Source organism: Micromonospora sp. C31, assembly GCF_018070575.1.
In the GTDB taxonomy this organism is placed as follows: Bacteria; Actinomycetota; Actinomycetes; order Mycobacteriales; family Micromonosporaceae; genus Micromonospora.
In genome coordinates, this window is record NZ_JAGPXN010000020.1 from 55,058 (window position 1) to 110,217 (window position 55,160).

Sequence of the window (55,160 nt, forward strand, 5' to 3'; positions counted from 1 at the left end):
CATCGCCGTGGGCACCACCCAGCGTTTCGGTGTGCCGATGGGCTTCGGTGGGCCGCACGCCGGTTACCTGGCGGTGCGCGCGGGGCTGGAGCGGATGTTGCCCGGCCGGCTGGTCGGGGTGTCGCGTGACGCGGACGGCAACCCGGCGTACCGGCTGGCGTTGCAGACCCGTGAGCAGCACATCCGGCGGGAGAGGGCGACCAGCAACATCTGTACGGCGCAGGTGCTGCTGGCGGTGATGGCCGGCATGTACGCCGTCTACCACGGTCCGGACGGGCTGCGGGCGATCGCCGGCCGTACGCATGACATGGCGGTGCGGTTGGCGGCGACGCTGCGGGGCCTGGCCGGTGTCGAGGTGGTGCACGAGGCGTTCTTCGACACCGTCCTGGCGCGGGTGCCGGGCGACGCCGAGGCGGTGGTGGCCGAGGCCGCCGGTCGGGGCGTGAACCTGCGGCTGGTCGACGCCGACCACGTGGGGGTGTCGTGCGACGAGACGACCACCGTCGCGCACCTGCGTACGGTGTGCGACGCGTTCGGGGTGACCGTGGGCGGGCGGGGCGTGGCTGTGGTGGACGTGCCGGTGGGGGGCGCGTTGCCGGCGGCGCTGGCGCGTACGTCGGATTTCCTCACCCACGCGGTGTTCCGCAGCCACCACTCGGAGACGGCGATGCTGCGGTACCTGCGGCGGTTGGCGGACTTCGACTACGCCCTGGACCGGGGGATGATTCCGCTCGGGTCGTGCACGATGAAGCTCAACGCCACCAGCGAGATGGAGCCGGTGAGCTGGCCGGAGTTCGCCCACCTCCACCCGTTGGCGCCGGACGCGCAGACCTCCGGCTACCGGGAGATGATCTCCCAGTTGGAGGGGTGGCTGGCGGAGGTGACCGGCTACGACGCGGTCAGTGTGCAGCCCAACGCCGGTTCGCAGGGGGAGTTGGCGGGCCTGTTGGCGATCCGGGCCTACCACCGTGACCGGGGTGAGGGGCACCGCGACGTGTGTCTGATCCCGTCGTCGGCGCACGGCACCAACGCGGCCAGCGCGGTGATGGCCGGGATGCGGGTCGTCGTGGTGGGCTGCGACGACGGGGGCAACATCGACCTGGTCGACCTCGACGCGAAGGTCGACAAGCATCGGGACGCCCTCGCGGCGATCATGGTGACGTATCCGTCGACGCACGGGGTGTACGAGACGGGCATCGCGTCGCTGTGCGCGAAGGTCCACGACGCCGGCGGGCAGGTGTACGTCGACGGGGCGAACCTCAACGCGCTGGTGGGGTTCGCCAGGCCGGGGAGGTTCGGGGCGGACGTGTCGCACCTGAACCTGCACAAGACGTTCTGCATTCCGCACGGCGGCGGGGGCCCGGGGGTGGGTCCGGTGGCGGTGCGCGCGCATCTGGCGCCGTTCCTGCCGGGCGACCCGCTGGGTGTGCACGTCGACGGCCGGCCGGCGATCTCGGCGGCGCGGCACGGGTCGGCGGGGATCCTGCCGATCCCGTGGGCGTACCTGCGGATGATGGGCGCGGCGGGGCTGGTGCGGGCCACCGGTGTGGCGGTGCTGGCGGCGAACTACGTGGCGGCGCGGCTGCGCGGGCACTTCCCGGTGCTGTACGCGGGCAACAAGGGCCTGGTGGCGCACGAGTGCATCCTGGACCTGCGGCCGTTGACGAAGGCGACCGGGGTGAGCGTGGACGATGTGGCGAAGCGGCTGATCGATTACGGGTTCCACGCGCCGACGATGTCGTTTCCGGTGGCGGGGACGCTGATGGTGGAGCCCACCGAGAGTGAGGACCTGGCCGAGCTGGACCGGTTCTGCGATGCGATGATCGCCATCCGGGCGGAGATCGACAGTGTGGGGGCGGGGCAGTGGCCGGCGGGCGACAATCCCCTCGCCAACGCCCCGCACACGGCGGCGATGGTGTCCGCGGACGAGTGGCCGCATCCGTACCCGCGGTCGGTGGGCGCCTATCCGGGTGGCGTGGATCGGGCCGGGAAGTACTGGCCGCCGGTGCGGCGCGTCGACGGCGCGTACGGCGACCGGAACCTGGTGTGTTCCTGCCCGGCGCCGGAGGCGTTCGAGATTTGACGTCGCGTGACGCCGGGGCGGTCGTGCTGCCGCCCCGGCGGGTGCGCCGACCTGGGCGGGGGTTGCCCCGACCGGGGGACTAACCTGGATCGACGCGTCTGAAATGCGTGACGCAATGTGACAGGGGTCAGGCGACGAGGGCGTGTCGGGCCGGGCCGCGGTGGGGGGCGATGCTGCTGCCGTCGGGGAGTAGTTCGCCGGTGTCCTCGAAGACGATGACACCGTTGCAGAGCAGGCTCCAGCCCTGCTCAGGGAAGCAGGCGAGGACCCGGGCGGCTTCCCGGTCGGTCGCTTCGGCGGAGGGGCAGGTGGGTTGGTGCTGGCACATCGGGATCTCCGGACTGTGGGGGCACTGTGTCATGGTTCACATGACCAGTGACGCACAGTACCAAGCGAAAGTGGTCGGCATCGAGCAGGTATGCGCGCGGTTCTTCGGAAATCCGCTGAACGGATGAGGGATGATGGGCCGGACGGCGTGGAAACGCTCCCAGGGCTAGGGGTGGCTGCGCCGGGGGCGCCGGCCGGCTGCCGCCGTACGCTCGTCGAGCGGGCCCGGTGGCAGTGGCGGCCCACCGACGGCGCGGACCCGGCGGCGCGGGCCGAGGAGTTCCTCGCCGCGCACGGGCTGCCGCTGCACGACCTGGCCCGCCCCGCGCCCCGCCACGATCCGGCCGGGGTGTGCGGCGCCGCCCTCTACGTCTCCGCCGCCGCCGGCGCGGCCATGGTCGGCGCGCCGGTCGGCGCCGCCAACCCCGCCCCCGCGCTGCCGGAGGTCGCCGTGGTCGTCTACGGCCACGGCCCGGCCGCGCCGCGCCCGGCCGCGCCGCCCGGCGGGCGCTGGTGGCGCGGCGACTGGGCGGAGAGCTGGACGCCCCGCCAGCACGCCGACGCCGTGACGGCGGTCCGCGCGGCGATCGGCCGCGGCGACGTCTACCAGGTCAACCTCGTCGGCCACGCCGCCGCCCGCTACACCGGCGACCCGCTGCCGGCCCTGGGCCGGCTGGCCGCACTGCCCGGCGCCCGCTACGGCGGCACCCTCGCCGGGGCGGGCTGGGCGATCGGCTGCGCCAGCCCGGAGACCCTGGTGGAGCTGGCCGACGGGCGGCTGATCACCAGACCGATCAAGGGCACGCGCCCGGCCACCGTCGCCGGGCGGGCCGCGCTGCTCGCCTCGGCCAAGGAACGCGCGGAGCACGTGATGATCGTCGACCTGGAGCGCAACGACCTGGCCCGGGTGGCCCGCACCGGCAGCGTGCGCGTCGACGAGCTGTTCGCCGTACGCCGCTGGTGCGACCTGTGGCAGGCGGAGTCGACGGTGTCCGCGGCCGTGGCCGACGGGCTCGGCCTGGCGGACCTGCTGCGCGCGGTCTGCCCCGGCGGTTCGGTCACCGGCGCCCCGAAGCTCGCCGCCCTGGCGTGCGTCGCCGCGCTGGAGCCGGTCGGTCGGGGCGCCAGCATGGGCGCGCTCGGCTGGGTCGCCCCGGGACGCATCGACCTGGGCCTGACCATCCGCACCGCCGCGGTGGACGCCGAACGGGTGCACGTGTGGGCCGGCGGCGGCATCACCTGGGGCAGCGATCCCGACGCCGAGGTCGCCGAGGCGGCCGCGAAGGCCGCCCCGGTGCGCGCCGCGCTCGCGGGCCGCTGAGCGCACGTCGGCCGCGGCGCACCTCAGCGGCGCTCGGCGAAGTCGTCCAGCGCCGCCACGACCCGCTGCGCCATGCCGTTGCCGGAGCCGTGCCCGGCGGCCTCCAGCAGCTCCAGGCGGGCGTCGGGCCAGGCCTGCGCCAGCTGCCACGCCACCTGCGGCGGGCTGCTGATGTCGAGCCTGCCGTGCAGCAGCACCCCGGGGATGCCGGCCAGCCGCCCCGCCTCGCGCAGCAGTTGCCCCTCCGGCAGGAAGCACCCGTGGCGCCAGTAGTGGGTGACCAGCCGGGCGGACAACATCCGGAACACCGGGTCGGCGTAGCGGGGGTCGGGCCGGCGTCCGGGGGCGGTGGCGACGTGGGTGTCCTCCCAGTCGCACCACTGCCGCGCCGCCCGTTCGCGCACCGCCGGGTCCGCGTCGGCCAGCAGCCGGGCGTACGCGTCGGCCAGGTCGCCGTCGCGCTCGGCCGGCGGCACGCCGTCGCGGAAACGCGCCCACTCGGCCGGGAAGACCCGCCCCATGTCCCGGGTGAGCCACTCGATCTCCCGTCGGGTGCCGGCGGTCACGCTGAACAGCACCACCTCGCTGACCTGTCGCGGGTGCCGCTGCGCGTACGCCAGGGCGAGACAGGCCCCCCAGGAGGCGCCGAGCACCAGCCAACGCTCCACGCCGAGATGTGCCCGCAGCAGTTCGATGTCGGCGATCAGATGGTCGGTGGTGTTGGTCGACAGCTCCACGCCCGCATCGGCGGCGTGCGGAGTGCTGCGACCGCAGCCCCGCTGGTCGAACAGGACCAACCGGTAGCGGGCCGGATCGAAGAAGGTACGCCAGCTGGGCGTGCAGCCGGAGCCGGGACCGCCGTGCAGCACGACGGCGGGCTTGCCGTCGGGATTGCCGCACATCTCCCAGTACACGCGCTGGCCGTCACCGACGTCGAGCGTCCCGTGCGCGTACGGCTCGACCAGGGGATACCGCTCGGCCATCACCCACACCTCCCGCTCTCCAGCCGATACAACAGCGCTGTTACATTAGCGGGGTGAGTGACGCACCGGAACGGCAGGCCCTGGGCACGCTGCTGCGCCACGTCCTCGACGTGCTCGACGGCGACGTCGCCGCGGTCTACGCCGAACGGGGCCTGCCCGACTACCGGCCCCGGTTCTCACCACCGCTGCGGGTACTGCTCGCCGACGGGCCACTGCCCATCCGCGACCTGGCCCGCCGGGTCGGGGTCACCCACTCGGCGGCCAGTCAGACCGTGGCGCAGATGGCCCGCGCCGGCCTGGTCGAGCTGACCCCCGGCGCGGACGCCCGGCAGCGCATCGTCCGCCTGAGCGGCCGGGCCCACGAACTGCTCCCGCTGATCGAGGCGGAGTGGGCGGCGACGAGCGCCGCGATCCGTGAGCTGGACGCGGAGCTGTCGGTGCCGCTGGCCGATCTGCTGCACGAGGTGCTCGCCGCGGTGCGCCGGCGACCGATGCGCCGACGCATCGCCGACGCGGGCCTGCCGCCGCCCACCTGAGGCAGCCTCGGCGCGGGCCCAGCAGGGCCGTGGCCCCCTCCGCCGCCCTATCGAGCAGCGCCCCCGTGCGGCGCGGGCCGTCGCGTCCGGTCAGCGGCCGAGCCCGCGGTAGCGGCGCACCGCCAGGGCCCCGAACACGACGGTCAGCAGCAGCGGCCAGGCCACGGCGAGTGCGACGGCGTGCTGCGCGGCGAACGTCTCGCCGCCCCAGCCGGGGTTGCCGAACAGTTGCCGGCAGGCCGCGACGGTCGCCGACAGCGGGTTCCACGCGGCGACGGCGGCGAGCCAGTCGGGCATGGTGTCGGGGGAGACGAACGCGTTGGAGGTGAACCCGACCGGCCAGACGAGGATCTGCAGCATCACCACCGACTCGGGGCTGCGCAGCACCAGCGCCAGGTGGATGCCCACCCAGATCAGGGCGAAGCGCAGCAGCAGGAGCAGCCCGACGGCGGCCAGCGCGGCGGCAACGCCGCCGCGCCACTGCCAGCCGACGGCCACGCCGCAGGCGAGCATGACGGCCAGGCCGGCGGCGGAGTGCAGCAGGTCCGCGGCGGCCCGGCCGGTGAGCACCGCCGAGGACGCCGTCGGCAGCGACCGGAACCGGTCGGTGACGCCGCGCGCGGTGTCGGTGGCCACGGCCGCGTACGTCGACTCGACGCCGAAGAGCATCGTCATGGCGAACATGCCGGGCAGCAGGAACTCGCGGTAGTCGCCGCCGCCGGGCACCCTCATCGCGCCACCGAACAGGTAGCCGAACATCAGCACCATCAGCACCGGGAAGAGCAGCCCGACGACGAACTGCCCGGGTTGGCGCCGCCAGTGCGCCAACGCCCGGCCGGTGAGGACGACGCCGTCGGCGACGGCCCAGCGCAGGCGCCGCGGCACGGGGTGCGCGCTGGTCGCGTTCATGCGCCCACCTTCTCCCCGTCGGGGCGGGCGGTGGGGGAGTCGACGCCGGTGAGCCGCAGGAACACCTCGTCGAGGGTGGGGCGGCGCACCGCGACGTCGGCGGCGGCCAGGCCGGCGTCGTCCAGCGCCCGCAGCACGGCGGCCAGCGCGGCCACCCGCCCGGTCACGGCGACGCTGAGGCGCAGACCCACCGCGTCGACCAGCGGGGTCGCGGCGACGGCGGCGCCGACGACGCGTACGGCCCGCGCCAGGTCGTCGGCGCGGGTCAGCACGACGTCGACGCGGTCGCCGCCGAGCGCGGACTTCAGCTGCTGCGGGGTGCCGTCGGCGACGACCCGGCCGGCGTCGACGATCCGGACGGTGTGGGCGAGCTGATCGGCCTCCTCCAGGTACTGCGTGGTCAGCAGCACGGTGGTGCCGTCGGCGACGAGCCGGCGTACCGCGTCCCACACCTGGGCGCGGGCGCGCGGGTCGAGGCCGGTGGTGGGCTCGTCGAGGAAGAGCACCGGCGGATCGAGGATCAGACCCGCCGCCAGGTCGAGGCGGCGACGCATCCCGCCGGAGTAGGTGCCGACGGGCCGCTCGGCGGCGTCGGTCAGGTCGAAGCGGGCCAGCAGGTCGGCGGCCCGGGCGCGGGCCCGCGCCCCGCCGAGGTGGTGCAGCCGCCCGAACAGCAGCAGGTTCTGCCGGCCGCTGAGCACCTCGTCGAGCGCGACGTGCTGCCCGACCAGACCGATGCGGGCGCGCACCCGTGCGGGGTGGCGCAGCACGTCGACACCGGCCACCCGCGCCGCGCCGGCGTCGGGCCGGGCCAGGGTGCTCAGCACCCGTACCGCCGTGGTCTTGCCCGCCCCGTTCGGGCCGAGCAGACCGCAGACGGTGCCCGCCGGCACCGTCAGGTCCAGGCCGGCGAGGGCCTGCGTGCCGCCGTAGCGCTTGCGTAGTCCCTCGGCCTCGACAGCCGGTCCGTCATCGTGCACCCGTGCCCCCACCCACTCGTTCCGTACGCCGTACCGTACATCATACGGTACGGCGCACGCTAAAGTGCCGGGATGACGACCGAGTACAGCGGCACCGGCGACCCCGCACGCAGCCTCGCCCTGCTCTGGCGCACCCGCGAACGCACCAGCCGCAAGGGCCGACCCGACCTGTCCGTGGACCGCATCGTGCGCGCCGCCATCGAAGTGGCCGACGCCGAGGGCCTCGCCGCACTGTCCATGCGCCGCGTCGCCGAACGACTCGGCGTGGGCACCATGTCGCTCTACACCTACGTCCCCGGCAAGGGCGAACTGCTCGACGTCATGCTCGACACCGTCTACGGCGAGAGCACCCGCCCCGACGACGTGCCCGGCGGCTGGCGCGGCCGACTCACCCACATCGCCCGCGAAGCCTGGGCGCTCTACCTGCGCCACCCCTGGCTGCTGCAGGTCGCCACCACCCGCCCCCCGCTCGGCCCCAACGTCATCGCCCGCTACGAGTACGAACTGCGCGCCGTCGACGGCATCGGCCTGACCGACCTCGAGATGGACGCCGTCGTCACCCTCGTCTCCGGCTACGTGCACGGCACCGTACGCAGCGCCGTGGAGGCCGCCCAGGCCGCCGCCCGCACCGGCATGACCGAGCAGCAGTGGTGGCAGGCCCACGCCCCCTACCTGGAGAAGGCCCTCGACCCGCGCCGCTACCCCCTCGCCGCGCGCGTCGGCACCGCAGCCGGCCAGGAGTACCAGGCCGCCACCGACCCCCACGGCGCGTTCGAGTTCGGCCTGGCCCGCATCCTCGACGGCATCGAGATGCTCATCGCCGCCCGCCCGGACGCCACCACCGCCGACCGATAACCTTGCCAGCATGACCATGCGTCCCATCAGGATCATCGGTGACCCCGTGCTGCGCACCCCCAGCGAGCCCGTCACCAGCTTCGACGTCGAGCTGCGCGCCCTGGTCACCGACCTGATGGACACCCTGCTCGGCGCACCCGGACGCGCCGGCGTCGCCGCCCCCCAGATCGGCGTCAACGCCCAGGTGTTCGTCTACGACGCCGACGGCGAACGCGGCCACCTGATCAACCCGACGCTGCAACTGTCGGAGGAACTACAGGACGACGACGAGGGCTGCCTGTCGATCCCCGGGCTCTACTTCCCGACCCCACGCGCCCTGCACGCCACCGCACACGGCTTCGACCAGCACGGCGAGCCGCTGACCATCTCCGGCAGCGGATTCCTCGCCCGGGCCCTGCAACACGAGACCGACCACCTCGCCGGGCGTCTCTACGTCGACACCCTGCGCGGCGACACCCGCCGCCGGGCGCTGCGGGAGATCCGCGCCGGCCGCTTCGACTCGCCCAGCCGCCGCGGCTGACCCCCCACGTACGCCAACGGCCGCCGGATCCCGACGGGCCCGCGCGGCACCCGCTCACCCGCGACGGCACTCCACGACGGAAGCCACCAGGCACCCGGTCAGCGAGCGCGCAGCGCGTACTCGCCGTAGTCGGCCACCCGGGTGAAGCCCAGCCGCCCGTAGAGCCGCAACGCCGCCACATTGTCCGCCTTCACGTTGAGCGTGACGTGCGCGACGTGCTCCCGCAGCCGCCGGCACACCGCCGCCACCGCCGCGCCGGCCAGCCCCCGCCCGCGGGCCCGGGGGTGGGTCGTCACGTTGCCCAGCGCCGCCACCGAATACGCCGGGGAGAACACGTGCACCCCGGCGACCGCCACCAGCTCACCGCCGTCGCGCACACCCACGTACTGGCCGGTGTCCAGCATCCGCGCGTCGAACCAGTTGCCCGGGTAGGCGACCTCGTAGAGCCGGCGCAACGCCGGCAGGTCCCCGGCGTGCAGCACCGTACCCGCCGCGACCACCGCGTCCAGCCGCGCCGGATCCGTCAGCGCCATCCGGTGGTGCGGGCCGGCCGCGTCCATCCGGAACGCCCCCGCCAGCCCCGACTCCACACCGGGGGACAGGTGCGCCCACAGGCGGGCCGGCAGCACCGGCGCCAACTGACCCAGCAGCGCCGCCAGCCGCCGCACCCGTGCCGGCGCCGCCAACGCCAGCAACGTGGGCGTCTCGGCACCGTGGTAGAGCAACGCCACCTCCTCGTCACGACGGAACCAGGAGGTGTACGGCCAGAAGAAGTCGTCCAGGTCGCCGAGCTGGTACGCGTGCAGCACCGGATCCCGCCCGAGCAGCGCGGCGAGCACGGCACGGTCGTGTTCGGCGCGCACCGGCATCCGCCGATGATCACACGCCGGCCCGGACACTGCGCCCCCGGCCCGGTCGGGACCACCCCGGGCCTCGCGGCACGCCCCGCCCACCGACGCTGCTCAGCAGCCCGCCGACCGGCCCGCGTCCACCTCGGCGGGAAGGTTCTCGTGCGCCCACCGACCCAACGCGTCGAGCACCGGCAGCAGCGCCGCACCCGGCCCGGTCAGCTCGTAGCTCACGCCCAGCGGGGGGCCCTGCCGGACCGTGCGGTCGACCAGCCCGACCCGCACCAGCTCGCCCAGCCGGTCCGACAGCACCGACTCGCTGATCCCGGGCAGGGCCCGGGCCAGCTCCGCGAACCCGGCCGGCCCGCCGGCGAGGGAACTCAGCAGCATGCCGTTCCACCGCTTGCCCAGAAACGCGAAGGCCCGGGCCACACCCCCGTCACACGTGCGGGGCGTGTCGCCCGCCCCCGGCCTGACCGTCATGATCCCAGGATACGGGGGACACCACCCGAACAAGGAACTACTAAAAAACTAGCTGCTACCGTTACCGAAGCAATCCAGCCGACTCCATGGAGACGCCCGATGACCGACGTCCACTCGCCCCTGATCAACCTCGACCCCGAGGCCCAGGCGCTGCTGTTCACCGACGCCCGCACCGCCAACACCTTCACCGACGAACCCGTCACCGACGAACACCTGCACGCCATCCACGAACTCGCCAAGTACCCGCCCACCGCCGCCAACACCCAACCCCTGCGCATCCTCTACATCCGCCCCGGCGACGCCCGCACCCGCCTCGTGGCCCACATGAGCGAAGGCAACCAGACCAAGACCGCCACCGCCCCCATGGTCGCCGTACTCGCCGCCGACACCGACTTCCACGAACACATCCCACACGTGTTCCCCATCCGCCCCCAGATGCGCGACGACCTCGCCGACAAGCCCGAGGCCCGCGAACGCATGGCCCGCTTCAACGCCACCCTCCAGATCGGCTACTACCTGCTCGCCGTCCGCGCCGCCGGCCTCGCCGCCGGCCCCATGGCCGGCTTCGACGCCGCCGCCGTCGACCGCGAATTCTTCCCCGACAGCGCCTGGAAGACCCTGCTCGTGGTCAACATCGGCCGCCCCGGCGAAAACGCCTGGTTCCCGCGCCTGCCCCGCCTCGACTACACCGACATCGTCCGACACGCCTGAGGCGACCACCACGACCAGTGGGTGACGCCCCCTCAGGCCGCCACCCACTGGTCGAAACCCAACCTGCCGACCAACGCCACCACCACCACCACCAACACCACCCGCACAAAACCCGAACCACGCCGCAACGCCATCCGCGCCCCCACCACCGCCCCCACGATGTTGCACACCGCCATCGCCGCCCCCAACAGCCACCACACATGCCCCGTCGCCGCGAACACCGCCAACGCCCCCAGGTTCGTACCCACGTTCACGACCTTCGCCATCGCCGAACCGTGCACGAAGTCCGCCCCCACCAACGCCGTGAACGCCACCACCAGAAACGTCCCCGTACCCGGCCCCACCAACCCGTCGTACAGACCGACACCCACCCCCGCCACCACGACCGCCACCCCCACCCGCACCCGCGTACGCCGATGCGGCTGCGCCACCACCCCCAACCGCGGACGCAACACCACGAACGCCGCCACCGACACCAACACCACCAACACCACCGGCCGGTACGCCGACGCCGGCACCGCACCCGCCAACGCCGCACCCACCCCCGCACAACACAACGCCAACCCCGCCGCCGGCCCCGCCACCGCCCAGTCGACCTTCGTACGCCGCGCATACGTCACCGCCGCCGTCGCCGTACCCGCGATCGCCGTCAACTTGTTCGTACCCAACGCCGACGCCACCGGCATCCCCGGCGCCGCCACCAGCAACACCGGCAACAACAACAACCCACCACCACCCACCACCGCATCGATCCAACCGGCCACAGCGGCCACGGCGAGCAAAGTCGTCAACGACACAGGATCCACATCCACGGGCCGCCATTCTTCCCACCACCACCCACCCCACGACCCACCCTGTGGCCAGCCTCACCGCCCCCGCGCCCGACGCAGCCACACACCCACCGCCGACAACGCCACGAACAACAGCACCGAACACAACAACACCTTCAACACCAGGCAACCCTCCCACCGACACGTAGGGTGCAAGCGTGCGCCTGGCCACCTTCAACCTGCTGCACGGACGGTCCCTCACCGACGGACTCGTCGACCCCGACCGACTCACCGCCGCCGTCACCGCCCTCGACGCCGACGTCCTCGCCCTGCAAGAAGTCGACCGCGACCAGAGCCGCAGCGGCAAACTCGACCTCACCGCCATCGCCGCCCGCGCCCTCGACGCAGGCGAACACCGCTTCGCCGCCGCCGTCGTAGGCACCCCCGGCGAACACTTCCGCCCCCTCACCCACGACGACGACGGACACGGCGAACCCTGCTACGGCGTCGGCCTCGTCACCCGCCACCACGTCCACACCTGGCACGTCACCCGACTACGCCCCGCCCCCGTACGCTCACCCATCTACGCCCCCGGCCCCCGCGGCGGCCTCGTCCTCCTACGCGACGAACCCCGCGTCGTCCTCGCCGCCGTCATCGACACCCCACACGGCCGACTCACCGTCGCCGCCACCCACCTGTCCTTCGTCCCCGGCTGGAACGCCCACCAACTACGCCAGACCGTCCGCGCCCTACGCACCCTGCCCGCCCCACGCATCCTCCTCGGCGACCTCAACCTGCCCGCCGGCCCCGCCCGACTCCTCACCGGCTGGCACCCCCTCGGCCGCCGCCCCACCTACCCCGCCGCCCAACCCCGCGTCCAACTCGACCACATCCTCGCCGACCGCCACAGCCTCGACCAGCTACCACCCGTCACCGCCGTCCACACCCCGCTGTCCACCATCTCCGACCACCGCCCCCTCCTGGTCGACCTCGGCTGAACGCCCACACCAGGACACACCCCACCCGAACCCCTGTGGCAAGCTGACCCCACACGCGACTGGCGGCCAGAGGATGGACACCAAACCATCGGGGAGCTCCACGCGCGGAGGTCGACCGCCTGGGCCCCGCCGCCAGAGGAGCACCATGCCCACCGCCCGACTCCTGCCCGGCGCCCCCGTCGCCGAACACATCCTCACCGAAGTCGCCGCAGGCGTCACCGCCCTACGCGCCGCCGGCACCACCCCCGGCCTCGCCACCATCCTCGTCGGCGACGACGACGCCAGCGCCGGCTACATCCGCATCAAACAACGCCAGGCCACCGAACTCGGCTTCACCTCACCCCACGTACACCTGCCCGCCACCGCCACCCAGGCCGACCTGCACCACGCCATCGCCGACTTCAACGCCGCACCCGACGTGCACGGCCTGCTCATCCAACACCCCATCCCCGCACACCTCGACTACGACCGGGCACTGCAGACCATGGACCCCGAGCTCGACGTCGACGGCATGCACCCCCTCAACATGGGACGCCTCGCCCTCGGCCTGCCCGGCCCCCTGCCCTGCACCCCCGCCGGCATCGAAGCCCTGCTCGCCTTCCACCACATCCCCGTCGCCGGCCGCGACGTCGTCATCCTCGGCCGCGGCGCCACCCTCGGCCGCCCCCTCGCCCTGCTGCTCACCCAGAAACGACCCACCGCCAACGCCGCCGTCACCGTCGTGCACACCGGCGTACCCGACTGGGCCACCCACACCCGACGCGCCGACATCCTCATCGCCGCCGCCGGCGTCCCCGGCATCATCCAACCCGAACACGTCCGCCCCGGCGCCGTCGTCATCGGCGGCGGCGTCCGCTACGAAGGCCGACGCCTCCTACCCGACGTCGCCGAATCCTGCGCCGACGTCGCCGGCGCCATCACCCCCCGCGTCGGCGGAGTCGGCCCCACCACCGTCGCCATGCTCCTACGCAACGCCCTCGACGCCGCCCGCCGCGCCACCGGCCACGCCTGAGCCGCCCGGCCCGGCGCCGACGCCCCGACGCCGGGCCACCGGCCACGCCCCTCCACGGCGACAGCCCGACACCCACGCGAGCGGGGTGGGCCGAACGGAGAGGCCGAGCACCGACGCGCCACGCACCCCCGACCCCCGGTCTACGACCGCGCGCCGCGCTGCGCCGGCACCAACCCCGCCAACGCCCGATTCGTACGGTTGGACCGCACCGCCGCGCGCTGCTGACCGGCCGTCACCTCGATGTACGTCTGCGACGACGCCAACGACGCGTGACCCAGCAACCGCATGATCTCCGCCGCGCTCGCCCCGTCCTCCGCCAACCGCGTCGCGAAGGTGTGCCGCAGCGCGTGCAAGCGCGCCCCGCGCGGCACCCGGTCCGTGATGCCCGCCCGTCGATAACAGGACTCCACCAGATACTGCAACCCACCCCGACGCAGCGGCTCACCCTGGCGGTCCACCAGCAGCGGCGCGTCCGGCCGTACCGTCCGCGACCCGAACCGGCGCACCCGACTCTCCAGGTAGCCCACCAGCACCCCGTCCAGTTCCGGTTCGATCGGCACCACCCTCGGCCGCCCGCCCTTGCCCGCCACCTCGACCCGCCGCTCACCCGCACGGCCGGTCAACGACCCCACCCGCAGCGCCAACAACTCCGACAGCCGCAGCCCTCCACAGAGCGCCAACGCCAGCACCGCCAGGTCGCGTTCCGGCCACGGGTCGCGCTGCCGGCCCTCCTGCCGGGCCACCGAGGCGAGCAACTGCTCCGGGGTGTCCGCGCCACGTAGCGGCTTGGGCTGGGGGAGAGGCGCCCGGGGCCGACCCACCGCCGGCATGGGGTTGCCGGCGACCACCCCGTCAGCGACCAGGAAGGAGAAGAAACTGTTCCAGGTGGACCACGCCCGGTGCACCGACGCGGCCGCGCGGGGAGCGGCGAACCGGGCGAACGCCGCGCGCATCACGCGGGCGGTGAGAGCCTCGACGCGCAGCGCGTCGAGGGGGAGGGGAGGGGTGGCTTCCTCGGCTGCCAGTGCGGCGACGGCGCGCAGGTCCCGCCGGTACGCCTCCAGGGTGTGGGGGGAGGGCTTGCGGGTCGCCCGGGCCGTCAGGAACTCCTCGATCAACCGCTTTACCGATTCGTCCTGTTTTTCATGCATAAGGGATATTATGCATGATTTTCGGGTTGGCCGACAACCGTGGGAGAGGGGAGCATGCGGCGGTACGTACTGACGGGTCCGCCGGGCACGGGCAAGACGACACTCGCGGACACGCTGCGCCGGCGCGGGTGGGACGTCGTGGCCGAGGCGGCCACCGACGTACATCGCGGCGCAGCAGGAGGCGGGCTTCGTCGACGCGGTGGCGGGGCTCCAGCGGGAGCGCCGCGACTGCGCCTACCAGCGGCAGGTGTTCCTGGTCGAGCCGCTGGGCTTCGTGACGCCCAGTGCCGCCCGCCGGATCGGCTACGCGGAGTCCCTGGCGTTCGCCCGCGTGCACGAGGAGGTCTACCGGGCGCACGGCCGTCGTCTGATCGCGGCGCCACCCGCGCCGGTACGGGCACGGGTGGCACTGACGGAGGCGCACCTGCGGGGCCTTGCCGACCCGCCGGCCGAGCGGGCCGAGGGAGTGCCCGATCCGGCCGACTTGACATAATGTGCATTATCGAATCGCTGAGCACGGCAGGTCTGCCTGTGGTTTCGAGCCTACGGCGCGGGGCCTTCGCCGTCGTCCCGGTGATTTGTCAGGCACCCTCTCGTCACCGCGGCGCGGAACGCCGCGGTGAACTGGTCCGGTGCTTCCAGCCAGGGATGGTGGCCCGCGTTCGGGATGACGACGACCTCGCACCCGAGGCGTGCTCCGAGCCGTCGCAGGGCCTCGGCGGGACGGCTGTCGTCTGCCCCACCGATGATCACGGAGCCGGCGGGAAGGCGCTCGCGGAGCTCATCCACGTGCGATTCGAGCGGGTCCGCCCTCTTCGCGGCGTTGAGCTGGCTGTTCATCGCGTAGTTGACGGGTCGCAGCGCGCGGGCCGATGCCAGCGCCCAATCTGATGCCCGAGCCCGGTCGGCGTGGTCGGTGAACCACGACAGGGTGAGGTACTCGATCTCTTCGGCGTCGGTGCGCGATGTGCTCGCTTCGAGTTCGTCGAGCCTGTCCTGCTGCTCGTCGGTGCGCCGTGCTCGCTGCGCCGCCCGGTCGGCGTCCCGCCAGGGATCCAGGAAGGGCCCGGCGATCTGTATCGATCCCGCCCACGCGCCCGGGATGCGCCAGCGTGAAGTAGCCGGCCATGTTGGTCCCGAACGAGTGCCCCACCAGGACGACCCGGTCGTGTCCCCACGCGTCCAGCAACAGCGCCAAGTCTCGGACGTGGCGGGCGATCGTGTGTTCCCCCTCCCAGGCCGATCCGCCTGTGCCTCGCTGGTCGTAGCGGTGGACCATGCACAGGTCTTCGACCAGGGCGGCGACCGGGCCGAGATAGTCCGGCAGTCCGGGACCCCCGTGCAGGACGACCAAGGGAGTGTCCGCGTGCTCCAGCGAGCCTGTGGTCCAGGTGCGCAGTCGTACACCGTCGTCCATCTCGATCATCGCGGTCGGCATGGACGTGAGCGTACGCATGCCAAGCGTCTGGATCCTGGCCCGCCGGGGTGCTGCTCCCCCGCCGCCATGGACGCGAGGAGCGTTCGCAGCCGGCGCCTGCCCGCGAACGGCCTCGGTCAGGTGCCGACGTAGGTCGCGAGGTGCTCGCCGGTGAGGGTGCAGGGGGCGGCGACGAGATCGGCGGGGGTGCCCTCGAAGACGATTCGGCCGCCGTCGTGGCCGGCGCCGGGGCCAAGGTCGACGATCCAGTCGGCGTGCGCCATGACCGCCTGGTGGTGCTCGATGACGATGACCGACTTGCCGGCCTCGACGAGGCGGTCGAGCAGGGCGAGTAGCTGCTCGACGTCGGCGAGGTGCAGGCCGGTGGTCGGCTCGTCGAGGACGTAGACGCCGCTCTTCTCGGCCAGGTGGGTGGCCAGCTTCAGTCGCTGGCGCTCGCCGCCGGAGAGCGTGGTGAGCGGCTGGCCGAGGCTGAGGTAGCCCAGCCCGACGTCGGTGAGCCGGGTCAGGATCGTGTGGGCGGCCGGGATGCGGGCGTCGCCGGAGCCGAGGAACTCCTCCGCCTCGGCGACGGACATGGCGAGCACGTCGGCGATGTTGCGGCCGCCCAGCGTGTACTCCAGTACGGAGGCCTGGAACCTCTTGCCGCCGCACTCCTCGCAGGTGGTTTCGACGGTCGCCATGACGCCCAGGTCGGTGTAGATGACGCCGGCGCCGTTGCAGGTGGGGCAGGCGCCTTCGGAGTTGGCGCTGAACAGGGCCGGTTTCACGCCGTTGGCTTTCGCGAACGCCTTGCGGATCGGGTCGAGCAGGCCGGTGTATGTCGCCGGGTTGCTGCGTCGGGAGCCGCGGATGGCGCCCTGGTCGATGACGACGACGCCGTCGCGGCCGGCGACCGAGCCGTGGATCAGGGAGCTCTTGCCGGAGCCGGCGACGCCGGTGATGGCGCAGAGCACGCCGAGTGGGATGTCGACGTCGACGTCGCGCAGGTTGTGGGCGTTGGCGCCGCGGATCTCCAGGGTGCCGGTGGGGGTGCGTACGGTCTTCTTGAGGGTGGCGCGGTCGTCGAGGTGGCGGCCGGTGACGGTGCCGCTCCCCCGTAGTTGTTCCACGGTGCCCTCGAAGCAGACGGTGCCTCCGTGGGTGCCGGCGCCGGGGCCGAGGTCGACGACGTGGTCGGCGATGGTGATCGTCTCGGGTTTGTGTTCGACGACGAGGACGGTGTTGCCCTTGTCGCGCAGTTGTAGCAGCAGGTTGTTCATCCGCTCGATGTCGTGCGGGTGCAGGCCGATGGTGGGTTCGTCGAAGACGTAGGTGACGTCGGTGAGGGATGATCCGAGGTGGCGGATCATCTTGGTGCGTTGTGCCTCTCCCCCGGACAGGGTGCCTGACGGGCGGTCGAGGGAGAGGTAGCCCAGCCCGATCTGCTCGAAGGAGTCGAGGAGGTGTTGCAGGCCCTTGAGCAGGGGGGCCACCGACGGTTCGTCGAGGTCGCGTACCCAGGTGGCCAGGTCGCTGATCTGCATGGCGCAGGTGTCGGCGATGCTCCTGCCGTTGATCTTCGATGAGCGGGCTTCGGGGCTGAGGCGGGTGCCGTCGCAGTCGGGGCAGGTCTGGAAGGTGACGGCCCGTTCGACGAAGGCCCGGATGTGGGGCTGTAGGGCGTCGACGTCCTTGGTGAGGAAGGACTTCTGGATCTGCGGGATGAGGCCGGCGTACGTCAGGTTGATGCCGTCGATCTTGATTTTGGTGGGTTCGCGGTGGAGCAGGTCGTGCAGTTCCTTCTTGGTGAACCTGTTGATGGGTTTGTCGGGGTCGAAGTAGCCGCAGCCGCGGAAGATGCGGCCGTACCAGCCGTCCATGCTGTAGCCGGGGATGGTGAGGGCGCCCTCGTTGAGTGACCTGCTGGCGTCGTAGAGGGCGGTCAGGTCGATGTCGTTGACGGTGCCCATGCCCTCGCAGCGTGGGCACATGCCGCCGAGGCGGTGGAAGGTGGCCTTCTCGGCCTTGGTCCTGGTGCCGCGTTCGACGGTGATCGCGCCGCTGGCCCGCACGGTGGGGATGTTGAAGGAGTACGCGTTGGGTGAGCCGATGTGGGGTCGGCCGAGCCGGCTGAACAGGATGCGCAGCATGGCGTTGGCGTCGGTGGCGGTGCCGACGGTGGAGCGTGGGTTGGCGCCCATCCGTTCCTGGTCGACGATGATCGCCGTGGTGAGTCCTTCGAGCAGGTCGACCTCGGGTCGGGTGAGCGACGGCATGAAGCCCTGCACGAAGGCGCTGTAGGTTTCGTTGATCATCCGTTGTGACTCGGCGGCGATGGTGCCGAACACCAGTGAGCTCTTGCCTGAGCCGGAGACGCCGGTGAAGACCGTGAGGCGGCGTTTCGGGATCTCGACGGTGACGTCCTTGAGGTTGTTGACGCGGGCGCCCTGTACGCGGATCAGGTCGTGGCTGTCGGCGACGTGCGGCGCGGGTGCCGGGGTGGGCGTCCTCGGGGCCGGGCTCATCGTGTCTCCATCTGTTGCGCGGCAGGCCGTCTTCGCGGTCTGGGCGGGCGTTGCTGGCTGGTGTCGCGGTAGCCGGAGGCTCAGCGTTGCTCGTTGATGCGGATCAGGTTGCCCGTGGGGTCGCGGAAGGCGCAGTCGCGCACGCCGTACGGCTGTTCGGTCGGTTCCTGCACGACGTCGGCGCCGGTGGCCTGCAACCGGTCGAAGAGGCCGTCGAGGTCGTCGGTGGCCAGGGTGATGGCGCCGTAGCTGCCCTTGGCGATCAGTTCGAGGATGGTCTGGCGCTCGGCGTCGGTGATGCCGGGGTCGACGGCCGGCGGGTGCAGGACGATGGACGTGCCGGGCTGGTTGGCGGGGCCGACGGTGAGCCAGCGCATGCCGTCGTAGCCGACGTCGTTGCGGACCTCGAAGCCGAGGGTGTCGCGGTAGAAGGTCAGGGCGGCGTCGGCGTCGGTGTGTGGGAGGAAGGCGTAGTGGATGGTGACGTTCATGCCGGTCACGCTAGTTGTGGCTGGGTGGCCCGTGCTTCTCGATTCCTGATCGGTCTGGTCACCTGTCGGGTGATGCACGACGGCAGCTCCGCCGTGGTGTGGGCGGTGCGGGCGCGGTAGGTGCTGGGTGGGACGCCGACGAGTTCGGTGAAGCGGGTGCTGAAGGTGCCGAGGGAGGCGCAGCCGACGGCGAAGCAGACCTCGGTGACGCTGAGGTCGCCGCGACGCAGCAGGGCCATGGCGCGTTCGATGCGCCGGGTCATCAGGTAGGCGTACGGGGATTCGCCGTAGGCGAGGCGGAACTGGCGGCTGAGGTGTCCGGCCGACATGTTCGCGCCGCGGGCGAGTGCTTCGACGTCCAGTGGTTTGGCGTACTCGCGGTCGATGCGGTCGCGCACGCGGCGCAGCCGCGCGAGGTCGCGCAGGTGCTGTGCTGCGGCGGAGGTGCTGCTCACGTGCTGGATCGTGCCACGTCGTGTCGGAGTTGCGCAGCAGGGCTCGCGGTCGGTGCGCCACGGTCGGTGCGAGGCGTCGGTGGGCGGGTGTCGGTGGTGACCGGCGGGCGGGCGCAGCGAGCTGTGGCCGCCCGCCGGGTCTGTGGCGGTGCGGGGCCTGTTCGGGTCAGGCCGGGTGGAGGGCGCGGTGCAGGCGTCGGGCCTCGGTGACGAGGCGGCTCGATGCGCTTCGGGCGGCGACGTCGGCCAGGCCGGGCACGTCGGTGTGGACGCCGGTCGTGGTGGCCGTCTCGGCGGCCAGGCTGAGCAGGTCGGGTAGGCCGCGTGGGGTGCGGGGTGCGGCGAGGAGTGCCGGTAGTGCGGCGGCGATCAGTCGCCACACGGTCAGTGGTGCTCCGGCGAGGGCGGCGTCGCGTAGTGGTTCGAGTGCTCTGGACAGCTTCACGAGTTGCTCGGCGACCAGTTGGCCCAGGTGGTGGCCGGTCGCGGTGGCGTCGAGTTGCCCGGCTGCGGCGAGGGCGAGCAGGGCGTCGAGGGCGGCGACGCGGTCGGTGCCGTGGCGGGCGCCGAGGCCGTAGGCCAGGGCGAGGTCGAGTGCGGCGCCGCCGGGGCCGGTGCTGTCGGCGAGCAGCGGCAGCAGGCTCGCGCCGTCGCGTTGGTCCATGTCGGCGGTGGCGGCCACGACCGGCAGGGTGTACGCGGCGACCACTGCCCGGTGTCCCGGCAGGATCGACGGCCACAGGTTCATCCAGGCGGAGTGTTCGATGGCGACGGGTGGGGGGTCGGCGGTCAGCAGGCCGTGCGGGTCGGCGGATGCGTCGGGTGGGCGCAGTTCGACCATGATGCGTTTGGCTGGCAGTTGGTCGTGTTCCCAGTCGTGGCCGTTCCTGCGGGGGCGCCGGGTGACGGTGGTGACCCGGACGAGTGGTTGTGGTAGCCCGCCGGCGCGTAGCCAGGTGGCGAGCCGCTCCCCCGCCGGGGTGCCCAGCGCGGCGGCCTTGCCGGCTGCGGTGTCGTCGGTGTCGACGGGCAGGCGCAGCAGTGCCTGGGTGAGGTCCCAGTGCCAGGGGGGTGCGGTCGCCGAGGGTCGCGAGGCGCTCCACCAGGGCGAGCGGGTCGAGGGCGCCGTTGGCGTGGGTGGGGGTGGCGAGCAGGCCGGGGTGTCCCGGCTGGTCGTTGACGTGTGCGCCGATCTCGGCGAGGCGGGCTCGGAGCAGCCGGTGTGGTGGGGGTACCCGGGGGTCGGTGGTGAGTAGTTGCGGTGTGGGGGTGGCGGGGTCGGTGCGGCCCAGCGCGGCGAGCAGGGCCTCCCATCGGCTGCGGCGGTGGGCCTGCTGGTCGGTGGCTGCGGCGGTGGTGAGGAGGTCGACCACGACCGCGCACAGGCAGAGGGGTCGTGGCGGTGTTCGTTGCCCCAGGACCGGTGTCGGCGTGCGATGACGGGGGCGAGGGTGGCGTGCAGCCGGGCGCCGTCGGTGGCGGTGAGGCGCACGAGTGCGTCGAGGATGCGGTCCAGGGGTGCGCCTCGTGTCGGGGTGGCGAGCAGGGCGGCTGTCTCTTCGGCGAGTTCGTCGACGTCGGTGATGGGGGCGGGTGCCGGTGCGGGTGGCGGGTGCCGGTACGTCTGCGTTGCGCTCACGTCGGGCGGACGGTAGACGGCCCCACCGACAGCATCGGGTCGTACGGTCGTGGCGGGTGTGCCGGTCGGCGGCGGCCTCAGGGTCGGTTGGTGTGGGGGCGGCGGGCGAGCACGAGGGTGGTGCGCAGGCGTAGCACGACGGTGCCGCCGAAGCCGTCGACGAGGGTGCGCATCGCGGTGGCCGCGCGGGTCTGCTGCTCGGCGGTGCGCTGCCGGTAGGGGCCGAAGGTCTGCAGCAGGCGCAGGTAGCCGTCGGTGGTCAGGGTGAGGTCGCGGTGGATGGGGTGGGTGCGTACGTCGGTGAACAGGCCGCTGTCGGTGATGTCGTGGTGGAACCAGTCGGTGGGGCGTCGGGTGGCGGTGGGGTCGACGGCGCGCAGGGTGGTGTCGATGGCGTGGGCCTGCTCGGGGTCGGCGTAGCCGTAGTTGTGGCCGAAGACGGCGAGGGTGCCGCCGGGGGTGAGGGCGGCGTGGGCGCGGGGGTTGCGGGTGGTGGGGTCGAGCCAGTGCCAGGCCAACGCGCAGGCGAGCAGGGGCACGCCGCCCGCGGGTGGCTGCCACCGCTCGAAGGTGTCGGTGACGGCGTGGACCTGGGGGAAGGTGGCGGTGAGTCGGGCGGTCATGCGGGGGTCGGGTTCGATGCAGGTGACGGGGGCGTCGAGGCGCAGCAGCACGGCGGTGCCCTTGCCGGTGCCGGCGCCGATCTCGGTGACCGTGTCGGGGGTGCCGCCGTGGTAGTCGCGGATGAGGTCGGCGAGGGCGCTCGGGTAGTCGGGGCGTGCTTCGTCGTAGAGGTCGGCGATGTCGCCGAAGACGCCGGTCACGGGTGGCATCGTCGCATGGGCGGTGGCGGTTCAGAGGCCGCCGGCGACGCGCAGGACGGTGCCGGTGGTGTAGGTGGCGTCGGGGCCGAGCAGCCAGGCGATGGCGCCGGCGACCTCGTGGGGTTCGCCGGGGCGGCCCAGTGGGATGCGGGCGGCGGCCTGCTCGGGTCGGTCGGGTTGGCCGGAGAGGGCGTGGATGTCGGTGCGGATGATGCCGGGGGCGACGGCGTTGACGCGGATGCCGCGTCCGGCGAGTTCCTTGGCGAGGCCGATGGTGAGGGTGTCGGTGGCGGCTTTGACGGCGGCGTAGTGGACGTATTCGCCGGGGCTGCCGAGGGTGGCGGCGACGGAGGAGACGTTGACGATGGCGCCGCCGCGGTCCATGCGGCTGGCGGCCTGCTGGGCGCAGAGGACGTAGCCGATGAGGTTGACGTCGACGACGTGGCGCAGGTCGGTGGGGTCGAGGTCGACGAAGGCGCCGATGGGGCTGGTGACGCCGGCGTTGTTGACGAGGCCGGTGATGGGGCCGAGGGTGGTGGCGGCGTCGAACAGGGCGGTGACCTGGTCGGGGTCGCGGGTGTCGGCGGGCACGGCGAGGCCGCGTACGCCGGTGGTTTCGAGGTCGGCGAGCACGGCGGTGGCGGCGGTGCGGTCGCGGCGGTAGCTGAAGGCGACGTGGTGCCCGGCGTGGGCGAGGCGGCGGGCGGTGGCGGCGCCGATGCCGCGGCTGCCGCCGGTGATGACGGTGACCGGTGTCAAGGTGCCTCTCCCCTGTGGTGGCTGCGCGCTCGACGCTACCGGGGCGGGCCGGTGGGTCGGCGCATAGGCTCGCGTGCGTATCGGTGGTCGGGGACGTGGAGGTGCGCGGTGGCGGGTGTGGGTGTCGGGGACGTGGTGGACGACTTCGAGTTGCCGGACGAGACGGGTACGCCGCGGCGGCTGTCGGAGTTGCTGGCCAGCGGTCCGGTGGTGCTGTTCTTCTATCCGGCGGCGATGACGCGGGGGTGCACGGCGCAGAGCTGCCACTTCCGGGACCTGGCGGCGGAGTTCGCGGCGGTGGGCGCGACCCGGGTGGGGATCAGCCGGGATCCGGTGGCGAAGCAGGCGGAGTTCTCGCGGCGGTACGGGTTCGACTATCCGTTGCTGTCGGATGTCGACGGTGCGGTGGCGGATCTGTTCGGGGTGCGGCGGCGGCTGCCGTTGGGCGCGTTGGGCACGCGGCGGATGACGTTCGTGATCGGTACCGACCGGCGGGTGGTCGAGGTCATCCACAGCGAGCTCAACATGAACGACCATGCGGACGCGGCGTTGCGGGCGCTGGGGGGTTGATCTTCCGGTTGTCGGGGCGGGCTGGTATCAAGGCAGGCAGCTGAACAGGTGTACGAGGGAAGAGGTTGCTGATGGGTGCCGCTGGCCAGGGTTTGTCCACTGAAGAGGTGCAGAGCATCCGGGAGGCGCTGGCGGCGGGTCGCAAGCCGAAGGTGGTGTTCACCGCCTCGGCGGGTCAGATCGCCGGGCAGGTGGGTCAGGTGGTGGAGTTGACCGATCCGGCGGTCTCCGAGGAGTTCGTGGTGGTCCGGTTCGGTCGCGACGAGTTGCCGTTCTCCCCCGCCGACGTGGCGGTGGCGCCGCGCGGCGCCGGGCGTAGGGCGGCCGAGCCGCAGCCGGAGCCGGAGGCGGCGGTGCAGGCGCCGGTGGAGCCGGAGTTCGTGTTGGACCGGGTGCCGCAGCAGCGGCGGGAGGAGCCGAAGGTGGAGGCGGTGGAGGCGAAGCCCGCACCGGCGCGCAAGGCGGTGAAGGCGGTGAAGCCGAAGGGTCCGGCGGGGCTGACGGTGACGTTGGCGTACGCCGACGGTGAGTGGACGGTGGCGGCGCAGCAGGGCAGCAAGGCGCTGGCGAAGCCGTACGTGGTGAAGCCGGCGGAGGCGTTGCGGATGGTGGCGCTGGTCGACGTGCCGGGGGTGCACGAGGCGGTGGAGCAGATCATGGCGGTCGAGCGGGCCGAGGCGGAGCAGCAGGCGGAGAAGCTGCGCGCGGAGTTGGCGGAGATCGAGGCGCGTCTGGCGGAGCTGCGCGAGGCGCACTGACAGGGCCACGGGGCCGGCGCGGCAGGTGTGTCGCGTCGGCCCCGTGGTGGGTGCCGGTGGCGGCGGCGGGGTGCGCGGCCACCGGCGGGGGTGGGTCAGTGCCGCGGGATGTGGGCCACCCCGATGCGCTTGCGGAACACCCAGTACGTCCAGCCCTGGTAGGCCAGCACGATCGGGGTGAACACCACCGCCACCCACGTCATGATCTTCAGGGTGTAGGGGGTGGAGGCGGCGTTGGTGGCGGTCAGTGTGCCGGCCGCGTCGAGCGTGGAGGGCAGCACGTTCGGGAACAGCGCCGCGAAGAGCGTCGCCACGGCCAGCGCGATGGCCACGGCGGTGCCGGTGAACGCCCAGCCCTCCCGGCGTACCCGGGCGGCGGCCAGGCCGCCGAGCAGCGCCAGGGCGGCGCCGACGGCGAACACGACGGCGGCGGTGCTGGAGCGGATGGTCAGCGTCCAGGTCAGGAACGCCACCGCGAGGGCGGCGGCGGCCACGCCCAGGCGTACCGCGAGCGCGCCGGCGCGTTCGCGGACCTCGCCGACGGTCTTGAGGGCGATGAACACGGCGCCGTGGGTGAGGAACAGGGTCGCGGTGGTCGCGCCGCCGAGCAGGGCGTACGGGTTGAGCAGGTCGAGCAGGCCGCCGACGTACTCGTGGTCGGCGTCGAGTGGTACGCCGCGCAGGATGTTGGCGAACGCCACGCCCCACAGCACGGCGGGCAGCACGGAGCCGACGAAGATGGCGGTGTCCCAGCGGCGTTTCCAGGATGCCTCGGGGCGCTTGTGGCGGTATTCGAAGGCGACGCCGCGGATGATCAGGGCGAGCAGGATCAGCAGCAGCGGCAGGTAGAAGCCGGAGAACAGGGTGGCGTACCACTCGGGGAAGGCGGCGAACATGGCGCCGCCGGCGGTGATGAGCCAGACCTCGTTGCCGTCCCAGACGGGTCCGATGGTGTTGATCAGGACGCGGCGTTCGCGGTCGTCGCGGCCGAGTACGGGCAGCAGCATGCCGACGCCGAAGTCGAAGCCTTCGAGGATGAAGTACCCGGTGAACAGGACCGCGACGAGCAGGAACCAGATGGTGGTGAGTTCCACGGTTTGTCTCCGGTGATCAGTAGGCGAACGCGAGCGGGCGTTCGGCGTCGTCGTGGGTGTCGTCGATGTCGGGGTCGGGGGTCAGGTCGGGTACGCCGGCCTTGGCGTAGCGCAGCAGCAGTTTGACCTCGACGACGGCGAGGGTGGCGTAGATGAGGGTGAAGGCGGTGAAGGAGGTGAGGACCTCGGTGAGCGAGACGCTGCGGGAGACGCCGTCGCGGGTGAGCATCTCGCCGAAGACGATCCACGGTTGGCGGCCCATCTCGGTGAAGATCCAGCCGAAGGAGTTCGCGGCCAGCGGCAGCAGGGGCATGACCAGGCCGGCGCGCAGCAGCCACCTGCTGGTGGGGGTGCGGCCCTTGCGTTGGCTCCAGAGCACCAGCAGGGCGATGGCGGCGGCGGCCATCCCGAAGCCGATCATGAAGCGGAAGCTCCAGTAGGTGACCGGGATGATCGGGGTGTAGCTGCCGGCGCCGTACTGGGCGGCGTACTGGGCCTGCAGGTCGTTGATGCCCTGCACGGTGCCGTCGGGGTCGCCGGTGCCCAGCCAGGACAGCAGGTGCGGGATCTTGAGGGCGAACAGTTCGCGGCTGCCGTCGAGGCTGCCGATGGTGAGTACGGAGAACGAGGCGGGGCTCTCGGTGGTGTAGAGGCCCTCGGCGGCGGCCATCTTCATGGGCTGCACCTGGGTCATGATCTTGCCTTGGATGTCGCCGGTGATGGCGACGGCGGCGGCGGAGACGAGGGTGACCCAGGAGCCGAACGTGGCGGCGAAGCGGTAGGCGGGGGTGTCGGCGCTGTCGCGGTTGCGTACCAGGTGCCACATGGCGACGGCGACCAGCAGCGAGCCGGCCACCAGGAACGCGCCGGCGATGGTGTGCGGGAACGTGATCATGGCGACCTTGTTGGTCAGCACGGCCACGAAGTCGGTGAGTTCGGCGCGGCCGGTGTCGGGGTTGATGCGGTAGCCGACCGGGTTCTGCATGAACGAGTTCGCCGCGAGGATGAAGTAGGCGCTGAGGTTGCTGCCGATGGCGGCTGCCCAGATGCTGGCCAGGTGCAGGCGCCTGGGCAGCCGGTCCCAGCCGAAGATCCACAGGCCGATGAAGGTCGATTCCAGGAAGAACGCGACCAGTGCCTCGATCGCCAGGGGGGCGCCGAAGATGTCGCCGACGAAGCGGGAGTAGTCGCTCCAGTTCATGCCGAACTGGAATTCCTGCACGATGCCGGTCACCACGCCCATGGCGAAGTTGATCAGGAAGAGCTTGCCGTAGAACTTGGTGAGTTTCAGGTACTTCTCGTCGCCGGTGCGGTGCCACATCGTCTGCAGGATCGCCACCAGCACGGACAGGCCGATGGTCAGCGGTACGAAGAGAAAGTGGTAGACGGTGGTGACACCGAACTGCCAGCGGGCGACGTCCAACGCGTCCACCAGTGACCCCCAGGGCTGTGCATACTACGAGACGTAGTAAATACTACTGCGCGTCGTAGGAAATGCGGCAGGGGCGGGGGTCCCGAAGCGGCCCGGGACCAATGACCCTGATCACCTCGGCCGGGCGGCCCGACGGCCGGCACCCGTACGCCACCCGCCCCGCGCGGGTGGGCCCCCACGTGCGACCATTGCGCGCTGATGGACACCACCCGCCTTACCTGGCAGCCGCCCCTGATCTGGCGTGCCGCACAACTGTTCGCCCGCTTCGTCGTGGCGCTCCTGGCCCGCCTGGAGGTCACCGGCGACGTGCCCGAGGCGTTGCGCCGGGGCCCGCTGATCCTGGCCGCCAACCACATCAGCCCGTTCGACCCCGTCGTGCTCGCCGCCGCCTGCCGCGCCCGGGGCGTCTCCCCCCGGATCATGGCCACCGGCGGGCTGTTCCGTACCCCCGTCATCGGCACCGCGATGCGACGCGCCGGGCACCTGCGCGTCGACCGGGGCACCGCCGCCGTCGGCCGCGCCCTCGACGACGCCGCGACGGCGGTCTCCGGCGGCTCGGTGATCCTGGTCTACCCCGAGGGACGCATCGGCCTGGACCCGGACATGTGGCCCGAACGCGGCAAGACCGGCACCGCCCGGCTCGCCCTGACCTGCGGCGCCCCGGTGATCCCGGTCGCCCAGTGGGGCTGCCACGAGGTGGTGCCCTACCGTGCGCCCAAGGGCCTGCTGGCCGGTGTCGCCCGTGCCCTGGTGCGCCGTCCCGTCGTGCGGGTGCACTTCGGTGACCCGGTGGACCTCACCGACCTGACGCCGGCAGCCCCGGGCGCCGCCCTGCGCGCCACCGACCGGATCATCGGCGCCATCACCGACTCGCTTGTGCCGTTGCGGCCCGACGAGCCCGACCGGCCCCGCCACGTCGACCCGGGTCGCCCGGTCGACACCAGCCGCTCCCGGGGTCGCGGCAGAGCCTGATCCTCGACGCTCGCCCGGCGGGGGCAGCGGCGCCGCCGGCCGGTCACACGCCGGCCACCGCGCCCCGGCATACTCCCCGCGTGACCCACGCCTACCTCGACGGGCCCACACCGCTGGCGTTCGCCCACCGTGGCGGCGCCGCCGAGGGCGACGAGAACACCGCCGCGGCGTTCGCGCGGGCCATCGGGCTCGGCTACCGGTACGTCGAGACCGACGTGCACGGCACCGCCGACGGCGTCGCGGTGGTCTTCCACGACGCCACGCTGACCCGGGTCACCGGCGAGCCGGGGCGCATCGCCGACCTGCGCTGGGCCGACCTGGCCTCGGTACGCGTCGGTGGCGCCGCCGTGGTCCCCCGCCTCGACGAGGTGCTCGACGCCTGGCCGCAGGTGCGGTTCAACATCGACGTCAAGGCCGACGGCGGCGTCGAGCCGGCCGTGTCGACGCTCGCGCGCGTCGGGGCCGGCGACCGGGTGCTGCTGGCCTCGTTCAGCGACGCCCGGCTGGCCCGGCTGCGCGCCCTCACCCAGGGGCGCGTCGCCAGCAGCCTCGGCATGCGCGGGGTGGCCCGGCTGCGGATGGCGTCGCTGACCGGACGGCCGTTGCGGCTGCCCCCGTCGGTGGTGGCCGCGCAGGTACCGGTGCGCTACGGGCGCCTGCCCGTGGTGGACCGCCGGTTCCTGCGCCACGCCCACCGACTCGGCCTGCACGTGCACGTCTGGACGATCGACGAACCTGCCGAGATGCACGAGTTACTCGACCTTGGTGTGGATGGCATCATGACCGATCACGTCGGCGTGCTGCGCGACGTCTACCGCAGCCGCGGCCACTGGGCCGCCTGAACCGTTCGAAGGACCCCGATGGCCGAGACCGTCACCCCCGCCGTGGACGACACCCCCACTCCGGCGAGCACCCGCCGCGAACGCAGCGGCTGGTACTTCTACGACTGGGCGATGTCCGCCTTCTCCACCACCGTCATCACCGTGTTCCTCGGCCCGTTCCTGACCACCGTGACCAAACTCGCCGCCGGCTGCGAACTGGGCGCCGACACCTGCTCCGGGTACGTCCACCCGCTGGGCATCAAGGTCGCCGCCGGCTCGTACTTCCCGTACCTGGTGTCGCTGTCGGTGTTCCTCACCGTCTTCGTGCTGCCGGTCGTCGGCGCGATCGCCGACCGGTCGGCGCACAAGAAGCGGCTGCTCGCCGCCGCCGCCTTCGTCGGCGCCGGCGCGACCGTCGGCATGCTCTTCGTCACCGGCGACCGGTATCTGCTCGGCGGGGCGCTGTTCATGATCGCCAACATCGCCTTCGGCGCCGGTGTGGTGGTCTACAACTCGTTCCTGCCGCAACTCGGTGGCCCCGACGACCGCGACGGCATCTCCAGCCGTGGCTGGGCGCTGGGCTACCTGGGCGGCGGCGTGCTGCTGGGGCTCAACCTCGTCGCGGTCAGCATGCTCGGCGAGGAGGGCAACCACCAGCGCACCCTCGACCTGGCCCGCTGGTCGATCGTGTCCGCCGGCCTCTGGTGGGCGGTGTTCACCCTGATCCCGCTGCGCTGGCTGCGCGAGCACCCCACCGCCGCCGCGCTGGCCGGCGGCAACCCGGTCACCGACGGGTTCCGGCAGCTCGGCCGCACCCTGCGCGAGCTCAAGGCGTACCCGCTGACGCTGTTCTTCCTGCTCGCGTTCCTGGTCTACAACGACGGCATCCAGACCGTCATCGCCCTGGCCAGCCAGTACGGCACCGAGGAGCTGAAGCTCGGGCAGAGCACCCTGATCGTCACCATCCTGCTGGTGCAGTTCCTCGCCTTCGGCGGCGCGCTGCTGCTCGGCGCCCTCGCCAAGCGCATCGGCGCCTGGAAGACCGTGCTGATCAGCCTGGTGCTGTGGACCGGGGTGATCCTCGGCGCGTTCCGGCTGCCCGCCGAGGCGCCGCTGCCGTTCATGATCCTCGGCGCCGCCATCGGCCTGGTGCTCGGCGGCAGCCAGGCGTTGAGCCGGTCGCTGTTCAGCCAGCTCATCCCCGCCGGCAAGGAAGGCGAGTACTACGGGTTCTACGAGATCAGCGACAAGGGCACCAGCTGGCTCGGCCCACTGGCGTTCGGCATCGTGTTCCAGCTCACCAACTCCTACCGGGTGGGCCTGGTGTCCCTGCTGATCTTCTTCGTCGTCGGATTCCTGCTGCTGCTGGCCGTGCCGATGCGTCGGGCGATCGTCGCCGCCGGCAACACCCCGCCCCGGGTGCTCTGAGCCGCACACCGTCCGCGCCGGCCGGATCAAGCGACGTCGATCGGCTAGGCTGCCCGACCGTGACCGACCACGCCGCCGCCCCGACCTGCCTGGCGCGCCCGCCGCTGGGCCCCGACGACTCCCCCGCCGGGTGCGCCGCGGCGCGGGGCGTGGACGGGCGCCCGCTGCACGCCGCGGCGTTGAAGTTCTTCTGGGGACCCATGGACTGCGGCAAGTCCACGATGGCGTTGCAGATGAACCACAACCACTCCCGGCAGGGCCGCCGCGGCCTCGTCACCACCCGCATCGACCGCTCGCTCGGCCCGCAGGTCACCACCCGCATCGGCCTGGCACACGAGGCCGTCGAGGTCACCGACGAGGTGGACCTGCGTGCCCTCGTACGCGACACCTGGGCCGAGGGCGTGCGGGTGGACTACCTCATCTGCGACGAGGCGTCGTTCTACAACCTGGAGCACATCGAGCAGATGGCCGAACTGGTCGACAGCTACGACGTCGACGTGTACGCGTTCGGGCTGGCCACCGACTTCCGGTCGTGCCTGTTCCCGGCCGCGCAGCGGCTGTTCGAGCTGGCCGACGAGGTGGCCCGCATCCAGGTCGAGGTGCTCTGCTGGTGCGGCCGGGAAGGGCTGCTCAACGCCCGGGTGGTCGACGGTCGGGTGGCCCGCGAGGGCCTGCAGGTCGTCATCGGCGACACCGTGGACAACGCCGAGGTGCGCTACCAGGTGCTCTGCCGCCGGCACTACCGCGCGGGCGAACTCGGCCCCCGCGGCTGAGGCCTCAGTACGGGTCGCCGCACACCCGCCAGTCGCCGTCCTCACGCACCACCGACAGCTTCCGCTCCTCGGTGCGGCCGCTGTCGCGCGTCAGCCGTACGGTGACCGTGCCGCGTGGGCGGCCACCCCGGGTCGCCACCGACACGTCGACGATCTCGTAGCCGTCGACCACCGGCGGGGTGCGCAGCCAGCTGGTGAACCCGAGCGGGCTCCACCGGCTACGCGCGTCGGCGCACAGCCGGTCGTACGCGCCGTCGGTGTCGCCCGCCGCCACCGAACGCAGGAACCCGTCGGCGGTCTCCCGCACCGGGCCGCTGGCCTGCGTGACCACCTGCACGTTCCAGGCACCCAGCCCGGCCACCCCGACGCAGCACATCAGCACGGTCACGCCCGCGATCACCAACCCGGTACGCACCGGGCGGCCCCGACGGGCCGGCCGGCTCCACGGCTGCTCAGCGCCCACCCGTCGACCGTAGAGAACCGCTGGGCCCGTCCGCAGGAAAGTCGGCACGCTCGTCTTGGCGCCCCGACCCGCCAACGTCGAGGACGGTCCGCCGGACGGATGCTCGTGAGCGCCTGGCCCGCACCGATCGTGAAGGGCCTCGTCGCCGGAGCCCCTGATCCGGGCACCGGCCAGGCGCTATGGTGGTCCTTCGCGCTGGGTGCCGACCTGATTCGCGGCGTGGCCGCCCATCGCGAGCGAGGGGACCGACGTGGACCTCGGTGAGCTGTACGTGATGCTGGCCGTCGGCACCGGCGTCGTCCTGGCCAGCGTCGGTGCCGCGCGGCTGGCCAGCCGGCTGGGCATGCCGGTGCTGCTGGCGTACCTCGCCGTCGGCCTGCTGCTGGGCCAGGACGTCGCCGGCTTCCCGTTCGACGACGCGGCCCTGGCCCAGGCCCTGGGCCTGGCCGCGCTGGCGGTCATCCTGGTGGAGGGCGGCCTGACCACCAGGTTCAGCGACGTACGCGGGGTGCTGGCGCCCGCGTCGGTGCTGGCCACCGTCGGCGTGTTCGTCAGCGTCGCCGTCACCGCCGCGGCGGCTCACCTGCTGCTGGACGTCGGCTGGCAGATGGCGCTGCTGCTGGGAGCGGTCGTGTCGTCCACCGACGCCGCGGCGGTCTTCTCCGTGCTGCGTGCGGTGCCGCTGCCCCGGCGGCTGACGAGCCTGGTGGAGGCCGAGTCCGGGCTCAACGACGCCCCCACGTTGATCCTGGTGCTCGCCTTCAGCGCCGCCACCCTCGACGCCGTCGCGCCCCTGCCGCTGGTCGCCACGATGGCCTACCAGCTGCTCGCCGGTGGCGCGATCGGCGTGGCGACCGGCGCGGCCGGCGTGTGGCTGCTGCGCCGGCTGACCCTGCCCACGTCCGGCCTGTACCCCATCGCGACGGTCGCCTGCGGGGTGCTGGCCTTCGCCGTCGCCGGCCTGACCCAGACCAGCGGCTTCCTGGCCGCCTACCTGGCCGGGCTGGTGCTCGGCAACGCCGGCCTGCCACACCGGCGGGCCACCCACTCGGTCGCCGAAGGGCTGGGCTGGATCGCCCAGATCGGCCTGTTCGTCATGCTCGGCCTGCTGGCCACGCCCAGCGAGCTGCCCGCCGCGATCGTGCCCGCCGTCGTGGTCGGCACGGCGCTGCTGCTGCTCGCCCGGCCCGCCTCGGTGCTGGTCTCGCTGGCCGCGTTCCGGATCCCCCTGCGCGAACAGGCCTTCCTGTCGTGGGCGGGACTACGCGGTGCCGTGCCGATCGTGCTGGCCACCATCCCGGTCGTCGGTGGGGCCCCCGACAGCGAACAGGTCTTCAACATCGTCTTCGTGCTCGTCGTGGTGTTCACCCTCATCCAGGCCCCCACCCTGCCGTGGCTGGCGCGACGGCTCCGCCTCACGTCGCACGAGCTGGGAGCCGACCTGCAGATCGAGCTGGCACCGCTGGACGCCATGGAGGCCGACCTCATCCACGTCACCGTCGAACCCGGCTCCCGCCTGCACGGCGTCTACCTGCCCGAGCTGCGGCTGCCGCCGCCGGCCGCGACCACCCTCGTGGTGCGCGGCGAGGACACCTTCGTACCCGACGGGCACACCCGGCTGCGCGTCGGCGACCAGCTGGTCATCCTCACCACCCCACCCGTGCGCGACGCCACCGAACGGCGCCTGCGCGCCGTCGCCCGCGCCGGCCGGCTGGCTACCTGGTTCGGCGAAGCCGAACATGTCGCTTCACCCCACGACAGGAGGCAGTGACGCAGCTGGAGCGCGTGCCGCCGCCGAACTGCCGGTCGCCGGCGCCCGGGGCGGGCATCGCCCGCTGAGCCGCGCGCCGGCCACCCGGACCCGCGGGCCGCGCGCGGCCGCCGACCCCGCCGGGTGGATCTTCGACCCGGGCGCCGCGGCGTCCAGCTCAGCCGCGGCGCCGGGCCCGGGCCGCCCAGATGGCGTACGCGGGGTCGCGGTCGAGGTTGTGCCGGTCGCGGTCGTAGCGGCGGGTGGTGCGCGGGTCGGCGTGGCCCATTGCGTCCTGCACGTCCTCCAGGGGCACGCCCTCGGCGCGGGCGGTGGTGGCGAACGCGTGCCGCAGCGAGTGCGGCGACAGTCTCGCCCACGCCGGGATGCCGGCCGTGCGGGCCAGCCGGCGCACCAGCCGGAACATCGCGTGCCGGTCCAGCCGGGCCCCGCTGGCGGTGACCAGCAGTGGGCCGGTCAGCTCGGGCACCGCCACGCCCTGCGCGGCGGCCCGCTGGGCCAGGTAGGCGTCGAGGGCGTACGCGGTGCCGGGGGTCAGGGCGCGGCGGCGGAACTTGCCGCCCTTGCCGACGAAGCGGACACTGCGGTGGCCCCGCTCCGCGCCGAGGTCGGCCAGGTCGAGCGACACCAGCTCCCCCACCCGCAGCCCGAGGTCGGCCAGCAAGGCGATGGCGGCCCGGTTGCGGGCGGCGGTCGGCCCGGTGTCGGCCTCGGCGGCGGCGAGCAGCGCGTCGACCTCCTCGGGGGTGAGCCCGACCGTGGCGGAGTGGTCCCGGTCGATACGGGGGCGGTCGGCGCCGGCGACCGGGTTGGCCTCCACGGCGCGCAGCTTGACCAGGAAGTCGTACCAACTGGACAGGGCGGAGAGCCGGCGGGCGACGGTGGCCGGGGTGAGCGGCCTGCCGGTACGCACGCCGAGGGTGGCCTCCAGGGCCCGGGCGTACTCGTTGACGTGCAGGAAGTTCGCGTGCAGCGGGTCCAGTTCGCAGGCGGCGCACCAGGCGAGCCAGCCGGCGACGTCGCGCCGGTACGCGTCGCGGGTGTGCTCGGACAGCCGCCGGTTGCGCAGCCACGCCTCGGTGAAGTCGACGGGCCCCCCGGGCAGGGCCAGCGGGGTGGGCCGGCTTGGCCGCGCCGGAGCGTTCGGGGAGAGCATGTGAAAAAGGTTCTCAGCTTCGGGTCGGGAACGGGAGGAGGCGCGCCCTACGCGATCGTGGCCGACGCCGGTTCCTCGACGACGCGCCGGTCGGTCAGCCGCCACCGCCGGTCGACCCCGACCGCCTCGGCGAACCAGGCGTCGTGGCTGACCATCACCAGGGTGCCACGGAACTGCCGCAGCGCCTCTTCCATCACGTCGAGGGCGTCGAAGTCGAGGTAGTTCGTCGGCTCGTCGAGCAGCAGCACCTCGGCCGGGCTGTTCACCAGCACCGCGAGCAGCAACCGGCGCAGCTCACCGGCGGAGAGCACCCGCAACGGCGCGTCCCACTGCTCCGGGCCGAACAGGTGGGCGTCGAGCAGCCGCTCGGCGTCGTCGACGTACACCGGCACCCGGGAGCGGAAGAAGTCGCGGACGGTGACGTCGGTACGCAGCGCGTCGTGGGTCTGCGGCAGCACGGCGACGGGCCCGGCGGCGACGACCTCGCCCCCGGCCGGCGGGTGCTCGCCGGCGAGGGTCCGCAGCAGGGTGGTCTTGCCGGTGCCGTTCGCGCCGGTGAGCAGGATCCTCTCGCCCGCGCGGACACTCAACTCGACCCGGTCGAGCAGCGTGCGGTCGGCGACGCGCAGCGTCAGGGCCCGCGACCGCAGCACCTCGTGTCCACCGACGGTCTCCTGTGGGAACGCCAGCGTCAGCGGCGGCCGGGTGCGGGGCTCGGCGAGCCAGCGGATCGAGTCCATCTGCCGGCGCAGCCGCCGCTCGCGGGCCTTGGCCTTCTTCGCCACCTTCTTGGCGTAGCGGCGCAGCTGGTCGGCGCCGAGGCCGCTGCGCACGGACTCCTCCACCCCGCGGGCCTGCTGCTTGGTGCGGTCGATGTCGGCCAGCCAGCGCAGGTGGTCCTTCTGCTGGGCCTCGTAGTCGAGCAGCAGCCGCTGCCAGCGGCGGGTCTTCTCCGCCCGGTAGTCGGTGTAGCCGCCGGTGTAGGTCTGCGGCGCCTCGTGGATGCCGTCCAGCTCGACGATCCGGGTCACCGTGCGGTCCAGGAACGCCCGGTCGTGGCTGACCACCAGCACCGCGCCCGCGAAGGCGGCCAGCCAGTCGCCGAGCCAGGCGATCCCGTCGGCGTCGAGGTGGTTGGTCGGCTCGTCGAGTACCAGCAGGTCCGGGGCGTGCAGCAGCACCCGGGCGAGGGTGAGCCGGGCCTGCTCGCCGCCGCTGACCCGGCGCAGCGGGGTGTCGTCGGGCAGGTGGTCGATGTCGAGGCGCTGGCGGACCTCCGTCAGCCGGGCCTGCGCCCGCCAGCCGTCCAGCGCCGCCCACCGCTCCTGCGCGTCGCCGTACTCGGCGAGCACCGTGCCGTCACCGTCGGCCATCCGCCGTTCCAGCTCACGCAGCCGTACGGCCAGGGGATGCAGCTCGCCGAGCCCGGCGGCGAGGAACTGCCCGACGGTGGCGTCCGGATCCGGCACCTGCTGGGCGAAGTAGCCGACCCGGACGCCGGGAGCCAGGGCGACGTGCCCGCCCGACGGCGGTTCCTCGCCGGTGAGCACCCGCAGCAGGGTGGACTTGCCCACCCCGTTGGGGCCCACGAGGCCGACCCGGTCGCCGGCGTTCAGGACCAGCTCGACGTCGGTGAACAGCGGCTCGGTGTCGTAGTGCTTGCTGACGGACACGACCTTCAACACGGGTGGTCCTCCGCGGGACGACGGGCGGGCCGTCGACGCCCGGGCGGGCGGACGGCTGGAACCGGCGGCGGCGGGACGGTGCCCCGCCGCGTCCTGCGGGAATCACATCGTGCGGTCGGCTCCTGACGGCTCGGCTGCGCGGATCGCCGTCGAGTCTGGCACGGGCCCCCGGCCCCCGCGACCGGTTTACCCGCCCGGCGTCGCGCGCCGTCACCTGAGCGTGGGTCGCGCCGCGCCGCACGTCGACGCCGCGAGGGCAGGGACGTGCGCCCACGGCCACGCGACGGGGCGGGCGGCCGCGCCGGCCGTCGCGCCCCGTCGCGCCGGATCAGGCGTTGATCTCCTTGCGGCCGTTGCCGTTGGCGGTGGCCGTGATGGTGACCCGGCGCGGCTTGGCCCGCTGCGCGACGGGGATCCGCAGGGTCAGCACACCGTTGTCGTAGCCGGCCTCGAGCTTGTCGGTGTCGAGGGTGTCGCCGAGGAAGAGCCGTCGGGTGAAGGTACCCATCGGGCGTTCGGCGGCGACGAGTTCGACGTTGTCGCCGACCGGCCGGCGACGCTCGGCGCGTACGGTCAGCACGTTGCGCTCGACGGTGCAGTCGATGCTGTCCGGGTCGACGCCGGGCAGGTCGAACGCCGCGTGGAACCAGTCACCGTCGCGATAGGCGTCCAGCGGCATGACCGCGGGGCGCGCGGCGGTGCCGAAGAACTGCTCGGTGATCCGGTCGATCTCACGGAACGGGTCGGTACGCATCAGCATGGTCCCTGCCTCCTCGGTTCTCCTGGCCGAAGGTCCGATAAGTTGAGCCAGGCCGACTCAACTTCCTCCTCTGTATTTAGCGCGTCTCGGCCGTGGCGTCAACTCAGGACCTTCCCGAACCGGTGCTCGGCGAGCACGAGGCGAGGCGGAAGCCACGACGCGGGCGGTCAGTCGCCGATGCGCCAGTAGACGCCCTGCTCCCGGGCCAGCAACTGCTCGTCGACCAGGTAGCGACGAAGCGCCGCGTGGTCGGAGCCGCCGCCCTCGCACCAGCCCCGCAGCACCTCGTCCACCTCCCGCTCCGGATAGCGCACCCCCGGCTCGAAGGACTTCGCCACGTGCGCCAGGACCACCCGCCGCCGGCCGCGCTGCGCCGGCAGGCCGATCAGCCTGTCGTCGCGCACGAAGGTGCGCAGCACGCGGTCCGTGGAGTCGCCGGCCGGACGGGGCGCCGCCGGCGTACGGGCCGCCTGCCGCAGCCGCTCGGCGTCGACCCGCAGGTCACCGTCGCCGCCGGCCACCAGGCCCGCGTCGACGAGCCGGCGGATCGCGGTGAGCACCTGCCGCGCCGACAGACCCGTCCGGTCGGCCACCGCCGGGGCGTCGGCGCCGCCCAACACGATCGCCGCGAAGACCTGCCGCCGTACGTCGTCGGCGAGCGCCCCCGCCAGAGCCTGCGCTGTCATGCCGGCCACCCTGCCAGCCGGCGTACGCGCACCGCACGTCATTTCCGCCCGGCACGGAAGACCGAGGCGGGACGCAGCACGTCCGCGCTCGGGCGGTCGGTCGTCGCCGACGCCCTGCGCGGTGTCGACCCGGTCGGCGCCCGCTCGGCGGAACACGAGACGAACTGGCGCCACGGTTACCTCGGACACTTCCGGCGACTCGTCGAGGCCGGGCTGCTGTCCCGCGACGCCGCGGTGACGATCGCCCGCGACGGGCTCGCCTCGCTGCACCGCCGCATGGCCGTGGTCCACATCGACGGCGCCGAGACCGGCCTCGGCGAGGTGTTCGACGCGCCCACCGGGGCCGAGCCGCTGCACACGGCCACCGTCGCCGGCACCGGCGGGGTCGACCGCGAGTTGTCCCTGCCGTACCGGGGCCGGCGGCTGCGCGGCGACGAGCTTCGCCGCCGGCTCGACGGGTGGGTGACCGCCGGCGTCGTCGAGCCCTCCTGCGCCGAGGCGGTACACGCCGTCATGGCCAACCCGGACTGGCTCGACCTGCGCGACCAGCGCATCGTGGTGCTCGGCGCGGGCGCGGAGATGGGCCCGCTGCCGTCCGTGCTGCGCTGGGGCGGCGACGTCGTCGCGGTCGACCTGCCGCGCCCGGAGATCTGGCGGCGCCTGCTGGACACGACGCGCCGTGGTGGCGGCCGGCTGCACGTGCCCGTCCCCGCCGGCACCGACCCCGACGACGGCGCGTTGGCCGCCCGGGCCGGCGCCGACCTGCTGCACAACCTTCCGCAGGTCGCCGACTGGCTGCTCGGCGTCGACGGTCGGCTCGTGCTGGGCAACTACGTCTACGCCGACGGCGCGACCAACGTCCGCGTCGCCACGGCGGTCGACGCGCTCACTGTCCGCCTACAGGAGCGCCGTGACGACGTGGCGCTCGCGTTCCTGGCCACCCCCACCGACGTCTTCGCCGTTCCCGGCGACGCGGTGCGCCACGCCGAGCGGGGCTACGCGGCGCGCGGCGTGGTCCGCCGGTCGCTGCGGGTCGCCTCCGGCGGCAGGCTCCTGCACCGCAACTACCCGCCGGGCGCCGACCCCGGAGTCAACGACAGCCTCGTGCCGCAGCAGGGACCCAACTACGCCTTGGCGAAACGCCTTCAGCGGTGGCGGGCGACGGTGGCCCGGGACGCGGGGGCGACCGTGTCGTTCACCGTCGCCCCGCCCACCCGGACCCGCTCGGTGCTGCGCAACCGCGCGCTGGCCGCCGCGTACGCCGGTGCGCACCGATTCGGCATCGAGGTGTTCGATCCGGCGACCAGCAACACGCTGATGGCCGCGCTCCTGGTGCACCACCTGCGTACGGGCGGCCCGGCGCTGCCGCACCCCTGGCGGGACGAGGCGTACGGCGCCGCGCACGGTGGACTGTGGCGGGTGCCGTACGCCCCGCGCAGCGCCCTGGGCCTCGCCGTCCTGCTCGGACTCGGCGGCGCGCGGACCTGACCTGCCCCGAGCGGTCCGCCGGCTCCGCGGCGGCCGCTCAGCTCAGCTGGAGACGGTCGGCCAGGTCGGCCCGGGTGAACGCGGCGACCACGTCGTCGCGCCCCTCGGTGAAGTGGGCCCAGCTGTCCACGTGCACCGGCACGACCCGCCGCGCGCCGAGGATGCGGGCGGCCTCGGCGGCCTGGGCGCTGTCGAGGGTGAGCAGCGCGCCGTCGAACATGGGGGTACGCACGGCCCCGGCGAACAGCACGGCGGTGTCGACCGGCCCGAAGCGCTCGGCGATCTGCCGGACCAGGTCCAGCGAGGCGTTGTCGCCGCTGACGTAGAGCGTGGGCAGGTCGGCGGCGGTCAGGACGAACCCGACGACCTCGCCGGTGAGCGGCTCGCAGCCCTCCGGGCCGTGCCGGGCGGGCACGCCCGTCACGGTCACGGTGCCACCGCCGGGGCGCTCCAGCTCGACGGACTCCCACGGCGCAAGGCCCCGGGCGGTGCCGCCGAGGCGACCCGCGCCGCTGGGAGTCGTCACGGTCAGGGCGACGTCGGCCAGCAGGGCCCGACCGGCGCGGTCGAGGTTGTCGGGGTGCTGGTCGTGGGAGAGCAGCACCGCGTCGACGGGGCCGAGGTCGGCCGCGCCGGCGGCGGCGGGGGCGGTCTTGGTCAGGACCATGCCGGGACCCAGCGGGTAGTCGCCGGGGGCGTCGAAGGTCGGGTCGGTCAGGAACCTGAGGCCGCCGTACTCGATGAGGGCGGTCGGGCCGCCGAAGACGCGGACGGGGACGGTCGTCGTGCTGGTGTCGGTCACCACGGTTCCTCACGGTCAGGGGACGGCTCTTGCCGTGAGGAACCGTAATCGACTGTTCATCGCAGGGTGAGCGGGGTCTCCGACCGGATGCGGGTCAGCTTCTCCGGGTTGCGGACGTAGTAGAGGCCGGTGATCCGTGCGTCCTCGACACGCAGCGCCAGCACGCCGTCGATCTCGTCGTCGAGGCGTACGAGCAGTGCCGGGTTGCCGTTGACCACGGTCGGCCCGCCGGTGAGCACGCCGTCGAGCCTGCGCAGACCACCGAGGAACATCCGGGCCACCTTCTGCGCGCCCGTGACCGGCCGCAACGCGGCCTGCATGACGCCGCCGCCGTCGCTGACCAGGACGACCTCCGGGGCGAGCACGTCGAGCAGGCCCCGCAGGTCCCTGGTCTCGATCGCGTGTCGGAACGATTCCAGAGCCGCCCGGGCCTCGCTCGGGGAGACCACGCGGCGGGGGCGGCGGGCGTCGACGTGCTGGCGGGCGCGGTGCGCGATCTGCCGGACGGCCGCGGGGCTCCTGCCGACGGCGGCGGCGATCTCGTCGTAGCCGACCTCGAACGCCTCCCGCAGCACGAACACGGCGCGCTCGGTCGGCGACAGCGTCTCCAGGACGAGCATCAACGCCATCGACACGCTCTCGGCGAGCTCGACGTCCAGGGCCACGTCCGGCGCGGTGAGCAGCGGCTCGGGCAGCCACGGGCCGACGTACGCCTCCCTGCGGCGTTTCATCGCGCGCAGCCGGTTGATCGACTGCCGGGTCGTGATCCGGATCAGGTAGGCGCGCCGGTCGCGTACCTGATCCATGTCGACCCTGACCCACCGCAGCCAGGTCTCCTGCAGGACGTCCTCGGCGTCGGCCGCCGATCCGAGGATCTCGTACGCGACGGTGAAGAGCAGGTTGCGGTGGGCGACGAAGGTCTCGGTCGCCGCGTCGGTGCCGTGGTCGCTCATGTTCCCCCTGCGCTCCTTCGCGGCCGACCCCTGGTGGTCGAGGGCTCTCATGACGGCCGGGCCGCCCGTGCGGTGGTGGCCGTCGCCTCGACGCGCCCGGCCCGCAGCAACTGCTGGCGCGTGTCGTCCTTGATCCGCGGGTTGAGCGCACCGGGTCTGCGTGCCTCGTACGCCAACTGCCAGATGATGCTCCTGCACACGAGTTCCTTGAGCTTCGCGGCCGGGCGGCCGCCGAGGTGCAGGCGCACCGCGGTGTCGTTCCTGCGGGCGAACTGGAACAGGCCGGCGCGACGCCCCAGGCTGACGCACTGGCCGGCGAACCCCACGTGGACCGGCGCGGGCTGCTCACCCGCGAGCCGGCTGAGCACCGTCTCGGCGGCCTGCGGACCGAGCTGCATCGCGGCCTGGCAACTCATCCGGAACGGCAGGTCCGACGGCGCCGCCGAGTCCCCGGCCGCGACGATGCGCGCGTCGTCCACGCTCGTCAACGTCTCGTCCGTGAGCAGCCGGCCCGACGCGTCGGTGCTCAGCCCGCTGCGGCGGGCCAGGTCCGGCACGCCGAATCCGGCGGTCCAGATGGTCACCGCGCTCGGCAACCGGCGACCGCCACCGAGCCGCACGGCATCGCCGGCCACGGCCGTCACCGTCGCGTCGGGGCCGTCGAGCACGGTCACCCCGAGCCGGGCGAGCCTCGCGGCCACCGAGCGCCGAACCCGCGGATGCAGGTACGGACCGAGCACCTCGCCGCAGACCAGGGTCACGGCGCGTCCCGCCTCCGCCAGCTCGGCGGCGGTCTCGATGCCGGTCGGGCCCCCGCCGACCACCGTCACCGGGGCCGCGGCGGGGGCGGCGGCGAGGACGGGCCGCAACCGCTGGGCCTCCTCCAGGCTCGCCACCGGGTAGGCGAACTCGGTTGCCCCGGGCACGTCCGGGGCGGCGCTGCCGCTGCCCACCGCGTAGACCAGGTAGTCGTAGCCGACCGTGCCGCCCGTTGCCAGCGTCACGCGGCGATCCGCAGCGTCGATCCGGGTCACGCTGTCGACGACCAGGCGCACGCGCCCGGCCAGGACGTCCCGGTAGTCGACGACCGCGTCGTCGGTCCCACCCACCAACTGGTGCAGGCGGATCCGCTCGACGAAGGTCGACCGCGGGTTGATCAGGGTCACTGTCACGTCGTCGCGCCGGGTCAGGCGATTGGCCGCCATGACGCCCGCGTACCCGCCGCCGACCACGACGACATCGGTGTTCCCGTTCATGGTGTCTCCTCCGTTTCCTGGGCCTTCGGTCTCAAGACACCGCGTGACCGACCGTTGTGACAGGCGTGGGCCAGGTCACTGCCCGGGCCCCGGCGCGAAATGGAAGGCGGCGCGCCGCGATGTCGCCTAGCCTCGCGAGGGCACCTACCGACACGAAGCGGAGATCGATCATGAGGACGTCCGGCGGTTTCCCCGGTTCCCTGTCCGTCTCCGCCGCCGGAAAGGCACTTCGTGCTCGGTCTGTTCGAAAACCCTGTTGATCCCTTCCCGGCCGAAGACGACCGCACCCCGGCCGCCGGCGCCCGGCGGTTCCTCCTGGAGGAGTTGCGACCGCTACGACCGGTCGTGACGGCGGCCGTCGCCACCACCGTCCTGGCGGCCGCGATCGAGGTGTGGCTCATCGGGTACGCCGGACGCCTCGTCGACACGCTCGCCGCCGCGAACCCGGACCGGCTCTGGGTCGACCACGGCACCGGGTTGCTCACCGTCGCCGTGTTCGTGCTGCTGGTCAGGCCGCTGATCCACCTCGTCGGCGAGGCGCTGGACGACATCGCGTTCCGCGCCAACGCCCGCCCCCTCGCCCGCTGGCGGGCACACCGGCACGTGTCCCGGCAGTCCGTCGGCTGGTTCCGCGACGACCTCGCCGGGCGCGTCGCCACCCTGGTACGCGACGGCGGCGATGCCGCCAGCACCGCCGCGTACTCGGTCGTGCACACGCTGGTGTTCGTGATCGCCTACATCGCCGGCTCGGTGTGGCTGATGTCCACGATCGACGTGCGCCTGCTGCTCCCGCTGGGGGCCTGGATACTGGCGTACGCGCTGCTCATGCGGTGGATCGTGCCGCGCTACCGGCGCGCGTCGGAGCGCCTGCAGGACGCGGAGTCCGCGCTGACCGGCCTGCTCGTCGACTCGTACGGCAACGTCGACACGCTCGCGTTGCTCGGCGGCCAGGACACCCGCACCGCGCACGACCGCCGGGTGTTCGCGCGGTCCAGGCGCGCACACCTGGACCTCCAGCGGGTCGAGCTGACGATCAACGGCGCCATGATGGCGCTCAGCAGCGCGCTGCTCGTCGGACTGGTCGGATACGGGATCGCGCTCTGGCGTACCGATGCCGCGCCCCTGGGTCTCGTCGCGGCCGCGCTGGCGCTCAGCTTCCGGATCACCGCGATGGCGGAGTGGCTCCTGGACGCCGTGTCGTCGCTGTTCGGGTCCGTCGGCGCGCTCCGGCGGGCCCTGCGGACCGTCGCGCAGCCGCTCGCGGTCGCGGACAAACCCCAGGCGACCCAGCTGCGGGTACGGGGTGGGGCCATCACCTTCGCGCAGGTCAGCCACCACTACGGTCGCGGCGGGGGCGGGCTCGACCGGCTCAGCCTCGACGTCGCCGCCGGTGAGCGCGTCGGCATCGTCGGCAGGTCGGGTGCGGGCAAGTCCACGCTGGTCGGGCTGCTGCTGCGGTTCCACGACGTGGAGTCCGGCACGATCATGATCGACGGCACCGACATCACGGACGTGACGCAGGAGAGCCTGCGCGGCCAGATCGCCATGGTGGCCCAGGAGGCCACCCTGCTGCACCGCTCGGTCCGGGAGAACATCGCCGGCCCCGACGCCGACGACGCCCGGGTCGAGGCAGCGCTACGCCGGGCGTGCGCCGACCGGTTCGTCGCCGCGCTGACAGACGCGGACGGTCGCACCGGCCTGGACGCGCAGGTCGGCGAACGGGGCGTACGCCTGTCCGGTGGCCAGCGGCAGCGGATCGCGCTGGCCCGCGCGTTCCACCGCAACGCGCCGATCCTGGTCCTGGACGAGGCCACGTCCGCGCTCGACTCCGAGGCGGAGGCCGCCATCCACGACACGCTCAGCGAGGTGATGACCGGCCGTACGGTGATCGCGATCGCCCACCGGCTCTCCACCATCGCCCGGATGGACCGGATCGTGGTCCTCGACGCCGGCCGGATCGCCGAGCAGGGCACCCACGCCGAGCTGCTGGAACGCGGCGGGCTCTACGCGGACCTGTGGTCACGGCAGTCCGGCGGCTTCCTCGGCACGGCCGCGGTCAGTGCCGCAGCGGTCCCGTGACCTCGATCGGCTCCACGTGCCCGGTGAGCGGCGCACGACGGTGCAACGCGAGCCCGACGTCGATGACGACGGAGCGGTCCAGGGCGCCCACCCGCGTCAGCGGAACCCACCGCGCCAGGTCGGTCGAACCGTCCGTCTCGGCACGAAGCTCACCGCCGGTGACGCGGACGCTGTGCAACTCGTTGCCGTCGGGCAGCCCCACTCGACGTACCTCGTCCGCGAGTCCACCCCGAGATGCTGCTCGACCTGAACACACCTTGGACATGTAACAACAACACTCCATAGCGTCGTTACACAAGAACAGTGATTATGGTGCGTGGGTGATTCGCACCTTTCGTCCGTCCGGATTACTGGATTGTCGTTACCGGTAATCCATCAATCAGGTGCTCGGTGGGCGGCTGCGCTGGCGTGCCGATTCGTAGAGCACGACGGTCGCGGCGGCCGCCGCGTTCAGGGAGCTGGCGGCCCCGGACATCGGGATCCGGACGAGCTGGTCGCAGGCCTCACGCCAGCCGACGCTGAGACCGGTGGTCTCGTTGCCGATCAGGGTCAGCGTGGGTTGCGTGAAGTCGTACTCGGCGGCATCCAGGGTGCCGTGCTCATCGGCACCCACGATGCCGATGCCGACGCCGTCGGCGCGCACGTCGGCGACCCATGACAGCACGGTCTGATGCGAGGACGCCCGGACCACCGGCAGCGCGAACAGCGAGCCGGTGCTCGCCCGCACCGCCTTCGGGTCGTACACGTCGGCGGCATGGCCGGTGACGATGACGCCGGACGCGCCGAAGGCGTCTGCGGACCGGACGAGCGTGCCGATGTTGCCAGGGCTGGTGGGCCGGTCGAACACGACGGTGAGCATGCTCGGCCCGGCCGGGATACGGCACAGGTCGTCCTGCGGCAGCGCGACCACGGCCAGCAGCTCCGGGACCGTGTCCGCCTTGCCGCCCAGCTCGTGCATCAGTTCACGGGAGACGGCGAACCTCTCGGCCCGGACGGTGTCCAGGGCCTTGCGTGCCCAGCCGGACAGCTGGACGTCGGCGTCGTAGAGCAACTCTCGAACCTGCCAGCCGTGTTCGATGGCCATGGCGATCGGGCGCACGCCCTGTACGAGGAACTCGCCGCGACGCTGCCGCTTGGTCCGATTGCGGAGCAGAGCCTCCCACTGCTGGAATCGCGCATTGCGGCCACTCACCCGCATCGTCACCGTTGTCCCCGCCTCCCCCGGTCCTCGGGAACGGGCGTGTCCTGGCCGAGTCCTCGGCGAATCGCGATTTCCACGGGCGAGTACGCGCCGTCGGCCCGTTCCAGTTCGTACGGCGCGGCCGGCATCAGCGGCGGCTGGGCCATGAAGCGCGGCCGCGTCCCGTGGTGCGGTTGCGCCGCGTGCACCAGGAAGGGATGACACAGGAAGACATCGCCAGGGGACCCGGTGGCCAGAGCGAGTGGCCGGTGCTCGGACGCCGCCACCAACTCGGGCGCGAGGTCCAGCCCACTCGCCCCGTCTTCCCCGTACCTCTCCAGCACCTTCGGCACGTCGAGGTGTGAGCCGACCCGGATCCGTGTCGGGGCGTCGTCCGCACCGATCTCGCTGAACAGGAACAGCATCAGCAGCGCCCGGCCCCGGGAGCGGACGTTCGTGAAGTACCAGCTCGCACCCTCCGGCAGATAGCTGCCCTCGATGTGCCAGCCCGCGTCGTTCGGCTCGTCCTCGTGCGGGAAGCGCAACGGGAACGTGCCCAGCGAGTAACGCGGCTCCCAACGTCCCGCGCCGACGAGCAGGTCATACGCGTGATGGAGGAACGGAGAATTGGGGGCGGCGGCGAACGGCCCCTGCGCCATGCCGGGCACCCAGTGCACGGGCTGCGTCCAGGTGGCCTGGTCGTCCGGGTCACAGCCGGTCTCCCGCCACAGCAGCCGCGCGCAGTCCGCGGCCACCCGCGGCGCGACGGCGCCCGCCAACTTCACGAAGCCGTCGCGAAGGAACCGGGATACCAGTGTCGTGTCGTCCATTCCCCCATCGTGTGGCGGCACCGGTCCCGGTCACCCGACTCTTTGCGCTCCGCTTCTGTCGGGCGTGCCGCAACAGAGCCGGTCACGATACGGAGGCACTGTCGCCCAGCACCACAGCTTCAGGTTCCGCCTGACTGTCGAAGGGAGCGAACGCGTGGAAAGCCGCATCGTCGAAGGTTCATCGAACCGATCCGGAGCCGCTTAGCCTGTCGGGATCGGTCGTGGAGGGCGGCAGTTGCGGTCCCTGGCCGGCGCGGTGATGGAAGGCGGCGGGTTCGCTGGCCAGCGCGGTGAGTGAGTCGAGCTGCGCTGGTTCGAGTTCGACGTCGGCTGCGGTGGCGTTGGCCTGCAGCTCGTCGAGGGTCTCAGCGCCGACGATGGCGGAGGCGACGGCGGGGCGGGACAGCAGCCAGGCCAGCGATACCTGGTACGGCGCCAGCCCCCAGGCGCGGCTGAGCCGGTCGACCTCCCGGCCGACGGCGATCTCGGCCTCGGTGAACCCCGCAGCGCCGAAGCGTTGGTCGCCGGCGACATCGCGGTCGAGAACGCCGAGGTCGGCGAGCAGGCCGCCGTGCAGTGGCGCGTACGGGACGAGGGACAGCCCGAACTGCTGGCAGGCGGGCGCGAGTTCTCGTTCGGCGGCCCGATCGATGAGGTTGTACTTCACCTGGGCGGCGACGGGTGCGTGCTGACGGCGGTCGTCGGCGATCCACAGGGCGTGGACGACCTGCCAGGCGGGATGGTTGGACAGGCCGACGTAGCGGATCTTGCCCTGCCGGATGAGATCGTCGTACGCCGCCAGGGTCTGCTCCAGCGGCGTGTCCGGGTCGGGATCGTGGGCGTAGTAGAGGTCGATGTAGTCGGTCTCCAGGCGGCGCAGGCTCGTCTCGACCTGACGGATGATGTGACGACGCGACAGGCCACGGTCGTTGACATCGGGCCCGACGATCCCGTTGGACTTCGTGGCGATCACCATCTCGTCGCGGCGGCCGCACAGGGCGCGGCCGAGGATCCGCTCGGCGGGTTCACGGTCGGCGGCGGTCGGGGCGCCGGGTCGGTCGAAGACCGGCATGTTGCCGTACACATCGGCGGTGTCGACGAAGTTGATGCCCAGGTCGACAGCGGCGCCGACGATCCGGTCGGCGTCCTGCGCGGTGGGGGCGACGCCGAACGTCGCGGTGCCCAGACAGATCCGGGACACCTTCACGCCGGTCGTACCGAGGACGGAGTACTGCATCAGAGCTTCCTTTCTTCGGTGGTGGCGGTCGGGTCAGGCGTTGTCGGTAGCGGGGGTGTCGTAGGTCAGGGAGCTGGATAGGTGCCGGAAGGCGTCGGCCTGCGCTGTCAGGAGAGGGCGATCTGCGTCGAGGGCGTCGTGATCGAGCCTGCTGCCGACGAAGCAGCCGGGTCGCTCACCGCCATGCCGGCTCCGACCCCCCACCCCTGAAATGTAACCGAGTGGTAGATTTTCGTCAAAGGGGCGTGAGAGGGTGAGGAGCATGTCGAGTAGCACCGGGACCGCGCGGGGTCCCTACCGCACCGGGACCCGACGGCGGGAACAGATCGTCGCCACCGCCGTCACCGTGTTCGGCGAGTACGGCTTCGCGGGCGGCTCGATCCGTACGATCGCTGACCGGGTCGGTGTCTCGCACGCCACTCTGCTGCAGCACTTCGGCAGCAAAGAAGGGCTACTTACGGCAGTGCTGCAGGAGTGGGACCGCCGAACCGTGGAAGCCAGCCTCACCGATGTGACCGGGCTGGACTACTTCCGCCGGCTACCCCAGGTCATGACGGTGCACCTGAGCAACCGGGGCCTGCTCGAGCTGTTCACCACCATCGCTGCCGAGGCATCCAACCCGGCACACCCGGCCCACGCCTTCATCCAGCGCCGCTACACCGACAACCTGGCCACCCTCGCCACCCACCTGCAGCAGGCGGTCGATGCCGGAGACGTGGCACCCCTCACCCCGGCCGAGATCGAGATAGAAGTACGCCTGGTCACCGCCGTGCTGGACGGGATCGGGCTGCAATGGCTGCTCGAACCCTCCACCGACGTCACCGCCAGCGTCGAGACCTACATCAACCGAACCATCGCCGCCTGGAGTAGTAGCCACCGCTAGAACCACGCAAGGGCGCAGGCGATGTCGTACGGATCTCGGTGAGCATCGAGTCCACGTTGACGGCAGGGGGTCAGCCTGCCGGTGCCGGTGTGCCCAGCTGGAGTCGGCTTGTCATGTCGGGCTTCACCTCGCCCTACGGAGCCACGTGTGTCCAGAACAGCGGGGTGAGGCCCCGCCGGTCGGCATCGGTCAGCAGACCAGCCCAGTCGTCGTCGGCAAGGACGTCCTGGACCATGAGGGTGTTGACGTAGCCGAGGGCGGCCGACGCCGACGAGGACTGAGCGGAGCTGCGCCCGCGACCGGGGCCGGTCGCGGGCGCAGCCGCCTGGCGTCAGCCGGTGCCGTCGAGGACGGGGATCAACTGCTCCTCCTCGTACGTCAGGTGGGCCTCCAGTTCGGTGGTCAGACGCTCGACCTCCCGGCGGGCCTCGGCGGGATCGGCGTCGGGGTCGCCGACGACCTGCTGGAGGCGTTCGACGAGCGCCGCGATGCGGCGGTGCTCCTCGCGCAACCGCGCCAGGGCCGGGGCGAGGTCGGGACGCTGGGCGTCCAGGCCGGCGAACATGCCGTCGTCCTCGTTGCGGTGGTGGTGGTGCAGGCCGTGGCAGAAGGTCAGGCAGTTGACCCGTAGCTGCGCGCCCAGGCCCGGGCCGCAGCGGGCGACCTCGTCGCGGATGAGCGCCAGTTCCCGGCGGAACGCGTCGTGGATCAGCTTGAGCGCCGCTGCCCAGGACGCCGCTTCCGGCGGACCGCCGGGCACCTCGTGCAACGCCACCACGGGGATCACCCGGGAGGTCTTCGCCTGGTACGCGGCCCAACCCGGGTCGGCCTGCACGGCCCGGGCGAAGATCTCGTCGCGTTCGGCGCCGGTCAGCACGACCGCGCGGGCCTGGTAGGTGAAGACCCCGTTCTCGACGGTGACGTGCGGGTCGGCGAGGAGGTTGTGGTACCAGTCCGGGTGCTTGGGGCCACCCCCGGCCGAGGCGATGACGAGGATGCGTTCCTGGCCGTCGGGCAGGTAGCCGACCGGGGTGGTGTGCGGGGCGCCGGAGCGGGCCCCGATGGTGGTGAGCAGGATCAGGCGGGCCCCCTCGAAAGGGCCGCCGACCCGGCCGGAGTTGGCGCGAAACTCGTCGATGACCTGCTGGTTGAAGTCGTTGGGCAATGCTCTGCTCTCTGCTCGGGCAGGAGGGTGCGGCCACGGTGGATCGCCCGCCCGGCGACCGGTGGCGGCGAGGATGCGGATCCGCCGGCGTACGACCGGCGTGGACGGTGGAAGAAAGTGTGCGGGAAACGCGGCGCGGTGGACGTGGTGTCGACACCGGCATGCGGGGCGTCGGCGGGCCGCGGGCCCGCCCCCGGCTCACCTGATGGCCGGGTGCCCTGTCCGCTCGTGGCCCATGGCCGACCCGGCAGTCACGATCTCGACCCTAGTGTCGGTGGCGGCGGCGGGCAAGCGTCATCCCGGTTGCGGGAGCGGTGTCTGCGGTGGCACGGTCGGCGGATGCCTGAGCTGACCGGCGTCGACGTGGACCGCGCGGTGACGGAGATGAGCGTCGTTCTCGGCCCGCACACCGGGCGGGACTGGGATGTGCCCGCCGGCGGACTGGAGTGGAGTTGCTGGCGCACCGCCGCGCACGTGGCGCACGACCTGCTGGCGTACGCCGGCCAGGTCAGCGGGCGGCCCGACGACGGCTACCTGCCGTTCGACCTGGTCGTCTCCCCCGCCGCCGGTCCGGCCGAGGTGCTGCGGGTCGTCGTCGCCTGCGGTGGCCTGCTGCGGGCGGCCGTCGACGCCGCCGCGCCGCACACTCGGGCGTGGCACTACGGTCCCTGCGACCCGGCGGGCTTCGCGGCGATGGGGGTGGCGGAGATTCTGCTGCACACCGACGACATCACGCGCGGTCTCGGGGTGACCTGGCAGCCGCCGCGGCGGCTCAGCGCCGCCGTGCTGCGGCGGTTGTTCCCGGACGCGCCCGCCGGGCCCGCGCCGCAGGTGCTGCGGTGGCTCACCGGCCGTGGCGAGCTGCCCGGTCACGCCCGGCGTACGTCCTGGTCGTGGCGAGCGGCGGTGGACTGACCGGGCTGGGCCGCCCGGCGCCGCCAGGGCGGTCGCCACCTCCACCGACGTGGTGGAGCCTGCGGGGCCGGGGTCGGGGGCGCGGCGCTGGCGGTCACCCGCTCGGTCCGCCAGCGGCGGACCACCTCGTCGGCGTTGACCGGACGCACCACGACCCGGGGGCCGGTGGGCGTACGCAGCCAGGAGAGGATCTGGGCGTTGAGGTCGGCGACGAACGCGCGCACGGATGCCTCGGTCGGCAGGTCCCGCACCTCGTCGGGCACCTGTTCGATGCGGCGGCGCAGTTGCAGTGGCGTCGGCAGCAGCAGATCGGTGGGGAGCTTCTCGCGCTCCAGGAAGCTCCTGATCCACCACGACTCGTCGTAGGGCTGGCCGCGGCCGGGAATCGGCTTGCCCATGCCGGGCAGGTCGTCGAACTCGCCCTGTTCCTGCGCCGCACGGATGCGTGCCTCGACCGTCGCGTCCCAGCTGTCCACCTGCCCGCCACCTCCCCCGGCCCACGGTAACGCGGCCCACCGCGTCGGGGCCGACACGAGGAGTCAGCGCCCCGCTCGGGGCGGACATTCCCGGTCGGGGCTGGCCCAGCGGGCGTGCCGGTGGCCGTCGCGGGGGAACGGCGGCCGGGCCGGCAGCACCTCCTCGAAGCGGTAGCCGGCCTTCTGCGCGACGCGGCAGGACGCCGGGTTGTCGATCTGGTGCAGCAGGTCCAGCCGGCGCAGCCCGGCGAAGCGGTCGAACGCCCAGTCGGTGACCGCCGCCAGGGCGTGCGGGGCGATGCCCCTGCCCCGGGCGGGCGCGGCGGTCCAGTAGCCGACCTCGGCGTCCCCGCCGAGGTCGGTGACGTGCTTGAGGATCACCTGCGCCACCAGGGTCTCGCCGGCCGGGCGCGGCTCGATCACCGCGAAGCTGAACCGGCTGCCGTCGGCCCAGTCGCGGTGTGCCGCGGCCAGGAACCGGCGTGCCTCGGCGGGTGTCGTCACCGGTGCCCGGGTCCAGCGCCGCAGCAGCGGGTCGTCGTACGCGGCGATCAGGGCGTCGGCGTCGGCGTCGCGCCAGGGGCGCAGCAGGAGTTCCGGCAGGGTCGCGGTGGCCGGGGCGCGCAGCATCGGCACAGTGTGCCCGGCGCCGGGCCGGCGGTGGGGGCGCCGGTCAGTGGCCGGTGCCGGTCTCGCGCAGCACGGCGGCGCCGCCGGCGGGCAGGTGCACCTGCCCGCCGACCGTCGCGCCGGTGAGCAGGTCGAGCCCGGCCGCCGGCACCCGCTGCGGCCGGTCGGTGTGGTTGAACAGGAACAGCCAGCTCGCCCCGGCGCCGCGCCGGCGGACCGCCTCGACCCCGGCCGGGGCGGCCGGGCAGACGGGTGCCGCGCCGGCCGCCCGCGCCGCGTCCGTGACCAGCCGGCGGTACGTGGCGTCGTCGGGCCGGGTGGACAGGTACCAGGCCGTGCCGGCGCCGTGCCGGTGGCGGGTCACCGCCGGCAGCCCGGCGAGGGTGCCACCGGCGTACGAGGTCACCGGCTGCGCGCCGGCGAGGCGCACCGTCTCGGCCCAGAGGCGGCCGGTCCCGCCACCGGACAGGGGCACGGTCTCGCCGTCGGCGAGCGGGTGGAACTCCTCGACCCGTACGCCCAGCACGTCGCGCAGCGCCCCGGGGTGGCCGCCGAGACGGACGCGGGCGTGCTCGTCGGCGACCCCGCTGAGCCACGTCACCAGCAGGTGCCCGCCGCCGTGGACGTACCCGCCCACCCAGTCGGCGGTGGTGTCGGAGGCCAGGTAGAGGGCCGGCAGCACCAGCAGCCGGTATCCGTCGATCCGGTCGCCGGGCAGCACCACGTCGCAGCCGAACCCGGCCCGCCACAGCGCCCGGTGCGCCGCCGACACCTCGTCGCGGTGGCTCAGGTGCGGCGACGGCATTCCCGGGTGGCCCAGGGCCCAGCCGCTGGCGGCGTCCCAGGCGATCGCCACGGCGGCGTCGACCGCGCCGTCGGCCGCCTCCGAGATCCGCTCCAGCGTCGCGCCGAGGTCGACGGCCTCCCGGAACACGCGGGTGTCGGGGCCGGCGTGCGGCACCAGCGCGGAGTGGAAGCGTTCCGCCCCGCCCGCCGGGGCCCGCCACTGGAAGAACATGGCGCCGCGCGAGCCTCGGGCGACGTGCGACAGGCTGTGCCGGGCCATCCGGCCGGGCTCCTTGGCGTGCATCCGCCCGCCGGCGTGGATCTGGTTCGGGGCGCTCTCCATCAGCAGCCACGGCGCCGACGCGTCGATGCCGTGGCGGGCCCAGCCCCGGGCCAGGTCGGCGGCGAGAGCGGTCTGTTCCTCGGCGCCGCCGTCGACCGCGTCCGGGTAGTGGTCGATCGCCACCACGTCCACCTCGGCGGCCCAGCGGGCGTGGTCGACGGGCACCCAGTCGCCGAGGACGTAGTTGGTGGTGACCGGAACCGCCGGGTTGGCCGCGCGCAGCAGGTCGCGCTGCTCGACGTACGCGGCGAGCAGGGTGTCCGACCAGAAGCGGCGGAAGTCCAGCAGGTGCCCCGGGTTGGCCAGGTACCGCGTGGCGCGGGGCGGGTCGACCTGCGCCCAGTCGGTGTAGTGCTGGCTCCAGAAGCTGGTGGCCCAGGCGGCGTTGAGCGCGTCGAGGTGGCCGTGCCGCCCGGTCAGCCAGCGCCGGAACGCCCGCGCGGTGTGCGGGCAGTGGCAGGTGGTGCCGTACTCGTTGTGCACGTGCCACAGCGCGAGGGCCGGGTGGTGGGCGTAGCGCTCGGCGAGGGCGGCGGCGATGCGTCGGGCGGCGGCCCGGTAGGCGGGCGCGGCGGCGCAGTAGGTGTCGCGGCTGCCGTGGTGCAGGCGTACGCCGTCGGCGGTCACCGGCAGCGCGTCCGGGTGGGCCAGCGAGAACCACGGCGGGGGCGACGCCGTCGGGGTGGCCAGGGCGACGTCGATGCCGTTGTCGTGCAGCAGGTCCAGCACCTCGTCCAGCCAGTCGAAGGTGTGCCGGCCGGGCTCCGGTTCCAGCCGTGACCAGGCGAACACGCCGACGGTGACCAGGTTGACCCGGGCGCGACGCATGAGGGCGACGTCCTCGCGCCACACCTCGGCCGGCCACTGCTCGGGGTTGTAGTCGCCGCCGTAGCGCAGCCCACCGTCGCCCCACATCGCCCACCGCCAATTTGTTGGAGAGGTTTCCAAAATATGGATCGGGTTTCTGCCTGTCAACGGCGTCAAGCGGCGATCCGGCGGAGGCACTCGTTGACAGTTAGTTGGGAAGGCAAAGAAACTGGCGGGGCCGTGGGAACCAGCCTGGAGGAGACGCCGATGCCCTACCGACCGCCGTTGGTCCCGTACGAGACCTTCGTGGCCGACCCACCCGACCTGCCGGTGCGGGGCCCCGGCGAGGACGGGGCCGCCCTCGTCGGCCGGGCCGAGGTCGTCGCGACCGACCCGCACGGGGTGACGTTCAAGGCCGCCCTCTCCGACGGCGCGAGCACGGTGGTGCGCGTCGACGCCGCCGGTGCGGGCGTGATCCGCGTACGCCTGTCCGACGACCCGCAGGCGCGCAGTCGCAGCGCCCGGGCGCTGTCGCTGGTGCACCCCGGCGAGCATCCCGCCACCGTGACCGTCGACGCCGGCCACGTACGCGTCGACGCCGGCGCCGTGGTCGCCGAGATCCGGCTCGACCCGTGGCACCTGCGCTTCCTCGGCCCGGACGGGCGGCTGCTGCTGGAACAGGACCCGGGCACCCGGGACATCAGCGGCCGGCGACGCACCCTGCCGTTCGGCCGCTCCACCCTCGACGGCGCGCCCGTCGCCTGGCACGAGAGCTTCGTCGCCCCCGGCGACGAACGCTTCGTCGGCTTCGGCGAGAAGTTCACCCCGCTGGACAAGCGGGGGCAGCGGGCACTGATGTGGAACTTCGACGCCTTCGGCGGCGAGTCCGAGCGCTCCCACAAGAACGTGCCGTTCTACCTGTCCGACCGGGGCTACGGCGTGCTGGTCGACAGCGGGCTGCCGGTGCAGTTCGACGTCTGCCAGTCCACCCACAGCTGCGTGCAGATCCTGGTCCCCGACGACCTGCTCGACTACTACGTGCTGGCCGGCCCCACACCGGCCGAGGTGCTCGACCGCTTCGACCGGCTCACCGGCCGGCCGTACCTGCCGCCGAAGTGGGCGTTCGGCGCCTGGGTCTCCTCCGGCTTCTTCCCCGACTCGCAGGAACGCGTCCTCGAACGCGCGCGACTGCTGCGCGAGCGCGGCATCCCCTGCGACGTGCTGCACCTTGACTGCTACTGGCAGGTCGCCGGACGCTGGTCGGACCTGCGGTGGGACGACGAGGCGTTCCCCGACCCCCCGGCGATGCTGTGCACCCTCGCCGGGCAGGGCTTCCGGGTCTGCCTCTGGATGAACCCGTACCTGATGACCGGCAGCCCGCTCTACGCCGCGGCGGCCGAGGCCGGCTACTTCCTGCGCCGCGCCGACGGCAGCCCGTACGTCGCCGACGTCTGGCACGGCAGCCACCCGGCCAGCGCCATCGTGGACTTCACCAACCCGGCCGCCGTCGAGTGGTTCACCGGGCTGCTGCGGCCCCTGCTGGAGCAGGGCGTGGCGGTGTTCAAGACCGACTTCGCCGAGGGCGTGCCCGTCGACGCCGTCGCCCACAACGGGATGACCGGCGTCGAGCTGCACAACGTGTACGCGCTGCTGTTCAACGACGTCGTCGCCCGGGTAACCGAGGAGGTGACCGGGCACCGCACGGTGTGGGCCCGCTCGTCGTACCTGGGCGGGCAGCGGCACAGCGCCCAGTGGAGCGGCGACGTCAACGCCACCTGGCCGGGGCTGGCCAGCACCCTGCGCGGCGGGCTGTCGCACGGGCTGTCCGGCGTGCCGTTCTGGAGCCACGACACGGGCGGCTTCCACGGCACCCCGACGCCGCAGCTCTACGTGCGCTGGACCCAGTTCGGCGCGCTGTCGCCGCTGGTGCGTCTGCACGGCACCACCAGCAGGCTGCCGTGGGACTTCCCCGCCGAGGCCGAACGCGACGCGGTGGCCGCCCTGCGGCTGCGCTACCGCCTGATGCCGTACCTGTGGTCGGCGGCGGTGCGCTCGGCGGCCGGCGGTGCGCCGATGATGCGCGCGCTGCTGGTCGACACCCCCGACGACCCGACGGCCTGGACCACCGACCTTCAGTACCGCCTCGGCACCGACCTGCTGGTCGCGCCCGTCACGGACCCGTCCGGGCGGCGCGACGTCTACCTGCCGGCGGGTGACGACTGGATCGACGCCGCAACCGGCGAGCGGCATCCCGGCGGGCGGCACCTGCGGGTGTACGTGCCGGCGCACCGGCTGCCGCTCTACGTCCGCCACGGTGCGCTCGTGCCGGTGGTCGCACCCGGCGACACGGTCGGCGACGGC

55 protein-coding genes and 1 pseudogene (2 of these 56 running past the window's edge) are annotated in these 55,160 nt (G+C 73.0%); 22 read left to right on the top strand and 34 right to left on the bottom strand.

Annotated elements, in window-relative coordinates:
* A protein-coding gene (gcvP, locus tag KBX06_RS22945; protein WP_210838486.1) for an aminomethyl-transferring glycine dehydrogenase crosses the window boundary here: on the top strand, nt 1–2,083 show its 3' portion. The gene continues 764 nt to the left of window position 1, outside the view; only the last 2,083 of its 2,847 coding nucleotides appear in the window; its start codon lies beyond the left edge, outside the window; it ends in the stop codon at nt 2,081–2,083.
* Nucleotides 2,084–2,210: 127 nt separating this feature from the next.
* Here gcvP and KBX06_RS22950 read toward each other — a convergent pair whose 3' ends face one another.
* A complete protein-coding gene (locus KBX06_RS22950) occupies nt 2,211–2,411 on the bottom strand; it encodes a DUF5999 family protein (RefSeq protein ID WP_089000314.1) in 201 nt (66 codons plus the stop codon).
* A gap of 123 nt (nt 2,412–2,534) precedes the next feature.
* On the opposite strand from KBX06_RS22950, the gene KBX06_RS22955 reads away from it, so the two are divergent.
* A complete protein-coding gene (locus KBX06_RS22955) occupies nt 2,535–3,731 on the top strand; it encodes a chorismate-binding protein (protein ID WP_374225669.1) in 1,197 nt (398 codons plus the stop codon).
* Nucleotides 3,732–3,754: 23 nt separating this feature from the next.
* Here KBX06_RS22955 and pip read toward each other — a convergent pair whose 3' ends face one another.
* A complete protein-coding gene (pip, locus tag KBX06_RS22960; protein WP_210838490.1) occupies nt 3,755–4,714 on the bottom strand; it encodes a prolyl aminopeptidase in 960 nt (319 codons plus the stop codon).
* Nucleotides 4,715–4,767: 53 nt separating this feature from the next.
* On the opposite strand from pip, the gene KBX06_RS28035 reads away from it, so the two are divergent.
* Nucleotides 4,768–5,250, top strand: coding sequence for a MarR family winged helix-turn-helix transcriptional regulator (locus KBX06_RS28035; RefSeq protein WP_210838492.1), 483 nt, complete (start codon nt 4,768–4,770; stop codon nt 5,248–5,250).
* A 90-nt stretch (nt 5,251–5,340) separates the two neighbouring features.
* Here KBX06_RS28035 and KBX06_RS22970 read toward each other — a convergent pair whose 3' ends face one another.
* Nucleotides 5,341–6,159, bottom strand: coding sequence for an ABC transporter permease (locus KBX06_RS22970; protein WP_210838494.1), 819 nt, complete (start codon nt 6,157–6,159; stop codon nt 5,341–5,343).
* On the bottom strand, nt 6,156–7,139 hold the full coding sequence (locus KBX06_RS22975) for an ATP-binding cassette domain-containing protein (protein WP_210838496.1): 984 nt from the start codon (nt 7,137–7,139) through the stop codon (nt 6,156–6,158). Before KBX06_RS22975 ends, KBX06_RS22970 begins: the two co-directional genes overlap by 4 nt.
* Before the next feature lie 72 nt (nt 7,140–7,211).
* On the opposite strand from KBX06_RS22975, the gene KBX06_RS22980 reads away from it, so the two are divergent.
* The gene (locus tag KBX06_RS22980; RefSeq protein ID WP_210838498.1) at nt 7,212–7,994 is read left to right on the top strand and encodes a TetR/AcrR family transcriptional regulator; all 783 of its coding nucleotides are present in this window, start codon (nt 7,212–7,214) and stop codon (nt 7,992–7,994) included.
* 10 nt (nt 7,995–8,004) lie between these two features.
* Entirely contained in the window at nt 8,005–8,514 is a 510-nt protein-coding gene (gene def / locus KBX06_RS22985; protein WP_210838500.1) for a peptide deformylase, read from the top strand.
* Between the two features lie 98 nt (nt 8,515–8,612).
* Here the strand turns inward: def and KBX06_RS22990 are convergent, their stop codons facing one another.
* Complete coding sequence (locus KBX06_RS22990; protein ID WP_210838502.1) at nt 8,613–9,383, bottom strand: GNAT family N-acetyltransferase; 771 nt, start codon at nt 9,381–9,383, stop codon at nt 8,613–8,615.
* Between the two features lie 93 nt (nt 9,384–9,476).
* On the bottom strand, nt 9,477–9,845 hold the full coding sequence (locus KBX06_RS22995) for a helix-turn-helix domain-containing protein (protein ID WP_210838504.1): 369 nt from the start codon (nt 9,843–9,845) through the stop codon (nt 9,477–9,479).
* Between the two features lie 99 nt (nt 9,846–9,944).
* On the opposite strand from KBX06_RS22995, the gene KBX06_RS23000 reads away from it, so the two are divergent.
* A complete protein-coding gene (locus KBX06_RS23000) occupies nt 9,945–10,556 on the top strand; it encodes a malonic semialdehyde reductase (RefSeq protein ID WP_210838506.1) in 612 nt (203 codons plus the stop codon).
* 32 nt (nt 10,557–10,588) lie between these two features.
* Here the strand turns inward: KBX06_RS23000 and KBX06_RS23005 are convergent, their stop codons facing one another.
* Nucleotides 10,589–11,347 carry a TSUP family transporter gene (locus KBX06_RS23005; RefSeq protein WP_247686489.1) on the bottom strand — a complete coding sequence of 253 codons (759 nt, stop codon included), beginning with the start codon at nt 11,345–11,347 and terminating at the stop codon, nt 10,589–10,591.
* A 197-nt stretch (nt 11,348–11,544) separates the two neighbouring features.
* On the opposite strand from KBX06_RS23005, the gene KBX06_RS23010 reads away from it, so the two are divergent.
* On the top strand, nt 11,545–12,324 hold the full coding sequence (locus tag KBX06_RS23010) for an endonuclease/exonuclease/phosphatase family protein (RefSeq protein WP_210838509.1): 780 nt from the start codon (nt 11,545–11,547) through the stop codon (nt 12,322–12,324).
* A 145-nt stretch (nt 12,325–12,469) separates the two neighbouring features.
* Nucleotides 12,470–13,336, top strand: a complete 867-nt coding sequence (locus KBX06_RS23015) for a bifunctional 5,10-methylenetetrahydrofolate dehydrogenase/5,10-methenyltetrahydrofolate cyclohydrolase (RefSeq protein ID WP_210838511.1) — start codon at nt 12,470–12,472, stop codon at nt 13,334–13,336.
* 140 nt (nt 13,337–13,476) lie between these two features.
* On the opposite strand, the gene KBX06_RS23020 is transcribed toward KBX06_RS23015, so the two are convergent.
* On the bottom strand, nt 13,477–14,487 hold the full coding sequence (locus KBX06_RS23020; protein ID WP_210838513.1) for a tyrosine-type recombinase/integrase: 1,011 nt from the start codon (nt 14,485–14,487) through the stop codon (nt 13,477–13,479).
* A 54-nt stretch (nt 14,488–14,541) separates the two neighbouring features.
* Between KBX06_RS23020 and KBX06_RS28040 the strand changes: the two are divergent.
* Together KBX06_RS28040 and KBX06_RS23025 are read left to right on the top strand one after the other, a co-directional pair.
* Nucleotides 14,542–14,607 (top strand): annotated as a pseudogene (locus tag KBX06_RS28040) (AAA family ATPase); the annotation flags it as partial.
* A gap of 79 nt (nt 14,608–14,686) precedes the next feature.
* A complete protein-coding gene (locus KBX06_RS23025) occupies nt 14,687–14,980 on the top strand; it encodes a hypothetical protein (protein WP_247686532.1) in 294 nt (97 codons plus the stop codon).
* A gap of 50 nt (nt 14,981–15,030) precedes the next feature.
* Here the strand turns inward: KBX06_RS23025 and KBX06_RS23030 are convergent, their stop codons facing one another.
* The 8 genes from KBX06_RS23030 to KBX06_RS23065 all read right to left on the bottom strand — a co-directional run bounded on the left by KBX06_RS23030 (nt 15,031) and on the right by KBX06_RS23065 (nt 22,600).
* The gene (locus tag KBX06_RS23030; RefSeq protein WP_210838632.1) at nt 15,031–15,327 is read right to left on the bottom strand and encodes an alpha/beta fold hydrolase; all 297 of its coding nucleotides are present in this window, start codon (nt 15,325–15,327) and stop codon (nt 15,031–15,033) included.
* Entirely contained in the window at nt 15,269–15,943 is a 675-nt protein-coding gene (locus KBX06_RS23035) for an alpha/beta hydrolase (protein ID WP_307854729.1), read from the bottom strand. Before KBX06_RS23035 ends, KBX06_RS23030 begins: the two co-directional genes overlap by 59 nt.
* A gap of 98 nt (nt 15,944–16,041) precedes the next feature.
* Nucleotides 16,042–18,432 (bottom strand): excinuclease ABC subunit UvrA, encoded by a 2,391-nt coding sequence (locus KBX06_RS23040; RefSeq protein WP_210838517.1) that lies wholly within the window; start codon nt 18,430–18,432, stop codon nt 16,042–16,044.
* Nucleotides 18,433–18,512: 80 nt separating this feature from the next.
* Nucleotides 18,513–18,923 carry a VOC family protein gene (locus tag KBX06_RS23045; protein ID WP_210838519.1) on the bottom strand — a complete coding sequence of 137 codons (411 nt, stop codon included), beginning with the start codon at nt 18,921–18,923 and terminating at the stop codon, nt 18,513–18,515.
* A gap of 5 nt (nt 18,924–18,928) precedes the next feature.
* Nucleotides 18,929–19,378: a helix-turn-helix transcriptional regulator gene (locus KBX06_RS23050; RefSeq protein WP_210838521.1), complete on the bottom strand. Its 450-nt coding sequence runs from the start codon at nt 19,376–19,378 to the stop codon at nt 18,929–18,931.
* A 166-nt stretch (nt 19,379–19,544) separates the two neighbouring features.
* Nucleotides 19,545–21,017 (bottom strand): hypothetical protein, encoded by a 1,473-nt coding sequence (locus KBX06_RS23055; RefSeq protein ID WP_210838523.1) that lies wholly within the window; start codon nt 21,015–21,017, stop codon nt 19,545–19,547.
* 77 nt (nt 21,018–21,094) lie between these two features.
* A complete protein-coding gene (locus KBX06_RS23060; RefSeq protein ID WP_210838525.1) occupies nt 21,095–21,841 on the bottom strand; it encodes a trans-aconitate 2-methyltransferase in 747 nt (248 codons plus the stop codon).
* A gap of 30 nt (nt 21,842–21,871) precedes the next feature.
* Nucleotides 21,872–22,600 (bottom strand): SDR family oxidoreductase, encoded by a 729-nt coding sequence (locus KBX06_RS23065; protein WP_210838527.1) that lies wholly within the window; start codon nt 22,598–22,600, stop codon nt 21,872–21,874.
* A gap of 108 nt (nt 22,601–22,708) precedes the next feature.
* Here KBX06_RS23065 and KBX06_RS23070 point away from each other — a divergent pair, with 108 nt between their 5' ends.
* Together KBX06_RS23070 and KBX06_RS23075 are read left to right on the top strand one after the other, a co-directional pair.
* Nucleotides 22,709–23,170 carry a peroxiredoxin gene (locus KBX06_RS23070; protein ID WP_307854730.1) on the top strand — a complete coding sequence of 154 codons (462 nt, stop codon included), beginning with the start codon at nt 22,709–22,711 and terminating at the stop codon, nt 23,168–23,170.
* 71 nt (nt 23,171–23,241) lie between these two features.
* Nucleotides 23,242–23,928 carry a hypothetical protein gene (locus tag KBX06_RS23075; RefSeq protein WP_210838529.1) on the top strand — a complete coding sequence of 229 codons (687 nt, stop codon included), beginning with the start codon at nt 23,242–23,244 and terminating at the stop codon, nt 23,926–23,928.
* 95 nt (nt 23,929–24,023) lie between these two features.
* Here the strand turns inward: KBX06_RS23075 and cydB are convergent, their stop codons facing one another.
* Together cydB and KBX06_RS23085 are read right to left on the bottom strand one after the other, a co-directional pair.
* On the bottom strand, nt 24,024–25,022 hold the full coding sequence (cydB, locus tag KBX06_RS23080; RefSeq protein WP_210838531.1) for a cytochrome d ubiquinol oxidase subunit II: 999 nt from the start codon (nt 25,020–25,022) through the stop codon (nt 24,024–24,026).
* A 16-nt stretch (nt 25,023–25,038) separates the two neighbouring features.
* Nucleotides 25,039–26,454, bottom strand: coding sequence for a cytochrome ubiquinol oxidase subunit I (locus KBX06_RS23085; protein ID WP_210838533.1), 1,416 nt, complete (start codon nt 26,452–26,454; stop codon nt 25,039–25,041).
* A 198-nt stretch (nt 26,455–26,652) separates the two neighbouring features.
* On the opposite strand from KBX06_RS23085, the gene KBX06_RS23090 reads away from it, so the two are divergent.
* From KBX06_RS23090 to KBX06_RS23105, 4 genes are all read left to right on the top strand, one after another.
* Nucleotides 26,653–27,426, top strand: coding sequence for a 1-acyl-sn-glycerol-3-phosphate acyltransferase (locus KBX06_RS23090; RefSeq protein WP_210838535.1), 774 nt, complete (start codon nt 26,653–26,655; stop codon nt 27,424–27,426).
* 80 nt (nt 27,427–27,506) lie between these two features.
* Nucleotides 27,507–28,268, top strand: coding sequence for a glycerophosphodiester phosphodiesterase (locus KBX06_RS23095; RefSeq protein WP_210838537.1), 762 nt, complete (start codon nt 27,507–27,509; stop codon nt 28,266–28,268).
* An 18-nt stretch (nt 28,269–28,286) separates the two neighbouring features.
* A complete protein-coding gene (locus tag KBX06_RS23100; protein WP_210838539.1) occupies nt 28,287–29,675 on the top strand; it encodes an MFS transporter in 1,389 nt (462 codons plus the stop codon).
* Nucleotides 29,676–29,734: 59 nt separating this feature from the next.
* The gene (locus tag KBX06_RS23105) at nt 29,735–30,448 is read left to right on the top strand and encodes a thymidine kinase (protein ID WP_210838541.1); all 714 of its coding nucleotides are present in this window, start codon (nt 29,735–29,737) and stop codon (nt 30,446–30,448) included.
* Nucleotides 30,449–30,452: 4 nt separating this feature from the next.
* Here the strand turns inward: KBX06_RS23105 and KBX06_RS23110 are convergent, their stop codons facing one another.
* Nucleotides 30,453–30,911 carry a hypothetical protein gene (locus tag KBX06_RS23110; RefSeq protein WP_210838543.1) on the bottom strand — a complete coding sequence of 153 codons (459 nt, stop codon included), beginning with the start codon at nt 30,909–30,911 and terminating at the stop codon, nt 30,453–30,455.
* 250 nt (nt 30,912–31,161) lie between these two features.
* Between KBX06_RS23110 and KBX06_RS23115 the strand changes: the two genes are divergently transcribed.
* Entirely contained in the window at nt 31,162–32,682 is a 1,521-nt protein-coding gene (locus KBX06_RS23115) for a potassium/proton antiporter (protein ID WP_307854731.1), read from the top strand.
* Between the two features lie 157 nt (nt 32,683–32,839).
* On the opposite strand, the gene KBX06_RS23120 is transcribed toward KBX06_RS23115, so the two are convergent.
* The 4 genes from KBX06_RS23120 to KBX06_RS23135 form a co-directional block, all read right to left on the bottom strand.
* Nucleotides 32,840–33,838, bottom strand: a complete 999-nt coding sequence (locus KBX06_RS23120; protein ID WP_210838545.1) for a tyrosine-type recombinase/integrase — start codon at nt 33,836–33,838, stop codon at nt 32,840–32,842.
* 47 nt (nt 33,839–33,885) lie between these two features.
* Complete coding sequence (gene abc-f / locus KBX06_RS23125; RefSeq protein ID WP_210838547.1) at nt 33,886–35,523, bottom strand: ribosomal protection-like ABC-F family protein; 1,638 nt, start codon at nt 35,521–35,523, stop codon at nt 33,886–33,888.
* 328 nt (nt 35,524–35,851) lie between these two features.
* Nucleotides 35,852–36,283 carry an Hsp20/alpha crystallin family protein gene (locus tag KBX06_RS23130; protein ID WP_210838549.1) on the bottom strand — a complete coding sequence of 144 codons (432 nt, stop codon included), beginning with the start codon at nt 36,281–36,283 and terminating at the stop codon, nt 35,852–35,854.
* A 167-nt stretch (nt 36,284–36,450) separates the two neighbouring features.
* Nucleotides 36,451–36,969, bottom strand: coding sequence for a DUF2087 domain-containing protein (locus KBX06_RS23135; protein ID WP_210838618.1), 519 nt, complete (start codon nt 36,967–36,969; stop codon nt 36,451–36,453).
* A 234-nt stretch (nt 36,970–37,203) separates the two neighbouring features.
* Here KBX06_RS23135 and KBX06_RS23140 point away from each other — a divergent pair, with 234 nt between their 5' ends.
* On the top strand, nt 37,204–38,457 hold the full coding sequence (locus KBX06_RS23140) for a hypothetical protein (protein ID WP_307854732.1): 1,254 nt from the start codon (nt 37,204–37,206) through the stop codon (nt 38,455–38,457).
* A 37-nt stretch (nt 38,458–38,494) separates the two neighbouring features.
* Here KBX06_RS23140 and KBX06_RS23145 read toward each other — a convergent pair whose 3' ends face one another.
* From KBX06_RS23145 to KBX06_RS23155, 3 genes are read right to left on the bottom strand one after another with little or no spacing between them, the layout of a single operon-like run.
* Nucleotides 38,495–39,262 (bottom strand): MBL fold metallo-hydrolase, encoded by a 768-nt coding sequence (locus KBX06_RS23145; protein WP_210838551.1) that lies wholly within the window; start codon nt 39,260–39,262, stop codon nt 38,495–38,497.
* 53 nt (nt 39,263–39,315) lie between these two features.
* Entirely contained in the window at nt 39,316–40,212 is an 897-nt protein-coding gene (locus tag KBX06_RS23150) for an RNA polymerase sigma-70 factor (protein ID WP_210838554.1), read from the bottom strand.
* Nucleotides 40,213–40,259: 47 nt separating this feature from the next.
* Complete coding sequence (locus KBX06_RS23155; protein WP_210838556.1) at nt 40,260–41,468, bottom strand: NAD(P)/FAD-dependent oxidoreductase; 1,209 nt, start codon at nt 41,466–41,468, stop codon at nt 40,260–40,262.
* Nucleotides 41,469–41,699: 231 nt separating this feature from the next.
* Between KBX06_RS23155 and KBX06_RS23160 the strand changes: the two genes are divergently transcribed.
* On the top strand, nt 41,700–43,547 hold the full coding sequence (locus tag KBX06_RS23160; RefSeq protein WP_210838558.1) for an ABC transporter ATP-binding protein: 1,848 nt from the start codon (nt 41,700–41,702) through the stop codon (nt 43,545–43,547).
* On the opposite strand, the gene KBX06_RS23165 is transcribed toward KBX06_RS23160, so the two are convergent.
* The 4 genes from KBX06_RS23165 to KBX06_RS23180 form a co-directional block, all read right to left on the bottom strand.
* Nucleotides 43,525–43,749 carry a hypothetical protein gene (locus tag KBX06_RS23165; protein ID WP_210838560.1) on the bottom strand — a complete coding sequence of 75 codons (225 nt, stop codon included), beginning with the start codon at nt 43,747–43,749 and terminating at the stop codon, nt 43,525–43,527. The genes KBX06_RS23160 and KBX06_RS23165 overlap by 23 nt on opposite strands.
* A 177-nt stretch (nt 43,750–43,926) precedes the next feature.
* Nucleotides 43,927–44,745, bottom strand: coding sequence for a TrmH family RNA methyltransferase (locus tag KBX06_RS23170; protein WP_210838622.1), 819 nt, complete (start codon nt 44,743–44,745; stop codon nt 43,927–43,929).
* A 2-nt stretch (nt 44,746–44,747) separates the two neighbouring features.
* Nucleotides 44,748–45,557 (bottom strand): phytanoyl-CoA dioxygenase family protein, encoded by an 810-nt coding sequence (locus tag KBX06_RS23175; protein ID WP_210838561.1) that lies wholly within the window; start codon nt 45,555–45,557, stop codon nt 44,748–44,750.
* 178 nt (nt 45,558–45,735) lie between these two features.
* Complete coding sequence (locus KBX06_RS23180) at nt 45,736–46,794, bottom strand: aldo/keto reductase (protein WP_210838564.1); 1,059 nt, start codon at nt 46,792–46,794, stop codon at nt 45,736–45,738.
* Between the two features lie 262 nt (nt 46,795–47,056).
* Between KBX06_RS23180 and KBX06_RS23185 the strand changes: the two genes are divergently transcribed.
* Nucleotides 47,057–47,677, top strand: a complete 621-nt coding sequence (locus KBX06_RS23185) for a TetR/AcrR family transcriptional regulator (protein WP_210838566.1) — start codon at nt 47,057–47,059, stop codon at nt 47,675–47,677.
* Between the two features lie 331 nt (nt 47,678–48,008).
* Here KBX06_RS23185 and KBX06_RS23190 read toward each other — a convergent pair whose 3' ends face one another.
* Complete coding sequence (locus KBX06_RS23190; RefSeq protein WP_210838568.1) at nt 48,009–48,842, bottom strand: nitroreductase/quinone reductase family protein; 834 nt, start codon at nt 48,840–48,842, stop codon at nt 48,009–48,011.
* Nucleotides 48,843–49,181: 339 nt separating this feature from the next.
* On the opposite strand from KBX06_RS23190, the gene KBX06_RS23195 reads away from it, so the two are divergent.
* Entirely contained in the window at nt 49,182–49,757 is a 576-nt protein-coding gene (locus tag KBX06_RS23195; RefSeq protein ID WP_210838570.1) for a hypothetical protein, read from the top strand.
* Here KBX06_RS23195 and KBX06_RS23200 read toward each other — a convergent pair.
* The 3 genes from KBX06_RS23200 to KBX06_RS23210 form a co-directional block, all read right to left on the bottom strand.
* Nucleotides 49,712–50,233 carry a DUF1992 domain-containing protein gene (locus tag KBX06_RS23200; RefSeq protein WP_210838572.1) on the bottom strand — a complete coding sequence of 174 codons (522 nt, stop codon included), beginning with the start codon at nt 50,231–50,233 and terminating at the stop codon, nt 49,712–49,714. The two genes, KBX06_RS23195 and KBX06_RS23200, sit on opposite strands and share 46 nt — an antisense overlap.
* 63 nt (nt 50,234–50,296) lie before the next feature.
* Complete coding sequence (locus KBX06_RS23205) at nt 50,297–50,863, bottom strand: GNAT family N-acetyltransferase (protein ID WP_210838574.1); 567 nt, start codon at nt 50,861–50,863, stop codon at nt 50,297–50,299.
* Nucleotides 50,864–50,906: 43 nt separating this feature from the next.
* Entirely contained in the window at nt 50,907–52,907 is a 2,001-nt protein-coding gene (locus KBX06_RS23210) for a beta-galactosidase (RefSeq protein WP_210838576.1), read from the bottom strand.
* A 159-nt stretch (nt 52,908–53,066) separates the two neighbouring features.
* Here KBX06_RS23210 and KBX06_RS23215 point away from each other — a divergent pair, with 159 nt between their 5' ends.
* Nucleotides 53,067–55,160, top strand: the 5' portion of a protein-coding gene (locus tag KBX06_RS23215) for a TIM-barrel domain-containing protein (protein WP_210838578.1). The gene runs 246 nt beyond the window's last position; 2,094 of the gene's 2,340 nt are visible here — the first part of the coding sequence; the start codon lies at nt 53,067–53,069; its stop codon lies off the right edge, out of view.

What these genes read in the sequence shown, in the direction of transcription:
- KBX06_RS22950 (WP_089000314.1), bottom strand. Translation starts at nt 2,411, where the DNA reads ATGTGCCAGCACCAACCCACCTGCCCCTCCGCCGAAGCGACCGACCGG.
- KBX06_RS23090 (WP_210838535.1), top strand. Translation starts at nt 26,653, where the DNA reads ATGGACACCACCCGCCTTACCTGGCAGCCGCCCCTGATCTGGCGTGCC.
- KBX06_RS23030 (WP_210838632.1), bottom strand. Translation starts at nt 15,327, where the DNA reads ATGAACAGCCAGCTCAACGCCGCGAAGAGGGCGGACCCGCTCGAATCG.
- KBX06_RS23210 (WP_210838576.1), bottom strand. Translation starts at nt 52,907, where the DNA reads ATGTGGGGCGACGGTGGGCTGCGCTACGGCGGCGACTACAACCCCGAG.
- KBX06_RS22955 (WP_374225669.1), top strand. Translation starts at nt 2,535, where the DNA reads ATGAGGGATGATGGGCCGGACGGCGTGGAAACGCTCCCAGGGCTAGGG.
- KBX06_RS23205 (WP_210838574.1), bottom strand. Translation starts at nt 50,863, where the DNA reads ATGCTGCGCGCCCCGGCCACCGCGACCCTGCCGGAACTCCTGCTGCGC.
- KBX06_RS23040 (WP_210838517.1), bottom strand. Translation starts at nt 18,432, where the DNA reads ATGAGCCCGGCCCCGAGGACGCCCACCCCGGCACCCGCGCCGCACGTC.
- def (WP_210838500.1), top strand. Translation starts at nt 8,005, where the DNA reads ATGACCATGCGTCCCATCAGGATCATCGGTGACCCCGTGCTGCGCACC.
- KBX06_RS22980 (WP_210838498.1), top strand. Translation starts at nt 7,212, where the DNA reads ATGACGACCGAGTACAGCGGCACCGGCGACCCCGCACGCAGCCTCGCC.
- KBX06_RS23195 (WP_210838570.1), top strand. Translation starts at nt 49,182, where the DNA reads ATGCCTGAGCTGACCGGCGTCGACGTGGACCGCGCGGTGACGGAGATG.
- KBX06_RS23130 (WP_210838549.1), bottom strand. Translation starts at nt 36,283, where the DNA reads ATGCTGATGCGTACCGACCCGTTCCGTGAGATCGACCGGATCACCGAG.
- KBX06_RS23120 (WP_210838545.1), bottom strand. Translation starts at nt 33,838, where the DNA reads ATGCTCTCCCCGAACGCTCCGGCGCGGCCAAGCCGGCCCACCCCGCTG.
- KBX06_RS23175 (WP_210838561.1), bottom strand. Translation starts at nt 45,557, where the DNA reads ATGGACGACACGACACTGGTATCCCGGTTCCTTCGCGACGGCTTCGTG.
- pip (WP_210838490.1), bottom strand. Translation starts at nt 4,714, where the DNA reads ATGGCCGAGCGGTATCCCCTGGTCGAGCCGTACGCGCACGGGACGCTC.
- KBX06_RS23155 (WP_210838556.1), bottom strand. Translation starts at nt 41,468, where the DNA reads ATGAACGGGAACACCGATGTCGTCGTGGTCGGCGGCGGGTACGCGGGC.
- KBX06_RS23035 (WP_307854729.1), bottom strand. Translation starts at nt 15,943, where the DNA reads ATGCGTACGCTCACGTCCATGCCGACCGCGATGATCGAGATGGACGAC.
- KBX06_RS23185 (WP_210838566.1), top strand. Translation starts at nt 47,057, where the DNA reads ATGTCGAGTAGCACCGGGACCGCGCGGGGTCCCTACCGCACCGGGACC.
- KBX06_RS23075 (WP_210838529.1), top strand. Translation starts at nt 23,242, where the DNA reads ATGGGTGCCGCTGGCCAGGGTTTGTCCACTGAAGAGGTGCAGAGCATC.
- KBX06_RS23135 (WP_210838618.1), bottom strand. Translation starts at nt 36,969, where the DNA reads ATGACAGCGCAGGCTCTGGCGGGGGCGCTCGCCGACGACGTACGGCGG.
- KBX06_RS23045 (WP_210838519.1), bottom strand. Translation starts at nt 18,923, where the DNA reads ATGAACGTCACCATCCACTACGCCTTCCTCCCACACACCGACGCCGAC.
- KBX06_RS22990 (WP_210838502.1), bottom strand. Translation starts at nt 9,383, where the DNA reads ATGCCGGTGCGCGCCGAACACGACCGTGCCGTGCTCGCCGCGCTGCTC.
- KBX06_RS23000 (WP_210838506.1), top strand. Translation starts at nt 9,945, where the DNA reads ATGACCGACGTCCACTCGCCCCTGATCAACCTCGACCCCGAGGCCCAG.
- KBX06_RS22995 (WP_210838504.1), bottom strand. Translation starts at nt 9,845, where the DNA reads ATGACGGTCAGGCCGGGGGCGGGCGACACGCCCCGCACGTGTGACGGG.
- KBX06_RS23015 (WP_210838511.1), top strand. Translation starts at nt 12,470, where the DNA reads ATGCCCACCGCCCGACTCCTGCCCGGCGCCCCCGTCGCCGAACACATC.
- KBX06_RS23150 (WP_210838554.1), bottom strand. Translation starts at nt 40,212, where the DNA reads ATGAGCGACCACGGCACCGACGCGGCGACCGAGACCTTCGTCGCCCAC.
- KBX06_RS23180 (WP_210838564.1), bottom strand. Translation starts at nt 46,794, where the DNA reads ATGCAGTACTCCGTCCTCGGTACGACCGGCGTGAAGGTGTCCCGGATC.
- KBX06_RS23170 (WP_210838622.1), bottom strand. Translation starts at nt 44,745, where the DNA reads ATGCGGGTGAGTGGCCGCAATGCGCGATTCCAGCAGTGGGAGGCTCTG.
- KBX06_RS23020 (WP_210838513.1), bottom strand. Translation starts at nt 14,487, where the DNA reads ATGCATGAAAAACAGGACGAATCGGTAAAGCGGTTGATCGAGGAGTTC.
- KBX06_RS22970 (WP_210838494.1), bottom strand. Translation starts at nt 6,159, where the DNA reads ATGAACGCGACCAGCGCGCACCCCGTGCCGCGGCGCCTGCGCTGGGCC.
- KBX06_RS23100 (WP_210838539.1), top strand. Translation starts at nt 28,287, where the DNA reads ATGGCCGAGACCGTCACCCCCGCCGTGGACGACACCCCCACTCCGGCG.